50 protein-coding genes and 5 pseudogenes (1 of these 55 cut by a window edge) are annotated in these 57671 nt (G+C 56.3%); 14 read left to right on the plus strand and 41 right to left on the minus strand.

The features are described from left to right. Positions 1–204: 204 nt before the first annotated feature. The 5 genes from guaD to xdhA all read right to left on the minus strand — a co-directional run bounded on the left by guaD (position 205) and on the right by xdhA (position 7922). Positions 205–1533 (minus strand): guanine deaminase, encoded by a 1329-nt coding sequence (gene guaD, locus ACR0IP_RS13275; RefSeq protein ID WP_480526026.1) that lies wholly within the window; start codon positions 1531–1533, stop codon positions 205–207. Between the two features lie 64 nt (positions 1534–1597). Continuing rightward, positions 1598–3199: a xanthine/uracil/vitamin C permease gene (locus ACR0IP_RS13280; RefSeq protein WP_480526028.1), complete on the minus strand. Its 1602-nt coding sequence runs from the start codon at positions 3197–3199 to the stop codon at positions 1598–1600. Between the two features lie 43 nt (positions 3200–3242). After that, positions 3243–4121 (minus strand): xanthine dehydrogenase accessory protein XdhC, encoded by an 879-nt coding sequence (gene xdhC / locus ACR0IP_RS13285; RefSeq protein ID WP_425084430.1) that lies wholly within the window; start codon positions 4119–4121, stop codon positions 3243–3245. 3 nt (positions 4122–4124) lie between these two features. Next, positions 4125–6443: a xanthine dehydrogenase molybdopterin binding subunit gene (gene xdhB / locus ACR0IP_RS13290; RefSeq protein ID WP_480526030.1), complete on the minus strand. Its 2319-nt coding sequence runs from the start codon at positions 6441–6443 to the stop codon at positions 4125–4127. Between the two features lie 15 nt (positions 6444–6458). Further along, a complete protein-coding gene (gene xdhA, locus ACR0IP_RS13295; protein WP_170689131.1) occupies positions 6459–7922 on the minus strand; it encodes a xanthine dehydrogenase small subunit in 1464 nt (487 codons plus the stop codon). A 154-nt stretch (positions 7923–8076) separates the two neighbouring features. On the opposite strand from xdhA, the gene ACR0IP_RS13300 reads away from it, so the two are divergent. Beyond that, entirely contained in the window at positions 8077–8979 is a 903-nt protein-coding gene (locus ACR0IP_RS13300; RefSeq protein WP_170378289.1) for a LysR family transcriptional regulator, read from the plus strand. A 41-nt stretch (positions 8980–9020) separates the two neighbouring features. On the opposite strand, the gene ACR0IP_RS13305 is transcribed toward ACR0IP_RS13300, so the two are convergent. Next, positions 9021–10253: a urate hydroxylase PuuD gene (locus ACR0IP_RS13305; RefSeq protein WP_480526033.1), complete on the minus strand. Its 1233-nt coding sequence runs from the start codon at positions 10251–10253 to the stop codon at positions 9021–9023. A gap of 101 nt (positions 10254–10354) precedes the next feature. Between ACR0IP_RS13305 and ACR0IP_RS13310 the strand changes: the two genes are divergently transcribed. Next, positions 10355–11266 carry a LysR family transcriptional regulator gene (locus ACR0IP_RS13310; protein ID WP_170689133.1) on the plus strand — a complete coding sequence of 304 codons (912 nt, stop codon included), beginning with the start codon at positions 10355–10357 and terminating at the stop codon, positions 11264–11266. Between the two features lie 10 nt (positions 11267–11276). On the opposite strand, the gene uraH is transcribed toward ACR0IP_RS13310, so the two are convergent. Continuing rightward, the gene (gene uraH, locus ACR0IP_RS13315) at positions 11277–11630 is read right to left on the minus strand and encodes a hydroxyisourate hydrolase (RefSeq protein ID WP_170659110.1); all 354 of its coding nucleotides are present in this window, start codon (positions 11628–11630) and stop codon (positions 11277–11279) included. 146 nt (positions 11631–11776) lie between these two features. Here uraH and puuE point away from each other — a divergent pair, with 146 nt between their 5' ends. Further along, the gene (gene puuE, locus ACR0IP_RS13320; protein WP_480526035.1) at positions 11777–13189 is read left to right on the plus strand and encodes an allantoinase PuuE; all 1413 of its coding nucleotides are present in this window, start codon (positions 11777–11779) and stop codon (positions 13187–13189) included. Then, complete coding sequence (locus ACR0IP_RS13325; RefSeq protein WP_480526037.1) at positions 13186–13680, plus strand: ureidoglycolate lyase; 495 nt, start codon at positions 13186–13188, stop codon at positions 13678–13680. Before puuE ends, ACR0IP_RS13325 begins: the two co-directional genes overlap by 4 nt. 164 nt (positions 13681–13844) lie before the next feature. Here ACR0IP_RS13325 and bhcD read toward each other — a convergent pair whose 3' ends face one another. The 4 genes from bhcD to bhcA all read right to left on the minus strand — a co-directional run bounded on the left by bhcD (position 13845) and on the right by bhcA (position 18285). Beyond that, entirely contained in the window at positions 13845–14810 is a 966-nt protein-coding gene (gene bhcD / locus ACR0IP_RS13330; RefSeq protein ID WP_480526039.1) for an iminosuccinate reductase BhcD, read from the minus strand. 110 nt (positions 14811–14920) lie between these two features. After that, positions 14921–16084 carry a 3-hydroxy-D-aspartate aldolase BhcC gene (bhcC, locus tag ACR0IP_RS13335; RefSeq protein ID WP_170689137.1) on the minus strand — a complete coding sequence of 388 codons (1164 nt, stop codon included), beginning with the start codon at positions 16082–16084 and terminating at the stop codon, positions 14921–14923. Between the two features lie 42 nt (positions 16085–16126). Further along, positions 16127–17095, minus strand: a complete 969-nt coding sequence (gene bhcB, locus ACR0IP_RS13340; protein WP_480526124.1) for a beta-hydroxyaspartate dehydratase BhcB — start codon at positions 17093–17095, stop codon at positions 16127–16129. After that, entirely contained in the window at positions 17095–18285 is a 1191-nt protein-coding gene (gene bhcA / locus ACR0IP_RS13345) for an L-aspartate--glyoxylate aminotransferase BhcA (protein ID WP_480526041.1), read from the minus strand. The genes bhcB and bhcA overlap by 1 nt, the downstream gene beginning before the upstream one ends. Positions 18286–18453: 168 nt before the next feature. On the opposite strand from bhcA, the gene bhcR reads away from it, so the two are divergent. Next, the gene (bhcR, locus tag ACR0IP_RS13350; RefSeq protein ID WP_170689139.1) at positions 18454–19290 is read left to right on the plus strand and encodes an HTH-type transcriptional regulator BhcR; all 837 of its coding nucleotides are present in this window, start codon (positions 18454–18456) and stop codon (positions 19288–19290) included. Between the two features lie 7 nt (positions 19291–19297). Here bhcR and ACR0IP_RS13355 read toward each other — a convergent pair whose 3' ends face one another. Next, positions 19298–20140, minus strand: coding sequence for a bifunctional allantoicase/(S)-ureidoglycine aminohydrolase (locus tag ACR0IP_RS13355; RefSeq protein WP_170689140.1), 843 nt, complete (start codon positions 20138–20140; stop codon positions 19298–19300). Between the two features lie 407 nt (positions 20141–20547). Beyond that, complete coding sequence (locus ACR0IP_RS13360) at positions 20548–20715, minus strand: hypothetical protein (protein ID WP_170378266.1); 168 nt, start codon at positions 20713–20715, stop codon at positions 20548–20550. Between the two features lie 2064 nt (positions 20716–22779). Here ACR0IP_RS13360 and ACR0IP_RS13365 point away from each other — a divergent pair. After that, positions 22780–23105: pseudogene (locus ACR0IP_RS13365) on the plus strand (transposase); the annotation flags it as partial. A gap of 103 nt (positions 23106–23208) precedes the next feature. On the opposite strand, the gene ACR0IP_RS13370 reads toward ACR0IP_RS13365, so the two are convergent. The 5 genes from ACR0IP_RS13370 to ACR0IP_RS13390 form a co-directional block, all read right to left on the minus strand. Beyond that, the gene (locus ACR0IP_RS13370) at positions 23209–23895 is read right to left on the minus strand and encodes a branched-chain amino acid ABC transporter ATP-binding protein (RefSeq protein WP_170689141.1); all 687 of its coding nucleotides are present in this window, start codon (positions 23893–23895) and stop codon (positions 23209–23211) included. Next, positions 23892–24641 (minus strand): ABC transporter ATP-binding protein, encoded by a 750-nt coding sequence (locus ACR0IP_RS13375; RefSeq protein WP_170689142.1) that lies wholly within the window; start codon positions 24639–24641, stop codon positions 23892–23894. The genes ACR0IP_RS13370 and ACR0IP_RS13375 overlap by 4 nt, the downstream gene beginning before the upstream one ends. Continuing rightward, positions 24634–25617, minus strand: coding sequence for a branched-chain amino acid ABC transporter permease (locus tag ACR0IP_RS13380; protein WP_480526044.1), 984 nt, complete (start codon positions 25615–25617; stop codon positions 24634–24636). The genes ACR0IP_RS13375 and ACR0IP_RS13380 overlap by 8 nt, the downstream gene beginning before the upstream one ends. Further along, positions 25614–26534: a branched-chain amino acid ABC transporter permease gene (locus ACR0IP_RS13385; protein WP_480526046.1), complete on the minus strand. Its 921-nt coding sequence runs from the start codon at positions 26532–26534 to the stop codon at positions 25614–25616. Before ACR0IP_RS13385 ends, ACR0IP_RS13380 begins: the two co-directional genes overlap by 4 nt. A 63-nt stretch (positions 26535–26597) precedes the next feature. After that, complete coding sequence (locus tag ACR0IP_RS13390; RefSeq protein WP_480526047.1) at positions 26598–27728, minus strand: ABC transporter substrate-binding protein; 1131 nt, start codon at positions 27726–27728, stop codon at positions 26598–26600. A 261-nt stretch (positions 27729–27989) separates the two neighbouring features. On the opposite strand from ACR0IP_RS13390, the pseudogene ACR0IP_RS13395 reads away from it, so the two are divergent. Next, positions 27990–28316: pseudogene (locus ACR0IP_RS13395) on the plus strand (DDE-type integrase/transposase/recombinase); the annotation flags it as partial. Between the two features lie 339 nt (positions 28317–28655). Here the strand turns inward: ACR0IP_RS13395 and ACR0IP_RS13400 are convergent. The 3 genes from ACR0IP_RS13400 to ACR0IP_RS13410 are packed head-to-tail and all read right to left on the minus strand — an operon-like array spanning position 28656 to position 30825. Then, a complete protein-coding gene (locus ACR0IP_RS13400) occupies positions 28656–29165 on the minus strand; it encodes a TetR/AcrR family transcriptional regulator (protein WP_170689145.1) in 510 nt (169 codons plus the stop codon). Further along, entirely contained in the window at positions 29162–30157 is a 996-nt protein-coding gene (locus ACR0IP_RS13405; protein ID WP_170689146.1) for an FAD-dependent oxidoreductase, read from the minus strand. The genes ACR0IP_RS13400 and ACR0IP_RS13405 overlap by 4 nt, the downstream gene beginning before the upstream one ends. Further along, entirely contained in the window at positions 30154–30825 is a 672-nt protein-coding gene (locus ACR0IP_RS13410; protein WP_170378250.1) for a cupin domain-containing protein, read from the minus strand. Before ACR0IP_RS13410 ends, ACR0IP_RS13405 begins: the two co-directional genes overlap by 4 nt. A gap of 422 nt (positions 30826–31247) precedes the next feature. Here ACR0IP_RS13410 and ACR0IP_RS13415 point away from each other — a divergent pair. Next, positions 31248–31909, plus strand: a pseudogene (locus ACR0IP_RS13415) (IS6 family transposase). Between the two features lie 62 nt (positions 31910–31971). Here ACR0IP_RS13415 and ACR0IP_RS13420 read toward each other — a convergent pair. The 4 genes from ACR0IP_RS13420 to ACR0IP_RS13435 are packed head-to-tail and all read right to left on the minus strand — an operon-like array spanning position 31972 to position 35928. Beyond that, complete coding sequence (locus ACR0IP_RS13420) at positions 31972–32742, minus strand: SDR family NAD(P)-dependent oxidoreductase (protein ID WP_480526050.1); 771 nt, start codon at positions 32740–32742, stop codon at positions 31972–31974. After that, complete coding sequence (locus ACR0IP_RS13425; RefSeq protein WP_480526052.1) at positions 32739–33677, minus strand: SDR family oxidoreductase; 939 nt, start codon at positions 33675–33677, stop codon at positions 32739–32741. The genes ACR0IP_RS13420 and ACR0IP_RS13425 overlap by 4 nt, the downstream gene beginning before the upstream one ends. Beyond that, complete coding sequence (locus ACR0IP_RS13430) at positions 33674–34576, minus strand: bile acid:sodium symporter family protein (RefSeq protein WP_480526053.1); 903 nt, start codon at positions 34574–34576, stop codon at positions 33674–33676. Before ACR0IP_RS13430 ends, ACR0IP_RS13425 begins: the two co-directional genes overlap by 4 nt. Beyond that, complete coding sequence (locus ACR0IP_RS13435) at positions 34573–35928, minus strand: flavin-containing monooxygenase (protein WP_480526055.1); 1356 nt, start codon at positions 35926–35928, stop codon at positions 34573–34575. Before ACR0IP_RS13435 ends, ACR0IP_RS13430 begins: the two co-directional genes overlap by 4 nt. 68 nt (positions 35929–35996) lie before the next feature. Here ACR0IP_RS13435 and ACR0IP_RS13440 point away from each other — a divergent pair, with 68 nt between their 5' ends. Further along, positions 35997–36665 (plus strand): TetR/AcrR family transcriptional regulator, encoded by a 669-nt coding sequence (locus ACR0IP_RS13440; protein WP_170720278.1) that lies wholly within the window; start codon positions 35997–35999, stop codon positions 36663–36665. Between the two features lie 314 nt (positions 36666–36979). Here the strand turns inward: ACR0IP_RS13440 and ACR0IP_RS13445 are convergent, their stop codons facing one another. From ACR0IP_RS13445 to ACR0IP_RS13490, 10 genes are all read right to left on the minus strand, one after another. Beyond that, positions 36980–37939 carry a glutaminase gene (locus tag ACR0IP_RS13445; protein ID WP_170720280.1) on the minus strand — a complete coding sequence of 320 codons (960 nt, stop codon included), beginning with the start codon at positions 37937–37939 and terminating at the stop codon, positions 36980–36982. Then, the gene (locus tag ACR0IP_RS13450) at positions 37917–39356 is read right to left on the minus strand and encodes an alanine/glycine:cation symporter family protein (RefSeq protein WP_480526058.1); all 1440 of its coding nucleotides are present in this window, start codon (positions 39354–39356) and stop codon (positions 37917–37919) included. Before ACR0IP_RS13450 ends, ACR0IP_RS13445 begins: the two co-directional genes overlap by 23 nt. A gap of 987 nt (positions 39357–40343) precedes the next feature. Continuing rightward, positions 40344–42080 (minus strand): SulP family inorganic anion transporter, encoded by a 1737-nt coding sequence (locus tag ACR0IP_RS13455; protein WP_480526060.1) that lies wholly within the window; start codon positions 42078–42080, stop codon positions 40344–40346. Between the two features lie 23 nt (positions 42081–42103). Further along, entirely contained in the window at positions 42104–43783 is a 1680-nt protein-coding gene (locus ACR0IP_RS13460; RefSeq protein ID WP_480526061.1) for a bifunctional protein tyrosine phosphatase family protein/NAD(P)/FAD-dependent oxidoreductase, read from the minus strand. 21 nt (positions 43784–43804) lie between these two features. Further along, positions 43805–44689 carry an MBL fold metallo-hydrolase gene (locus tag ACR0IP_RS13465; RefSeq protein WP_480526063.1) on the minus strand — a complete coding sequence of 295 codons (885 nt, stop codon included), beginning with the start codon at positions 44687–44689 and terminating at the stop codon, positions 43805–43807. A gap of 24 nt (positions 44690–44713) precedes the next feature. After that, entirely contained in the window at positions 44714–45151 is a 438-nt protein-coding gene (locus tag ACR0IP_RS13470; RefSeq protein ID WP_480526065.1) for a DUF6691 family protein, read from the minus strand. A 3-nt stretch (positions 45152–45154) separates the two neighbouring features. Then, positions 45155–45589, minus strand: a complete 435-nt coding sequence (locus ACR0IP_RS13475; RefSeq protein ID WP_480526067.1) for a YeeE/YedE family protein — start codon at positions 45587–45589, stop codon at positions 45155–45157. Then, a complete protein-coding gene (locus ACR0IP_RS13480; RefSeq protein WP_170642229.1) occupies positions 45589–45798 on the minus strand; it encodes a YgaP family membrane protein in 210 nt (69 codons plus the stop codon). Before ACR0IP_RS13480 ends, ACR0IP_RS13475 begins: the two co-directional genes overlap by 1 nt. 102 nt (positions 45799–45900) lie before the next feature. Then, entirely contained in the window at positions 45901–46575 is a 675-nt protein-coding gene (locus ACR0IP_RS13485) for a Crp/Fnr family transcriptional regulator (protein ID WP_170378224.1), read from the minus strand. Between the two features lie 193 nt (positions 46576–46768). After that, positions 46769–47428 carry a GntR family transcriptional regulator gene (locus ACR0IP_RS13490; RefSeq protein WP_170378222.1) on the minus strand — a complete coding sequence of 220 codons (660 nt, stop codon included), beginning with the start codon at positions 47426–47428 and terminating at the stop codon, positions 46769–46771. A 134-nt stretch (positions 47429–47562) separates the two neighbouring features. On the opposite strand from ACR0IP_RS13490, the gene dctP reads away from it, so the two are divergent. The 5 genes from dctP to ACR0IP_RS13515 all read left to right on the plus strand — a co-directional run bounded on the left by dctP (position 47563) and on the right by ACR0IP_RS13515 (position 53280). Then, positions 47563–48549 carry a TRAP transporter substrate-binding protein DctP gene (gene dctP, locus ACR0IP_RS13495; protein ID WP_170378220.1) on the plus strand — a complete coding sequence of 329 codons (987 nt, stop codon included), beginning with the start codon at positions 47563–47565 and terminating at the stop codon, positions 48547–48549. Positions 48550–48642: 93 nt separating this feature from the next. Then, entirely contained in the window at positions 48643–49185 is a 543-nt protein-coding gene (locus ACR0IP_RS13500; RefSeq protein ID WP_170378218.1) for a TRAP transporter small permease, read from the plus strand. A 5-nt stretch (positions 49186–49190) separates the two neighbouring features. Next, the gene (locus ACR0IP_RS13505) at positions 49191–50507 is read left to right on the plus strand and encodes a TRAP transporter large permease (RefSeq protein WP_170689158.1); all 1317 of its coding nucleotides are present in this window, start codon (positions 49191–49193) and stop codon (positions 50505–50507) included. After that, complete coding sequence (locus tag ACR0IP_RS13510; RefSeq protein WP_170689159.1) at positions 50504–51760, plus strand: malonyl-CoA decarboxylase; 1257 nt, start codon at positions 50504–50506, stop codon at positions 51758–51760. Before ACR0IP_RS13505 ends, ACR0IP_RS13510 begins: the two co-directional genes overlap by 4 nt. Positions 51761–51765: 5 nt before the next feature. Continuing rightward, positions 51766–53280: a malonate--CoA ligase gene (locus ACR0IP_RS13515; protein WP_480526071.1), complete on the plus strand. Its 1515-nt coding sequence runs from the start codon at positions 51766–51768 to the stop codon at positions 53278–53280. 413 nt (positions 53281–53693) lie between these two features. Here the strand turns inward: ACR0IP_RS13515 and ACR0IP_RS13520 are convergent. From ACR0IP_RS13520 to ACR0IP_RS13545, 6 genes and pseudogenes are all read right to left on the minus strand, one after another. After that, a pseudogene (locus ACR0IP_RS13520) lies at positions 53694–54344 on the minus strand (enolase C-terminal domain-like protein); the annotation flags it as partial. A gap of 15 nt (positions 54345–54359) precedes the next feature. After that, positions 54360–54983, minus strand: coding sequence for an enolase-like domain-containing protein (locus tag ACR0IP_RS13525; protein WP_480526072.1), 624 nt, complete (start codon positions 54981–54983; stop codon positions 54360–54362). Continuing rightward, complete coding sequence (locus ACR0IP_RS13530) at positions 54980–55825, minus strand: fumarylacetoacetate hydrolase family protein (RefSeq protein WP_480526074.1); 846 nt, start codon at positions 55823–55825, stop codon at positions 54980–54982. Before ACR0IP_RS13530 ends, ACR0IP_RS13525 begins: the two co-directional genes overlap by 4 nt. 15 nt (positions 55826–55840) lie before the next feature. Beyond that, positions 55841–56590, minus strand: a complete 750-nt coding sequence (locus tag ACR0IP_RS13535; RefSeq protein WP_170467603.1) for an SDR family oxidoreductase — start codon at positions 56588–56590, stop codon at positions 55841–55843. Positions 56591–56597: 7 nt separating this feature from the next. Continuing rightward, positions 56598–56929 (minus strand): annotated as a pseudogene (locus ACR0IP_RS13540) (L-rhamnose mutarotase). Next, positions 56926–57671, minus strand: the 3' portion of a protein-coding gene (locus ACR0IP_RS13545) for a mandelate racemase/muconate lactonizing enzyme family protein (protein ID WP_170689164.1). 364 nt of this gene lie beyond the right edge of the window; only the last 746 of its 1110 coding nucleotides appear in the window; its start codon lies off the right edge, out of view — the gene reads right to left on this strand; it ends in the stop codon at positions 56926–56928. Before ACR0IP_RS13545 ends, ACR0IP_RS13540 begins: the two are co-directional and overlap by 4 nt.

Raw genomic sequence — 57671 nt, forward strand, 5'->3', positions numbered from 1 at the left:
GGAATGACGGGATACAGATCGATTTTTCATTGCACCTGAAGGATTTATTGGGCACCCGAGGCATCCCGCGCTTTTTGCCTTGTGCTATCAGGAACTTGGCCGCGCGGTTTTGAAGGGTCTAGCCCGGATCGAGCAAGTCGACTGATCCGGGCTTTCAATTTAAGACCGTCGCGGGCTGGAAATGGGCCCGCGCTCCAGATGCCGCTAGGCAGGGACTTTGGCTAGTTCAGGTTGCGGTCCTGCAACCTTGCTGGGTGTACCCGACACATAGACTTCCTCAATCGCGCGATCGTCTCCCATCATCTGCAGGACGAACAGCTCTTGTGACAGGCTGTCCACGCGGTCCATACGTAGGGCCATGGCCGGGGTGCTGCGTGCGTTCAGAACAACGACGTCGGCTTCGCTTCCCGGGGCGAGCGTACCGATTTTGTCTTCGAGGCCCAGAACGCAGGCATTGCCGCAGGTTGCCCAATGGAACGCTTGCAGAGGGTGCAGGGCTGTCCCTTGCAATTGCAGGACTTTGTAACCTTCGTTCAGGGTTTGCAGCATTGAATAGCTGGTGCCAGCACCAACATCCGTTGCGATCCCATTGGCGATTCCGCGCGCGCTCAGCCCGGCATGATCAAACAGGCCGCTGCCTAGAAACAGGTTCGAGGTCGGGCAGAACACGGGATGCGCGCCGGTTTCAGCCAGCACGTCAATCTCTCGCGGCTCAAGATGGATGGAGTGTCCGAGTAGGGTTTTCCGTCCAAGCAGACCGTAGGACTGATAGACATCCAGATAGTCCTGGGCTTGCGGGTAGAGTTGTCTGGTGAAGGCGATCTCGTCCTTGTTCTCCGACAGGTGTGTCTGGATGTGGCAGTCGGGATGCTCTTGCGCCAGCGCCTGGGCCATGGCCATTTGGTCCGGGGTTGAGGTGATCGCAAACCGGGGCGTGATGACATAGCCATTGCGCCCTTTGCCATGCCAGTCGGCGATGAGGGCTTTGGTGTCGTCATATCCGGTTTGCGGCGTATCCTGCAGCGCCTCAGGCGCGTTGCGGTCCATCAGGACCTTGCCTCCTAGCATGCGCATGTTGCGTCTGGTTGCCTCGGTAAAGAACGCGTCAACCGAGGTTTTGTGGACCGAGCAATAGGCAACCGCCGTCGTGGTGCCATGCGCGATCAGCTGGTCATAGAACGCCCGCGCCATAGTCGCGCTGTGCCCGTCCGAGGCAAAGCGGGTTTCTTCTGGGAACGTGTAGGTGTTGAGCCAGTCCAAGAGCTGTGCGCCCCACGAGGCGATCACCTGCACTTGGGGAAAGTGAATGTGGGTGTCGATGAATCCCGCCATCATCAGATGAGGGCGATGGTCCGTCATAGGCACGTCTCCGGCCTTTGCGCTGATCGCCGAGAAGGGGCCGGTGTCCTGAATGATCCCGTCCCGGATCAGCACCGCGCCGTCCTCAAGATAGGTATAGGCGCCGATATCGTCGCCGTTCTGGGGCTCACGATGAAAGGTCAGCAGACGACCGCGCAGCAATCTCTGTGTCATGGAATGTCTCGTATGTCGTGGGAAAACGGGCAGAGGGGCAGCCCTAAGGCTGCCCCGCCATGGGTCAGGCCTGTTGCGCAGGTGTGTCGTCGTCGATGAGATCGGGCTCATCTGGAACGATCACGCGATGCTCAAGATCCGCTTTTGGGGCGAGCATCGGGTAGAGGTAGAGGAACGCGCCGACGATCAGATAGCCGATGGTAATCCCATCGAACTGCGGCATCTGCAGCGTGTAGGAGTGGATGATCCCCACCGCCGACATCAGCCCGCCTGCGACGGCAAAGGCGCCAGCCATGCGGAACCGGCCGTCAATCACGTCGGCTACAATGGCCCCCCAGATCAGACCAGTGATGATCGCACCCTGGCTAAGCGCCAGATGTCCTTCGTAGTGGGCACCCTCCATCAGGAGTGCGGCGGTCAGACCCTCGTCACCCAGCGCAGGCAGGCCTTCGACACCGCTACTGCGCAGCGCGTTCATCAGTGAGCCCCATTTGACCATCAGGAAGGCCGAGATATGGGGTAGGATCGCGAAAGATACCGCTGCCATGTGCATCGGCTTCACCGCCCAGGCCGTGTTGGTGATCAGGCTGACCGAGACAAAGACCAGAACAGGCGCCGCAGCCGCAATTGGGATAAGACCCGCAAGGAAGGACAGGAAGCCAAGGAAAGCGGCAGCCGCGATCACGACGGCAACACCCACGATGTAGCCCGCATGTGCATCAAGCCGCTTGTAGGCCGGGTGACCGATATAGACTGTCGTCGGGAACGGAGAGCCAAACAACGCGCCCAGCATCGTGCCCGCGCCATCCGTTACCTGGCACAGCCCGACGGGGTAGTGATCGCCCGCGGCCTCGGCGGATTCCACGTTGTTCATGGTTTCGATGAAGTTGTAGATCTGCACCGGGATCAGCACCAGAAACAACTCGGGGTTGGCGAACAGATACTGCACACCGGCGATGAGGTCGCCGAAATAGGGGATTGGCGGGTAGAAGCCGATGCCACTTGTGTCGATTTTCGATTCACCAAGGATGATGGCAATCACCGTACCAGCCGCAATCGCGACCAGACCGGCAGGCACATTACCCGGCAGGCGGAACCGCCCGATCAGACCCCAAAGGATGAACAGCAACGAGGTAAAACCGATGATCGGGTTCTCAAACACCTCTGCCAAGGGGACGGAGCCGATAAAGACCAGCGCAATGCCGCACAGCGTGCCGAGCATCCCGGCGCGCGGTGTAATCCGCTTGAGGTAAGGACCCACAAACGCCCCAAGGGCTGCAACGATCCCGCCCATGAAGCCCGCGCCGATTCCTACCTGCCAGGCCAGCATCGGGTCGTTGGTGGCCCAGTAAATTGGTCCGATGACGCCAAAAAGGTAGACGAACATGACCGGGGTCGAGATGCCGTAGGGCAGGGCGGTGACATCTTCGCCCTTTCTGGTGGCCGCCCATTTGGCGAGAAACGTATAAACTCCGACACCGGCCAGGATTGCTATGGCGGCACCGGGCACGATGCGGCCAAAGACGATCTCGGCTGGCATCTGGAACACGAACTGACAGACCCCGGAAAGGATCAGCAGGTTCACTAGGTTATCCGTAAATAGCGCCCAGAAAGCGCTGAAGTCGCTGCGGGTAAACAGCTTGTATTCGTAGGTCCTCCCGTCCATGACGGTCTCCTCCTCTGATAGGACCGGAATTGCCTGGTGGATGTCAGGCGGATCTCCCTCTCCGGTCGCGATGTTGGCCCATGACGGGCGCCTTGGTTGCCCCGGTCGGGGCGGTCGCGGCAGTTTCAGAGGTCAGTTCAGCCATCACCTCGGCCACCACGAAGGCGGCGATGACGCTGGGCCGCTTGTCGCGGCTACCGCTTGCCCCGATGGGGCATCTCAAATGTTCGATGGATTGTCCGTCACACTGTTTATGTGCCCAATTCCTCAGCTTGATCCGCTTAGTTGCGGATCCGATCATCCCGACATAGGCCGCATCCTGACGTTCAAGCGCGGCGGTGGTCAGCAAGAAATCCAGCCCGTGATCATGGGTCAGGACGATAAAGGCGCTGCCTTCGGGCGCACTGAGGATTTCGGCTTCGGGGATTGCACTCAGTCGGGTTTCGACATCCGCAGTGCAGAGGTCGATTTCCTCGGCCCGTGTGTCGACAAGGATGCAGCGCACAGGCAAGTGCTGAAAAAGATCCGCAAGTGCGCGTCCCACATGACCCGCCCCCATCACGTAGACATGTGGCAAGGCATCGTCGCGCCGCGCCGCCCGGTCGGTTGCGGCCCCCTTGTCCGAGGACCGCATACGGGTCAGTTGCAACTCGACCCGTCCCCCGCAGCACTGGCCAATTTCGGGTCCGAGCGGTACATCCATTTCCCGGTGTAGCGACCCGTCTCGCAGCATGTCCCGCGCGGCGTTGATGGCCATGAACTCCAATTGCCCACCGCCGATCGTCCCCCAAAGCGCGCTTGGCGATACGAACATCTCAGTCCCTTCGTTGCGCGGCGAAGACCCGCGCACACGCGTCAGCGCGATGCGGATTACGCTGCTTTGTTCGGACAGAAACGTCTTCAGGGATTGCGCTGCAGGCATCGTTTAGGCACCGTTTTGCAGGCGGGCAACGGCCATCAGGACACGCTCGGGCGTGGCCGGGGCGTCCAGTCGAGGACATTCCCGGTAGTCGGCGACGGATGCCACGGCCATCGACAGGGCCTCGAACACCGAAATACCCAGCATGAAGGGCGGCTCGCCCACGGCTTTGGAGCGTTTGATCGTCAACTCTCGGTTTTCCGACCAATCGGCGAGTTTGACGTTGAAGATACGCGGGCGGTCCGACGCCAGCGGGATCTTGTATGTCGACGGAGCATGGGTGCGCAGGCGACCGGCATCATCCCACCAAAGCTCTTCGGTGGTAAGCCAGCCCATGCCCTGAATAAAGGCCCCTTCAACCTGACCCTTGTCCAGAACGGGATTCAACGAGCGTCCGACATCGTGCAGCACATCCGTGCGGTCGACCTGGTATTCTCCGGTCAGGGTATCTATGGTCACTTCCGAACAGGATGCGCCATAGGCGTAGTAGTAGAACGGGCGGCCTTGGCCCTTATCACGATCCCAGTGGATCTTGGGGGTTTTGTAGAACCCGGCTGCCGACAACTGCACACGCGCCAGATAGGCCCGTTTGATGAAGACATCGAAGGGCAGAACCTCTTCGCCGATATGAACATGGTTGGTGAGAAAGATCACCTGCTCGGGGCTTACTTCCCATGTTTCCGAGGCGAATTTCACCAGCCGTTCCTTGATCTGCTCAACCGCGTTCAACGCGGCCATTCCGTTCAGGTCGGTGCCGCTAGAGGCTGCGGTGGCGGATGTGTTTGGGACCTTCTCGGTTGTTGTCTTGGTGATCTTGATCCGGCTGAAATCAACCTGAAAGGCCTCAGCCACCACCTGCGCGACCTTGGTGTTGAGGCCTTGCCCCATTTCGGTGCCGCCGTGGTTAAGATGGATCGAGCCGTCTTTGTAGACATGCACCAGTGCACCGGCCTGATTGTACCACGTCGCCGTGAACGAGATGCCGAATTTCACCGGCGTCAGCGCGATCCCCTTTTTCAGGATCGGGGAGGATTGGTTGAAAGCGATAATGTCCTGACGGCGCTGGCGGTAGTCTGAGGTCTCCTCCAACTCTCCGACCAGCCGGTCCAGAATGCTGTCTTTGACCACCTGATGATAAGGCGTCACATTCCGCTCTTCGGTGCCATAGAAATTGGCCTTTCGCACATCCAGAGGGTCCTGACCCGTGGCGTAGGCAATTTCCTCGATCATCCTTTCCGCCGCGATCACCCCCTGCGGCCCGCCAAATCCGCGGAAAGCGGTGTTTGAGACCGTGTTGGTTTTCATCGGATGGCTGTCAAGGCGCACATTCGGGTAAAAATAAGCGTTATCTGCGTGAAACAGCGCACGGTCGGTCACCGGCCCCGACAGATCTGCCGAGAACCCGCAGCGCGCGGCAAAGCTGCTTTCAACAGCTTGAATGCGACCGGCATCGTCAAAGGCCACGTCATAGTCGATCACAAAGTCATGGCGCTTGCCGGTTGCCGTCATGTCCTGATCCCGGTCGGGTCTGATTTTGACGGCCCTGTTCCACTTCTTCGCGGCCATGGCGGCCACAACGCAGAACAGGTTCATCTGGCTTTCCTTGCCGCCAAAGCCACCACCCATGCGGCGGACATTGACCACAACGGCGTTGGACGGCACCCCAAGAACATGGGCCACCATATGCTGCGCCTCAGATGGATGTTGGGTCGAACAATGCACGACCACATCGTCATCCTCGCCCGGAATGGCAAATGCGATGTGACCCTCAAGATACATGTGATCCTGTCCGCCAACGCGCATCCGGCCTTGGATCCGATTGGGGGCCGCAGCCTGAGCGGGGGCAACATCCCCGCGCTCTAGCTTTAGAGGGGCGGTGACATGCGGGTAGCCGGCGTTCTGGGCCTCAATGGGGTCAAGCGCATGGGGCAGGGTTTCGTATTCGATCTCTGCCAGCTCGGCGGCGCGGCGTGCGATGTCGCGAGTCTCGGCTATGACGGCAAACAGGGGTTGGCCGTGAAACTGAATGGCATCAGTTGGGAAAACCGGCTCGTCGTTCAGGTGGGTCGGGCTGATATCATTGACCCCCGGCACGTCATCTGCCGTCAAAACCCCAACAACGCCGGGTGTTGCCAGAACCTTCGCAAAATCAATGCCAAGCAGTTTGGCATGGGCCACGTCGGACACGCCAAGATAGGCGTGCAGCGCGCCTTGGGGTAGGGCAATATCGTCGGTGTAGTCAGCCCCTCCGGTAACATGCTTGATCGCGCTGTCGTGGTTGACGTCAGTGTGGGCGGCCCCAACGATGGAAACGATGTCTTTCATTGTGTCGTCTCCTTGTTACGCACAAGCCAGTTGAACGGGGGTGTCCGTCTGGGCGTCATGTTCTAGGAAGAACCGACGCAGCAGGTTCTGGGCCGTCAGCATCCGATAGTCGGACGAGGCCCTCCAATCCGTCAGGGGCGAGAAATCCTGAGCCAACGCTGTTGCCGCAGCTTCGAAACTTTCCCGCGACCAGGGCTGACCGTTCAGAGCGGCCTCGGCAGCCGTCGCGCGCTTTGGCGTCGCGGCCATGCCACCCATAGCGATGCGGCCATCGCGGATGATGCCATCTTCAACCGACATATGAATGCCTGCCGCGACCGAGGAGATATCCTCATCCCGGCGCTTCGAGATCTTGTAGGCGGCGTTCAGGTCTTTTGAATGGGGCAGGGGGACGCGGATGCTTTCGACAAATTCGTCCGGTTGGCGATCCTGTTTGCCGTAGTCGATGAAGAAAGTCTCTAGCGGCATGGTCCGGACGTCCGACCCACGGCGCAGCGTGATTTCCGCTCCAAGCGCGATCAGCACAGGCGGCGTGTCCCCGATGGGAGAGCCGTTGGCGATGTTGCCACCCAATGTGCCCATATTGCGCACCTGCCACCCGGCAATACGATCCCAGTATGAGGTCAGGTGCGGTAGATGCTCGGAGAGCAGATCCTGGCAATCGGTGTAGCTGGCACCTGCTCCGATCAGCAGGTTTTGGCCCTGTTTTTCGACCATTTTCAGGTCCTCGAGATGCCCGGTAAAGATCGCGGGTCCGATTTTGCGCAGAAATTTCGTGACCCAAAGGCCCACGTCCGTTGCACCCGCGACAATGGTGGCCTCCGGATAGGTCTGCAGGCATTCGGCCAGATCATCCACGCTGGAGGGAAGGATACTAAGATTGTCCTGCGGCCCCGAGACGACGCGCTGCCCGTCTTTCAGCGCCGCCAGACGCTCGGTCATGGCCTCACGTTCGGTGTTCAGGTGGTCCGAGGCCGGGGTGCCGTAGCGGCTGACAGCAACCGCCGCCCGAATGATCGGCTCATACCCGGTGCAACGGCACAAATTGCCCTGCAAAGCGGTTTCGACCTGCGCCTCTGTTGGCTCAGGCGTTTGCATCCACAGCGCATAGAGCGCCATCACGAAGCCCGGCGTGCAGAACCCGCACTGACTGCCGTGATGGTCCACCATAGCTTGCTGTACCGGATGCAGGCGACCTTCGTGGCCGGACAGATGCTCAACCGTCACGACATGGCAGCCGTCTAAAGAGGCGAGGAACCGAATGCACGCGTTCACCGGAGCATAGGCAAGTCCTGTCCGCCCAAGCCGCCCGACAAGTACGGTACATGCGCCGCAATCGCCTTCGGCGCAGCCTTCCTTGGTGCCGGTCAGTCGTCGTTCGAGACGTAGAAAATCCAGAAGAGTCTGGTCGGCTGATACGTCTGGAACGGATACATCCTTGCCATTTAGGACAAATCGGATGTCAGTGCGCGGCGTCATGCTAGTCTCCCTCTACACCTGCCTTCAGGTGGGTCGCCGCAGGACCATAGAGACAGAGATTGAGTCTTAAAATCGTCGGAAATGACAAATACTTTCAACAAAACGTTGAAAAAGAAATCCCACCATCGCAGTCTTCCCGCAGTGGGAGGAATGAATGTCATACATCGAAAGCTTGCGGGTCTTCGTTAGGGTGATGGAGCTGGGCAGCATCACGTCCGGCGGCCGAGACCTGCGGCTAACCCCCGCAGTGGCCAGCAAACGTCTGAAAGAGCTGGAAAACCACTTGGGCGTGCGCCTGTTCAACAGGACGACCCGCTCGATAACGGCAACAGAGGTCGGCGAGGTTTTCTATGATGAGGCCAAGGCCGTTTTACTGGCGTTGGACCACGCCGAGGCGCGCGTCGCCAGTTTTTCGGACGCCCCTCGAGGCGCAATCCGCATCACAGCGCCGCTGGGGGTTGGGCGTAGAATCGTTGCGCCGCTGGTGCCGGAATTCTCGGAGCGTTATCCAGAGACCGAGATCCGCATGCGCCTGTCTGACCGCAAAGTGGACATGATGGCCGATGGTTTGGATATTGCGTTCTTTATCGGAGAGCCGGGCGATTCCACGATGAAACTGCGGAAATTCGCGGATTGTGACCGGCTGCTATGTGCCTCGCCTGAATATCTGTCAAATTTCGGCGTACCCAAAACGCCGGATGACCTATTGCACTCTCAGCACAATTGCCTGCTGCTGCGCTATCCCAGATCGCCCGAGTATTTCTGGACCCTGAACACCGACATGGGTCCGCGCAAACTTGAGGTTCGGGGCAAATACGATGCGGATGATGGCGATGTCCTGACGGATTGGGCTTTGGCAGGGAAGGGGATCGTCAACAAACCGCGCTTTGATGTGAAAGAGTATCTCGTGTCAGGCCAACTGGTCGAGGTTCTGCCCTCGACACCGCCATTGCCGACCATCTTCGGCTGCCTCTATCCGCACAAGAAACTTCAGGATCCTAAAATACGCCTGTTCGTCGAACACATCGCGAAACACAGCAAAAGGTTCTTTGGATAAACCAGCAGGAGGGTCCTGTTTCGCCTGCCACAAGTCGGGGCTTACTGGCCTCTTACTTCACGCACCCATGCGATGATAGTCTGACGGGCTTCGTCATCCATTTGAACCGCAGCTGGCGGCGGCATCGCGTGGCTGACCCCGGCCTGCAGATAGATTTGATCAGCCTGACGGGCGACATCGCCGGGCGTTTCAAGATACACTTTCTTGGGCGCCCATTTCATTGTGCCGTAGACCGGCTCGCGTGCGTGACACATGGAGCAATTGCCCAGAACCGTGTCATAAGCGGCCTCGAACCCCTCGGCCGAGGCGAATTTCTGTTCATAGGGTGTCAGTTCGCGCGCTTCGGCCTCTTCCCATGTTTCGCCGGACCGGACTGAGGACAGCCATGCAATCGCGATCATCAGAAGGACCGTGACGGCCCAGGTCCAATGCGGGCCTGTTCCAGTCGCATGCATTGTGTTGAAGTAGTGGCGAATGGTGACGCCGGTCAGGAAGATCAGGCTTGCAATGATCCATGAATACTCGGTGCCGAACGCCAGCGGATAGTGGTTCGACAGCATCAGGAACACGACCGGCAAGGTCAGATAGTTGTTGTGCGTCGAGCGTACTTTGGCAATCTTGCCGTACTTGGCGTCAGGGGTTCGACCCGCCTTGAGGTCTGCGACCACGATGCGCTGGTTCGGCATGATCTGAAAGAACACATTGGCCGTCATGATCGTTGCGGTAAACGCCCCAAGATGTAGCAGCGCGGCTCGTCCGGTGAATATTTGGTTGTAGCCCCAGGACATGATCACCAGGATCATGAACAATAGCAGCATCAGAATGGTGGGGTGATCGCTCAGCTTGGATTTGCACATCTGGTCATAGAGCAACCAACCAATGGTCAATGACCCGCCCGAGATCAGAATTCCTTGCCACAACGCCAGATCGACCTTGGTTGGGTCCAGCAGGAACAGCTCTCCTCCGACCCAGTAAATGATCATCAGGAGCGCAGCACCGGACAGCCATGTGGTGTAGCTTTGCCATTTGTGCCAGGTCAGATGTTCGGGCATCCGGGCGGGGGCCACGAGGTATTTTACGGTGTGGTAAAACCCGCCGCCATGGACCTCCCATTCCTCGCCATAGGCCCCATCCGGCAGCGCAGGGTTTGGCTTAAGCATCAGGTCCAATGCGATAAAGTAGAAAGATGCCCCAATCCACGCCATCGCAGTGATCACGTGCAGCCAGCGGACCGAAAAGGCAATCCACTCCCACATTACGGCCAGATCATACATGGGTTTGCTCCTAAGATTCTTTGCTTCCGCTCACTCTATGCGAGACTGCTTTGTTCTGGTATTGCTAGCAAAGACCAAGCAGTATCAAAAAATGCAAAAAAATGTCCTATCTAGATAACATCAGAACCTTTGTCCGAGTCTACGAGTTGGGCAGCATGTCCGCCGCCGGCCGTGATCTGAGGGTTTCTCCGGCTGTCACCTCGGCGCGAATTTCGCAACTGGAAGAGCATCTGGGTGTGCGGCTCTTTCAACGCACGACGCGCAGCCTGACGCCGACCGAACAGGGACAATCCTTCTATCGGGGGGCCGCCGAAATCCTTGAGGCCGTTGAAAATGCCGAAGCTCAGATCGTCAACATTACCGAGAATCTGAAAGGTTCTCTCTATGTTGCTGCGCCATTGGGCGTCGGTCGCAGGCTGATAGCGCCACAGGTTCCAAAGTTTTTGGCCGAGTACCCCGAGGTCAATGTTAGGCTGAGGCTGACAGATCGAAAAGTCGACCTGACAACAGAAGGTCTGGATCTTGCGTTTTTCCTAGGGCAGCCCGAGGACAGTAATTTGCGCATTCGCAAGATCGCCGATGTGGAAAGGGTTCTGTGCGCCTCTCCGAAATACATCAAGAAACGTGGGATGCCGGCAAGCGGAGACGACTTGATCGCCGACAATCACGAATGCCTCAACCTACGTTTCCCTGGTGCGACCGAGTTTCAATGGCTGCTCAGGACCGCTTCGGGGCCAAAGCGATTCCGTGTCTCTGGTCGCTATGAGTCGGACGATGGCGATGTGTTGACGGATTGGGCGCTTGCAGGTCACGGGATCGCGCTGAAGCCGATCTTTGAGATCGCACAGCACCTTAAGGCCGGAAATCTGGCTCCGGTCGCAACAGAAACGCCACCGGAACCCATTCAGATGGCGTGCCTGTTTACGCACCGCCGCATGCAAGACCCCAAAACGCGGCTTTTTATGGAGTTCATCATAGAGCGTATCAGATCTTCGATATCCGCGAATACCTAAAGCGGAGACCTTAGCTGCCGCGATAGGTCGAGTATCCAAAGGGGGAAAGAAGCAGAGGCACGTGATAGTGAGACTGCTCGGACATCCCGAACCGGATCGGGATCACATCCAAAAAACGGGGATCTTCTGGCGGGGTGTCTGAGGCATCTAGATACGCGCCAGCATAGAAAACCAGTTCATACTCGCCCGTTGAAAACTCGGATTGCGGCAGAATCTGTTCGTCGGTTCTGCCGTCGTCATTTGTCACCAGCGCTTTCAGCAAAGTGCGGTCTGTGCCATTGATGCGGTACAGCTCGATTTTCAGCCCTTCGGCGGGGCACCCCCGCGCTGTATCTAAAACGTGTGTGGTCAGGTAACCGGTCATTTGTGCCACTCCTAAAGTTGCTTATTTCTTAGTCTGTTTTCTCGTCCGAGGGCAAAGCCAGACTGTCCGAAACTGCTTTTCGTATTTTTTGAAAAATTTCTTTGATTATCCGGAGTATTGAGGAACTCAAGAAGAAGGAAACAGATGTGAAGCCTTATCCACGAGATATGACCGGCTACGGCAGCGAAATGCCCAAAGCCAACTGGCCCAACGGGGCCCGGATCGCGATTCAGATCGTATTGAACTATGAGGAAGGTGGCGAAAACAACATCTTGCACGGTGACGCTGCATCCGAGGCGTTTTTGTCCGAGATCACCGGTGCAGCCCCATGGCCGGGGCAACGACACTGGAACATGGAATCGATTTACGAATACGGCAGCCGTGCCGGGTTCTGGCGTGTTCACCACCTTTTGCAGGACCTGCCAGTGACTGTTTATGGCGTGGCGACCGCTCTGGCACGTGCCCCGGCGCAGGTTGCGGCGATGAAACATGCTGGCTGGGAGATCGCGAGCCACGGGCTGAAATGGATCGAACACAAGGATATGGACCCACAAGACGAGCGTGCCCAAATCCGCGAAGCCATCCGCTTGCACACGGAAATCACCGGTCAGCCTCCGCGCGGTTGGTACACAGGCCGGTGTTCAATGAACACGATTTATCTTGCCGCTGAAGAGGGTGACTTTGCCTATATTGCGGACAGCTACGCCGATGATCTGCCCTACTGGATCAAGGCAGGCGGCAAGGATCAGTTGATCGTGCCCTATACGATGGACTGCAATGACATGCGGTTTGCGATTCAGGCCGGGTATACGAATGGCGAGCAATTCGAAAGCTATCTGAAAGATAGTTTCGATATGCTCTATGCCGAGGGCACAGCGGGTATGCCGAAAATGCTCTCGATCGGGTTGCACTGCCGCTTGATCGGTCGTCCGGGTCGCGCCATGGCGCTGAAACGCGCGCTGGACTATTTCAGACAACATGATGGTGTCTGGTTCGCGACACGTGAACAGATTGCCGATCACTGGGCAAAGGAATACCCGCCGAAGCAACGCCTCACCCCGTCCGAAATGGACCAGCCCACCTTCGTGTCGGAATTTGGCGGCGTGTTCGAACACAGCCCATGGATTGCCGAAGGCGCGTTTGAACTTGAACTGGGGCCGACCCATGACAATGCGGCTGGCGTCCATAACGCGCTTGCGCGTGTTTTCCGCACCTCCACGACCGAGCAACGCCTTGGTGTCCTGACGGCGCACCCGGATCTGGCGGGCAAGCTTGCCGCCGCCGGGCGGCTGACCAAGGAAAGCACGGCGGAACAGGCTGGGGCCGGTCTAGATATGCTGACGGATGAAGAACGCGAAACCTTTACCGCGTTGAATAAGGCCTACACGGCCAAATTCGGCTTTCCTTTCATCATCGCCGTCAAGGACAACACGAAGGCCAGCATCTTGGAGGCCTTTCACCGTCGCATTGACAGTGATCGGGACACCGAGTTCGACGAAGCCTGCTGTCAAGTCGAACGGATCGCCGAGTTGCGCTTGATCGAGAAGTTCTCGAAATGACCATCGAGTTGAAGCTGCAGCCCCTGACCTCCGATGCCTTTGCACCGTTTGGAGATGTGATCCAAGCGGCGGGTGAGGTGGACAAGTACATCAATCAGGGCAAATGCGCCCGCTATCACGACCGTGCCGAGTTGGATTTCCAAGACGGCCGTGCGGGGATCAGCGTGTTCCAGTCCGAGGCTTTCAGCCTGCCGATCAGGCTGGATATGATGGAGCGTCACCCTGAGGGCAGTCAGGCGTTTCTGCCATTGTCCGAAAAGCCGTTCGTTGTGGTTGTAGCTCCCGATGAAGATGGGAAACCCGGCCACCCGATTGCGTTCCTAACTGCGCCGGGGCAGGGGGTGAACTATCACCGCAATACCTGGCACGGCGTGCTGACTCCGCTCCACGATCCGGGGCTTTTTGCGGTCGTGGACAGAATTGGAACCGGACCAAACCTGCAGGAACATTGGTTCGAGATACCGTTCCTTGTCGTCGAAAAAATCGCCTGAAGATGCGCGGGGTATCGCAACTTCCCTGCGCATGAGGCTGGAAATCCAGCGAAAATTCAACGCCTAGCAAAATCTTCCGGGTGGAATGACATTGGCCGGGGCACGAACCCCGGCGGTTGCAAACCGAGGGGCGACTTGCCGCTCGGAAACAGGTACCAGCGAGGTCAGAAATCAACCTCGATCGCGATCCCTTTTTCTACGGCAAGGTCAACCACCGCTGCGGCCACCGCAAGATCCTGCAGGCCAACGCCTGTGCCGTCGAACAACGTGATCTGATCATCGGCCGAGCGGCCCTCATGCGTTCCATTGATGACCGCGCCAAGCTGAGCGACGTCGCTTTGGCTGATCAGTCCCTCGGCGACTGCGTGCTGTGCCTCGCCGATTGTGATGGATTGCGCGACCTCGTCCGTGAAAACGCGCGCCTTGGCCAAGAGGGCGGATTCGACCTCTTGCTTGCCTTTGGTGTCTGTCCCCATGCAGGCAACATGTGTTCCGGGGCTGACATTGTGCGCCATCAACGACGGCGCAAAAGCCGAAGTGATCGAGATGATCACATCCGCTTCGGTCATCCCGTCAAGTTCGACCGCCTCAAATGGGGCACCTGCCTCAACAGCGACTTTCTCGATATTGGGCAGCATTTCCGGGTGGTAATTCCAGCCAATGACCTTTTCAAAGCTACGCTGTTCCAGCGCGGCGCGCAGTTGAAAGGCGGCCTGATGGCCCGCCCCGATCATCCCAATCACTTTAGCATCTGCGCGGGCCAGATGTTTGATTGACACGGACGAGGCCGCCGCTGTGCGCAACGCCGTCAGTAGGTTGCCGCCAACCATCGCTGAAGGTTTGCCTGTGTCGGGATCGAACAGGAAAACCGTGGATTGGTGGTTGATCAAACCGCGTTTCTCAAGATTGTTCGGCCAGTAGCCGCCGGCCTTCAGGCCCAAAGTCAGGCCGGCGCGGTCAAAACCACCCTTGAAGCCATACAGAGCGTCTTCGTGGCCGATGGCCTCGCGCACGACAGGGAAGTTATAGGCATCGCCTGCGGCCATCGCTGCAAAGACGCTTTCGACGGCATCAAAAGCCGCTTGGCGGGTCATCAATCCGGCGATCTCGCGCTCGGGTACGATCAACATGTCAGTCTCCACTTGGAATTCGTTCGCCCGTGCGCTTGTCCCGAAGGGAGAGGAGGCACACGGGCGAGGATCAGGCTACTCTCGAGCCAGATTTCTTTGATTGTTTGGTCTCAGTAGGCGCGGCCGCGGGCGGATACCGGCCAGACCGCCTCGACCTTGCCGTTGCGCACGCCGACATACCAATCATGCACATTGGCCGTTGGGTCGCAGTGACCGGGCACCAGCTTGAGCTTGTCGTTGACCTCGAGAACACCATCCGTATCCATCACAACGCCATGCTCGTCCGAGCATTTGATGTACTCGACATCGTCGCGTCCAAACACGACGGGCAAGCCGCTGTCCACCGATTGCGCCTTGAGGCCAGCATCGACGATCGCCTTGTCGGCTTTGGCGTGGCTCATGACGCTGGTCAGGATGAACAGAGCGTTCTCCCACTCGCCACGGTCGATACGGTTGCCGTCCTTGTCCAGAATGCGGCCGTAATCGGCATCCATGAAGGCATAGGACCCGCATTGAAGCTCATTGTATACGCCCGAGTTGGACTCGAAGTAGTATGAGCCAGTGCCGCCGCCGGAAACCAGCTCGCAATCGATGCCTTCCGCCTTAAGGCCGTCAACGGCGTCTTTGACCATCGCAATTGCAGTATCCAGCTTTTCCTTGCGCGCATCAAAGCTGTCGAGATGCTGCATCGCACCCTGATAGGCTTGAATGCCGGTGAATTTGAGATTGTCGGCCGCCTCGACGGCTTTGGCAATTTCAATCACCTGAGGCGTAGTGGTCACCCCGCACCGCCCTGCGCCGCAGTCAATTTCGACGAAGACCTCAAGCTGAGTGCCGTGATCGACGGCTGCTCCGGAAAGATCTGCGACATTGTCTACATCGTCGACGCATACGATGATACGGCTGCCGAGTTTTGGCAGGCTGGCCAGGCGGTCGATCTTGGCAGGGTCGCGCACCTGGTTTGATACCAACACGTCCTTGATCCCACCGCGCACAAAAACTTCGGCTTCCGAGACCTTCTGACAGCACACGCCCACTGCTCCGCCGATGCGTTCCTGAAGTTTCGCCACATCGACGGATTTGTGCATTTTGCCGTGGACGCGGTGGCGCATACCGTGGGCTTTGGCATAGTCGCCCATCTTCTTGATGTTGCGTTCAAGCGCGTCGAGATCCAGCACAAGGCTAGGGGTCTGGATATCTGCTTCATCCATTCCGGGCTTGGCCGGAATGTCATAGCCTACTTCGAATGCGTCGAGATTGGTCATATCTTTCATGTCCGTATTCCTGTGTCTGGATTGATGTCTTTTGCGGCTGGGTCAGGTGTTCAGCCAGGGCAGCTTGTCCAGATCGACATTGCCACCAGTGATGATCAGGCCGACCCGCTTGCCTTTAAACGCGTCGGGGTTCTTGAGGATCGTGGCCAGAGGCACAGCCGAGGACGGCTCCATCACGATCCGAAGGTGTTTCCATGTTAGCTTCATCGCGTCGATGATCTCTTGCTCAGAGGCCGTGTAGATCTCGGAAACGTGGTTCGAAACGAAGTGCCACGTCAGGTCTTTCAGCGGCACCAACAGGCCGTCAGCGATGGTTTTTGGCGCGTCATCGGCGATGATGTGACCCGCCTTGAAGCTGCGATAGGCGTCGTCAGCCTGTTCGGGTTCCGCCGCAATGATTTCGGTTTCGGGCGCGAGGGTGGACAGGGTCAGGCAAGTGCCGGACACCATGCCGCCGCCGCCGATGGGGGCAACCACCGCATCCAGACCATCGGTCTGCTCGATGAACTCGCGCGAGCAGGTGCCCTGTCCGGCGATCACCCGCGGATCGTTGTATGGGTGGACAAAATCCCCACCCGTGGCCGCCTGAACCTGCGCGAAAGTCGCCTCACGCGAGGTGGTCGAGGGCTCACACTCGGTGATTTTGCCTCCATAGCGACGTACCGTGTCTTTCTTGGCCTGAGGCGCCGTGCGCGGCATCACCACGTTGCACGGAATACCGCGCCTCGATGCGGCATAGGACAGGCACGACGCGTGGTTGCCGGAGGAATGGGTGGCAACACCCTTCTTCGCTTGTTCCTCATTAAGGCCGAACACTGCGTTGGTGGCGCCGCGTACCTTAAAGGCGCCCGGTTCCTGAAAGTTCTCGCATTTGAAGAACAGCTGGGCGCCCGTCAATTCGTTCAGGTAGTCCGAGGTTCGAACCGGGGTCCGTCGGATGTAAGGCTCAATCCGGGCATGCGCTTCGAGCATGTCCTGATAGGTCGGGATATACATGGAGAGGTCCTTCATCATGCAGCGTCCTTCTGAACGGCGGCTGGATGGCCGCGATAGTATTCCTGCGCCGCCGCCACGCCCGAACCCAGTTGGATATTGAGGCCCAGATCGACCATGCACATTTCGGCTGTCGCGATCCCCGACAAGGCCATGACGTCGGTCAGGCTGCCCAGATGTCCGATCCGGAAGACTTTGCCAGCGACTTCGCCAAGGCCGACGCCAAAGGCCACGCCGTATTTCTCGGCGGCATGGGTGACGATATTGGTTGCGTTGAAACCATCCGGTGTGCGGATCGCGCTGACCGTGTCGGAATAAACCGAGGGGTTCGCGGCACAAAGCTCCAGCCCCCATGCGCCAACAGCGGCACGCACCCCTTCGGCGATGCGGGTATGGCGGGCAAAGACGTTCTCCAACCCTTCCTTCAGCAACATGTCGCAGGCCTGGTTTAGGCCATTCATCAAGCCGACGGCAGGCGTGTAGGGATAGGCGCTGTTTGCGTATCCCTTGGCCATGTCGTGGACGTCAAAAAACGTGCGGGGCAGGGTGCCAGTTTTGGTCGCCTCCATCGCCTTCTGGCTATAGCCGACGATCGCGAGACCTGCGGGCAGCATGAACCCTTTTTGCGATCCGGTGACGGCCACATCGACGCCCCACTCATCAAAGCGGAAATCCATCGACGCAATGGACGAGACGCCATCAACGTACAGCAGCGCAGAATGCCCTGACGCGTTCAGCGCCTTGCGCACGGCGGCAATGTCCGATTTTACGCCGGTTGCCGTTTCGTTATGCGTGGCAAGAACGGCTTTGATCTCGTGGTTGGTGTCCGCGGTCAGGATCTCTTCATAGCGGTCGGCAGGCAGGCCCTGACCCCACGGGGTTTCGACGATCTCGACATTCAGCCCGTGGCGCTGGCACATGTCGATCCAGCGATGGCTGAACATGCCGTTGCGCGCGGCCAGAACCTTGTCTCCGGCAGATAGGGTGTTGGTCAAAGCTGTTTCCCAGCCGCCCGTCCCGGTCGAGGGGAAGATGAACACCTCGGCGCTGTCGCTTTTCAGAACTTTCCGAACACCCGCGCGGGCAGGGTGCAGAATTTGCCCAAACAGCGGCGACCGGTGGTCGATCGTGGGCATGTCACAAGCCTTGCGCAGGCTTTCAGGGATATTGGTCGGGCCCGGAATGAAAACGGGATTTTGAAAGCTCATGGATGGTCTCCTTCCGTCGTTAGGGACATCTTAAGACGAAGTTTTTTGATTTTAAATTTTTTTGAAAACGATTTTCAAAAACCGGCTACTACTATTTAGAATATTGTTGTCAGTAACTTATGTTTTTCATATGATGAATTCGGTTTTCGAAAAAATCCGAAGGTTCTTATGGCTTCCCAAAACAATGGCGCTGGTTCCCCTCGAAAAGCCCGGGGAAGACCCCGGGGATGGGATGATAAAACAGCTCAGAACACGATTAAATCCCTCGACCGTGCGATGGAGGTTTTCGAGTATCTGAGCGAGGCGCAAGGCAAGTCATTGACGATGCTGTCCGATGAAATGCAGCAATCCCCGGCCACGGTCTACCGCATCCTTGTCACGCTTGAGGGCAGGGGCTTAGTAGAGTTCGATCCCGTCGAACAGATCTGGCATATCGGCCCCCGCGCCTTTGTTATAGGGTCGCGATTTCTACGGCGTACCAGCCTTGTGGATCGGGCAAGGCCGGTGATGCGCAAGCTGATGGAAGCCACGGGTGAGACCGCCAATCTGGGCATTCAGAAAGAAGGTTCGGTTCTGTTTCTAAGCCAAGTCGAAACGCATGCTAGCATCCGTGCCTTTTTCCCTCCCGGGACATTGTCGCCCATGCACGCATCGGGGATCGGGAAGGTCCTGCTGGCGCATATGGATGAGGACCGATTGGACAGGTTGCTGGCCTCGGTCCAGTTGCAGGCATTCACGGACCGGTCGATCACGACGGTAGAGAGTCTGAAGCAGGATCTGACTTCTATCCGCGCGCGAGGTTTTTCGATCGACAATGAAGAGAAAAACGAGGGCATGCGCTGCATCGCTGCACCGGTGTTCGACGTGAACGGTGAAGCGGTTGCGGGTATTTCCGTCTCTGGGCCAACCAGCCGTGTGCGCGAGGACGGGATCGAACAGCTGAGCCGCCCCGTGATCGAGGCGGGCCAAGCGTTGACTCAGGCCATCGGAGGAACCGTGAACTGAGAGGCCTCTATCGCCGGTTGGCAGCAGATCCAAGGCGCAGAGGCATGTGTCGGTTCACATCCTTATAGAGCAGATACCGGAACTTGCCCGGACCACCGGCGTAACAAGCCTGTGGGCAGAACGCGCGCAGCCACATATAGTCTCCTGCCTCGACCTCGACCCAGTCATTGTTCAACCGGTACACCGCTTTTCCCTCCAGCACGTAGAGGCCGTGTTCCATGACATGGGTTTCGAGGAAAGGGATGACCGCACCGGGTTCGAACGTCACCACAGTTACATGCATGTCGTGGCGCAGGTCACTCGGGTCGACAAATCTCGTCGTCGCCCATTTCCCATCGGTGCCGGGCATTGGGGTCGGCGCGATATCGTTTTCGTTCAGCACGAGGACATCCGGGGTCCCGAGCCCTTCAACCGCCTCAAAGGCTTTGCGAATCCAATGGAACCGTAAGGTGTCATCGGAGTGGTTATGCAGGGTCCAATCGCATCCGGGCGGCAGATAGGCATAGCCGCCAGGCGTCAGCTTATAGCGCGTACCTTCAGCGATCAGCGTTGCGGTGCCTTCGACTACGAACAAAACACCTTGGGCCTCGGGGTTGGTCTCGGGCTGGTCCGAGCCTCCGCCCGGCTGGACCTCCATGATGTATTGCGAGAATGTCTCGGCAAATCCGGTCATGGGGCGGGAGATCACCCAGAGGCGTGTATCGTCCCAGAACGGCAGAAAGCTTGTCACGATGTCCCGCATTGTGCCCTTGGGGATCACGGCATACGCATCCGTAAACACCGCGCGGTCCGTCAGCAACTGGTCTTGTCCGGGGTGTCCGCCATGGGGTGCGTAGTATTGCTTGCTCATGTGTGCTCCTGAAGAAAAGCCGTGCCCGTTTACATATGCTCCGGTTGTGAGGATCGAACCAGCCGTAAGGAGGCGACAGCTCTCTCTGCAAAAATTTGACAATCATGGTAATTGTTTGGGGATTTCGAGGATTCACCTAGCGCTGGACGATTTTCTTTTTTGATCCGCGAGAGCTAGCTTCGCGACGAGTTTGCGTTGCGATTCACGAGCTGTTCGGTGTGTGCATACTCTCAAAAGCTGTTCTCTGACACAGCCTACTGATGCGATGTGCATCAAAAATAACTGGTCAAAACAGTGATTTCCTTTCCAAATGCCTGTCGTCGACCTTGAGGTGAATCCGAAAGCGGCTAAGGTTTTGCCAATGACCTTATCCCCACGTGGACGCATTTCGCAGTTTCCGGACACAACTAGTCTACCCAGAACGCTACCGCTTGGAGGAACTCATTGTCGATGAAGCCATGTCGGGCAATGGCCTTCTCGGCATCTGACCGCCAGGCATCGGAAAGTCCATGTATTGCCAGATGCCCGCTCTGTCTCGGTATTTCAAAATCGTAGCAGCGGATGCCGTCGATCATTCCCAATTCCATATAGATGTTTTGACAGTGATCAAACGACTACGGCCCTCTGAAGTCTAATCCGACACTGTGATATCTTGCACGACGCGTAGTGAGACCGAGCACGTTGCTGAGTTTCAGAAACCACAAGGCACGGGCAACGAAAAACCGATACCCGCCCGATCGAGCATACCAACTTCCCTAGATCGCTGGAAAGCTACCTGCAAAAGGTCGGGTGCGCGGGTGAGACCAACAAGTTGCCGATTGCTTGATTTTGCACGAAGGCGATAAAGTAAAACGCAAATTCAGGTTGTCGACTAGTTCGCTTTTGGCTCGGGATGAAGTTTAGCATTCTTCAAGCCTTGCGCCGTATTGTCGAACGTACGCGCAAAGAAAGCCGCGGAGGATTTTCCCTTCGTCCCTGCGGCTCCACTCTTTGTTCGAGTCGAAACAACGGCATGCGGGTGCGGAGATCAAGGAAGCACACCGCGACAAGCTGCTGGATATCGTAAGGCATCCGATTGTGACCCAGGCGGATGAGGGGATATCCAACGGTCAACTGTGAGGTGTCAGCGGTTCAGTTCGAAGGAACTTGGCTGGTCGTCAAGATCGCAGCAACAAAGCAAAAAATAAGCAAGATTTCTGCGTTTAGCGCCTTCCAACCGACGCATTTGCGGGGCGTCACCATAAGGGTATCACCGATCATCATCAAATCAAGATCAATGCGTATGGTTATATCTCGCATTCTATGCAGCCTTCTTCGAACGCGGCGATTGGTGTATTCGACTATGTGTTTCCCCAAGGTGCGGATGTAACTCAAAATCTGGATTGCTTACCTATTTCGGTTTGATTCGTGTGTTAGGGTTCTTCAGCAGCACCACAAAGCGACTTCGCGCTGATCCAGGGATGTAGCGTTCGTGTGCCCAAACTTTATTGTAAAGCATCAAATCCTCCTTCTAGTGCCCGAAATGGCCGTGGTGAGCGACATCAAATAGAAGGAAGCGCGCCATGTCTCGAATGGGGGCTTTTGCATGTTCCCAATCCTCGAAACTTCAACGTTCCTTCAAGCTCGGTTGTGTACAAACAACACCCACTCCATGCTCTCTTTAGTTAACCCACTGACGTCCAACAAGTGACGCACTCCTGTATAGATGTCGGATTACCTTAATGGTGGGACTGTGGTTTCAACATAATAAGCTACTTGGAGTTTTGAATTTTTTAGACCCCAGAACCCGAGATATTCTAACCAAAAAAAGAGCAGTCGTTCGTCAAACGCGCAAAGAGCGACAGCAATGAGCCCAACATGTGAATTCGATATTCATGCTACGCGTACTGTTTCATTCACCTGCCTGGAGTATGGCAACTTATGTCGCCATTGAAACCGGCCATTTGTTCAGAGTGTTGCGGCAATATCTGACGCCGAGAATTGAGATAGTGGCTAGTGGATTGTGGTTATAATCCCTCGGAAGTCGAGCATCATGATACTCACTTTGGTTTCCGGGCCTTCGCATTTGAGGTGCATTCAAACGGCCTCTTGAACCGAGACATGGCATTGTGCGCCGTGGCTCAGCTGAACGTAGATCGGGCGCTAGGTACATTGGATGTGCCAGAGGGTCCGCGCCTTTTTTGCAAGCGTTCTGCTCTGCATCATGAGCGCGGTCGAGATGTTGCCATGCTTGCGCTTTGGATTGCGGCGTGTAAAGGGCAAGCCAGACCGCAGGGGGGCGTGGCGACCACGGCGGCGCGAGTGTCATCTTTCATGATCCGCAGCCGATTGGCGGGTTTGGCCAGACATGTCCGCGTACCCGGTTGATCAAACCCGGGGCATGTCGCGTCTGGAGGAGTCCAGAGTTGCGATGGGTTTTGGACATCACAATAGACTTTAAAGGGGTCGAAGGTTTTGTGGTCTTCCGTAAATGTCAGCGGTTGGCCTGCATCCGGGTCCAAGGGCACGGCGCGATAGAAGCAAGAACACTAGCCCAAATACAAGGCACCCGATCCAGTAGCGTCGACCCGCAGCCAAACCGCATCTGCATTCATCCAACCCAACATCAGGACTTCACCCGATTGCGCATTGGTGGTGATGTATCTGCCGGGCAGGTGAGCGACTATACTGGGGCCAGGGCTTTGACAAACAGCCTACATCTGCTGATTGGCTGCTGGGAGGTCGAGCTTGTGACGCGGGGCGGTTCCGCGAAGCCGTTAGTGGCAGGGGACTAAGGCCCTGTTTCCTAGGTCGAAAATCACGCGACAAGCCTGTCAGATACGATAAGCGCCGCTACAAACGACGCAACAGGATCGAGATTATGTTTGGACGTCTGAAGGATTGGCTGCGCGTCGCAACCCGATATGACAGATGTCCAAAGGTCTTCCTCTCAGCCACCGCCCTAGCAGCTACCGTGCTGTTCTAGCTGTAGGTCAATGATTCTAGAGCCCAGCTAAGGCCGAAATACGTTCCAAAATCCCTGACGACGGACAGCCTGAACATTGTATTCTGTGCAAGTTTAAAAACCACTACACACCAACATATTGTTCGGTCAAATCCGCAGTGAGCTCATCCATCTTGCCCGACCATACTGTCTTGCCTCGCGCCACGATAACCGCGCTATCCGCAACAGAGGACAGTTCGCGTAGGGATTTATCAATCAACAAGATGGACATGCGGGTTTCCTGCTTAATCTGCGTGATTGCGGCCCAGATTTCCTGCCGGACGATCGGGGCCAAGCCTTCTGTCGCCTCGTCGAGAACCAGAAGCCGTGGATTGGTCATCAAGGCCCGTCCAATCGCCAGCATCTGCTGTTCGCCCCCAGAAAGGGAGGCCGCGCGCTGGCCCTTGCGCTCGCCTAGTCTTGGGAACAGCCGTGCAATCGAGGTCAAATCCCATGCTCCTGGACGCGCCGCGGCGACTAAATTCTCCTCGACGGTTAAATCCCTAAAACAGCGCCGCCCTTCAGGGACCAAGCCCATTCCTAGTCGGGCGACGTTGTGACTGGCCATTTTGTGCAGATCTTTCCCGGCAAAGGTCAGACCGCCGGAAGAGTCGATCATTCGACAAATCGCTTTGACGGTGGTGGATTTCCCCATGCCATTTCGCCCCATCAATGCGCAGACTTCGCCCTCATTCAAAGTCAGGTTGATGCCGAACAAAGCTGGCACGGGACCGTAGGACGCCGTCAGGTTTTCAACGGTTAGCAAGCTCACGCCTCTTCCCCCAGATAGGCTTCTTTGACCTCGGGCGAAGACCGGATATCGTCGACTGTTCCAGACGCGATCACCTGGCCATAGACAAGCACGCTGATCCTATCAGCCAATGAAAAAACCGCGTCCATATCATGTTCAACCAACAGAATCGGGGCCTCTTGGCGCAGTTCGTTCAGAAAACCGGTCAACGCTTTCGATCCTGCGGCTCCTAGCCCAGCCATTGGCTCATCCATGACAAAAGCCTTCGGGGATAGGGTCAGGGCGACGGCAACTTCCAATTGCCTGCGTTGACCATGGCTGAGGTTTGCAGTGGTTTGATCGGCGGCCTCTTCGAGGCCCACGCGGACCAGTGCCTTCGTGGCGCGGTCGCGCAAGTCTTGATCCCTCCCTGCCGCCCGCCAGAAACGCCATGGTCGACCGGAGTGTCCCAGAGCACCAAGTAGCACGTTTTCGAAAACGGTATCTTCCATCGCAAGCTGGGATATTTGGAAGGTCCGACCCAGTCCGGCCTTGGCGCGCGCTTGTGTGGACAACGCAGAGATGTCCTGACCATTCAGGTGCACGCTGCCGGAGTCGGACTTCAGCCCTCCACAGATCTGCCCGATCAAAGTGGATTTTCCGGCGCCGTTTGGGCCTATGATGGCGTGGATTTCCCCCGCACGCAGATCAATCGAGACATCTTGTGTCGCTTTCAGAGCGCCGAAGCTTTTGTTGAGGTTATGGGTGGACAAGACGGTATCAGACATGAGGACCCTCCTTGCCTGTGAGAATGCCCACAAGACCACCACGGGCAAACAGAACGATGATCAAAAGAACAACCCCCAACCAGATGTGCCAGAAGTCGGTCAGCCCCCCCAGAAAGTGCTCTAGCGCTACAAAGAGCGCGGCTCCTATCACAGGCCCCATCAGGCGCCCTACGCCGCCAATGATGATCAGAACGATCAACTCGCCCGACAATTGCCAACTGAACATCGTTGGGCTCACAAAGCGGTTGAGATCAGCAAATAACGCGCCTGCCAATCCGGTAGTGGCACCTGAGATAACAAAGGCCAGAAGCTTCAGGCGCGTCGGATTCAATCCGACTGTTTCCACTCTTTGCGGCACTTGGCGCGCGGCGTTCAAGGCCAGACCAAAGGGCGAGGACCGCAGCCGTGCGTGCAAGAACAGCGCTGCACAAAGCATCAAAAAACACAGACCGAAGAACTGGATCGGAACAAGCGTGTTAAATACTGGAAACCCGTTGCGCACGTAGATCGACAACCCATCTTCGCCGCCATAGGCGCTCCAGGATATCGAGAAGAAAAAGAACATCTGACCAAAGGCCAGCGTTATCATGATAAAGTAAACACCAGAGGTGCGCAGTGACAGCACCCCGATCAAAAGCGCGGCAAGGGCCGAGATGAGCACGGCAGTAAGCCAGATCACCGGCATGGATTTCGTACCGTCGATGCTGATGAGCCCAAGATCCAATGCCGTATATGTTTGGGCGTGATACGCGAGAATGCCCATTGCATAACCGCCAAGGCCAAAAAACACGGCATGACCAAGGCTGACCAGACCGCCAATCCCGAGTGCGATATTCAGCCCCACTGCAGCAAGTGCGAGAATGACGGCTCGTGTGGTCAGAGTGATCGTGAACGGCTCGTCGGTCATCAGCGCCCAAAGCGGGACAGCAAGGAACCCAGCCAATACGACCCAGTTGATATAGTCCTCCCGGATCATGCGCGCGCTCCAAACAAACCTGTCGGACGCCAGATCAACAAGATACTCATAAGAATGTAGACGGCCATCGACGCCAAGGCTGAGCCGGTCTGTGTCGCGGCCCCGGGTTCCATAAACAGCTTAAAGACTTGCGGCAGGAAGATGCCGCCAAGTGTATCGGTCAAACCGACGAGAACCGCGCCGACAAAAGCCCCTTTGATAGAACCGATCCCACCAATCACGATCACCACGAAAGCCAGGATAAGCACGGGTTCGCCCATGCCCACCTGAACAGATTGGATTGCGCCCACCAAGGCACCGGCCAGCCCTGCGAGAGCTGCGCCAAGTGCGAAGACGATCGTATAGAGTTTAGAGATATCGACGCCCAGCGCAGCGATCATCTCTCGGTCATTTTCACCGGCACGGATCTGAATGCCGATCCGGGTGCGCGCGGTAAGCCACCACAATCCAAGCGCCACAATGATGCCCGCCCCGATGAGGCTTAAGCGATACAGCGGATACTCAATCCCGCCTGGCAAAATGACTGGGCCCGACAAGTAGTCCGGGATATCCAGAAACAGCGGAAAGGAGCCAAAGACCCAGCGCGTTCCCTCTGAGAAAATCAGGATCAGGGCGAAGGTCGCCAATACCTGATCAAGGTGGGGGGCGCTATAGAGCCTCCGTATGACGACAACTTCAACAATCGCGCCGGCACATGCTGCTGCGGCCAGCGCTGCAACAAGCGCAAGTAGGAAAGATCCTGTGTATCCAGCAACGGCGGCAGCGGCGAATGCTCCAATCATGTAAAGTGAGCCATGCGCCAAGTTTATCAGACCCATTACGCCGAAGATCAGTGTCAGGCCGGCTGCCATTAGGAATAACATCACGCCGAATTGAAGCCCGTTCAGGACCTGCTCGATGATGAGTATGGTCGACATTCATTTGCCTCGGAAACAAGCGGGCCTGTCTTGCAAATGATGCGCGACAGGCTCGCCTTTTCGCTACATTTTGCAATCAGCCGCGTAGGCGTCCGAGTGGTTTTCCAGGGCAACCCCCAGGATCTTGTTGGTGAAAACATCACCTTCCTGGATCACTTGGCGTGCGTAAATCGTTTGCACCGGGTGATGGTTTTCTCCAAACGCAAAGTCTCCACGTGTGCTATTGAACTCGGCCGCTTTGAGAGCTGCGCGGAACGCATCGGCATCGTCAACGCTTGCCTTGTTCAATGCGGAAAGGATCAGGTTTGCCGTGTCAAAGCCTTGGCTTGCATAAAGCGAGGGTAGTCGTCCGTACTCGGCCTGAAAGCTCTCGACGAATGCGGCATTTGTCGGATTGTCGATGTCCTTGTTCCACTGCGAAGTGTTCACAACACCCAAGGCGGCGTCACCAACCGCTTGGAGGATGCCTTGGTCAAAGCTGAATGCTGGTCCGACCACGGGAAGATCGACGCCGCTATCGGCATATTGCTTCAGGAAAGAAATCCCCATTCCACCGGGAAGGAAGAAGAACACGCTATCCGCGTCCGAAGCACGGATTTGAGCGATTTCAGCGGCGTAGTCGGTTTGACCAAGTTCCGTGTAAAGCTCACCAGCCAACTCACCTTCGAAGAAACGCTTGTATCCGGTCAATGCATCTTTGCCCGCGGGATAGTTGGGGGCAATGATGAAGCTGTTGCCGTAGCCCGCACTGTTTGCATAGGCGCCAGCTGCTTCGTGGAGATTGTCGTTTTGCCAGGCAACGTTGAAGTAGTTCTGGTGACAGCCTTTTCCTGCCAATGCTGAAGGTCCCGCATTTGGAGACAGGTAAAAAACGCCTTGGTTTACAGCGGACGGGGCGACAGCCATGGCCAGGTTGGACCAGATGATGCCAGTCATGATGTCAACCTTCTCTGACTGGATCATTTTGTCAGACAGTTGCACGGCGATATCTGGTTTGCGTTGGTCGTCCTCAACTACGACCTCGATGTCGTCACGGCCAGATTGGTTTATTGCCAGCATAAAACCGTCACGAACGTCAATTCCAAGCCCGGCGCCACCGCCAGATAGTGTCGTGATCATACCGATCTTGGTCTCGGCTAAGGTGGGTCCGCACAAAGCTGTTACGGCAAGCGCCGCTGCCAGTGTGTTCTTCATGATTTTACTCCCTGTTTTTTGCTGTGGTTTTTTGCTGTGGTTTTTTGCTGTGGTTATTTTTTGCTGTGGTCATAGTTTGCGAAAGGTCAGCTTTGTAAGCGTCCACTCGTTCCCCTGTGCGGGACTGTTCTGGTCGTTGACAAAAAGACAAACATCTTCCCTCGCAGGTACGTATAGTTTCAGCAGCACATCGAAATCGCCACCGGTCGATTACATTTCAGAGTGGATTTCTTGCAACGCGAGTTCATTTGTCAACATCATAGGGGATCTGGTGCAATCGCTGAAGCAGCACGTCGCCGCAAAGGGCCATGTGATCGTTCGTGGAGAATGGACGAAATTTACACCTAAGTTAAAGACGCAAGGGTTTAGCTCTATCGAGCTTTCGACAAGAACGGTAAGACCCTTGATTTCATGCTTTCACGGTGTCGAAACGAACCAGCCGACATCAAGTTCTTCGCCAGAATGTTGAAGATCAATGTATTGCCGACGAAAACTGTGATCGACAAGAGCGGTGCCAAGACGGCGGGTATCAAGGCTATCAACAAAATGCTCCAAGGTTTTGGCTGCCCGATCCCAATTGAGGTTTTGCTGCTCACGTCTTCGTCGACACAGCCTCGTTGTTGTGTCGGTTCGCTCAGCGCATTCGCTATCTGTCATCCAAGCGCCTCGATCTTTTCGATCCTGCAGCAGCGCTCATGGAAAAGCTTAGCCTTAGTGGCGAAAGAACGAGATAAAACTGATCGTCAAATATTGGACTGACCTCCTGCGTGCTGTCGCTACATGAAAGCCGGAGCTATGCCGCGAAGCCCCTATTGCTGTTTTTTTTGCGGCTGTCGCAAAGCGCGTAACGCGGCCATACGTGTAAGCCTTGGCAACGGGAGAATCTGCCGCAAAGCTGATGCGTATGCAGGGTGCAGCAAATGACCGCTAAGAGTGCAAAGCTGACGTTGCTTTGTCGAAGATGTCGTGGTCACACTGCACGGTCGCAAGTAGTGCAGCGCCTTCCAGCGTCGCGAGCACTGCTAATGCGTCAGAAAGCGGATCGTCGCTATCCGGAAATGCGCTGACAAGCCGATCGACTAATTCTGCAAAGAACGTTTTTGCCGCCTCCGCGACAGGTTCAGGCAGACCTCCGCTTTCAGCTGCGAGAAGTCCACAAAGGCACATCTTTCCGTCCTGGCGCAAGCTTTCCGCGAAAAGCTCGCGTAGGCGTTCGACACGCGCGTCAGACGGGCATTCATCCAAAGCGTCTAAGAAACGGGACGTGTAATTTCTGGCCAGTCGAGCGACCAAATCGGACTTGGTCGGGAAGTAATGATGTACGCCTGCGCTAGTCAGCCCTGCGTCGCGCGCAATGTCTCGGAACGAAAAGCCGTTGTAGCCACCAGTGCGGACCCGCGCCTCGGCGGCGGCAAGGATTTTCTCTTCTGATGTCATACCATCACCCTCGACAATTCCTTCCGCGCAGCATCCATGGCTTCAAGAGCGCCTTCGAGGAAACCACCATGCGACGGTGCGGTTTCAGTTCCTGCAAAGATCACCCTCGGAGTGGGAGTTACTGTACTAAACATAGGATGTGATTTAAGCGGCTCGAGGTCGGCAGACGTGGCGGTTGCCATATCGGCGCTCCAATCCTTGACGACTACACCGCGCGGCTCGGCCGCTTTGGGGCCAAACAGGCGAACCAGCTGAGCCACAGCGAGAGCCTCGAACCCGGACTGCCGCGCCGTACCGGGCATGGCAAAGCCGAACAGAGCACCCTCGGTTCCGTCCATGGGTGACGCGTCATGGATTTCAGCCAACGGACCGTGATGAGAGATTGCGTCGCCATTCAAACCCGCGTCGCGCCAGAATGGGGTGTCGTAAACAGCAACGAGTTTGGCGTGCCCGGCCATCCACGTTGGAACATCCGGAACGACCACACCCATCTGTGCAGCGAGGCGCGGGGGCAACGCCAAAACAACGAAGTCGGCTCGCAATGAAAACCCGTTTCCACTCAATGTCACGAATTCGTCTTCTTCGATCACACGCTGAACTGGGTGGCTAAGACACAGCGTATCACCAAGCTTTTGAGCGAGGGCGTTGGTTATCTGAGCGAGTCCGCCTGAAACGCGAAGCGCGTCACCCATGGGGGCGAAATCGAAGTCACGACGCACATTTCCCTGAGCATCCTCGAATGCCAATCGTCCATCGCTGTATTGTGGAAATGTTCGCAGCCCAAGATTGTCTACGAGGGCCAGCATGCGTTGGTTGTGCGGCCAAATCCAAGCAGGGCCAAGGTCGTAGCCACCCTGTGAGAGAATGCGACCGCCTACGCGGTCGCGCGCCTCCAGCAAAAGCACGTCGCGCCCTTCAAGCTTCAGCGCATGCGCCAAAGCGAGGCCAGACAACCCTGCGCCGACGATGACAATCTCTGCGTTTGGCTTCATGTCGCGCTCTCTGCGACGTGACTAAGGTGGCCGGTCTTGATCCAGACTCGCGCCCCGTTAGCGCCAGCGGTCGCCTCGAAACTCGCCCCGACGGGTAGGCGTAACCAATCCCAGCGGGACAGGGTATCGCGACCCTCGTTCAAGCTCCCATCAATCACAAAGACCTCAAGCCCGCCTGAAGCATCTAGAGAGCGCACTGTACCTGCATCCCAGTATTCCATCGCTACAGTTTCACGTACATCTGTATGAAGGGGCAACCTGGAAACACCGTCTGCTGCTTCAATCCAGCTTGCCTTGCCGCTGTCGATCTGGACCTGATTGCGGTCGCTAGCATCGAATTGGTGGAGCTTTACCAGAATTGTCGCGCCGTCCTGTGCGGCAGGTGTATGAGACGAGGTCGGCGGGTTCCGCACGTAGGAACCAGTTGGAAAATCACCGTCCTCGTCCTGAAAAGTACCGTCGAGCACCAGGTATTCTTCGCCGCCGTCATGCGTGTGGGCAGAGAAGGCGCTGCCAGGCGCAAAACGGACGATGGTGGTGGCGCGAGCTACTTCCTCTCCAATTCGGTCAAGCATCTTGCGCTCAACTCCAGGCATCGGGGATGCGACCCAATCGTTCTCTTCAAAATGTACAAGGGTACGTTCTTTGAAGTCGGCATTCACGCGCATGGTTTGGTCTCCTTCCAGTGTCACTGCGTCGGTGCAAATTGTCTCTACTTACCTATCGATAGGTAAGTTATTTCTCAATCTCGCTATCGCAACAGTGATCACGCGTTCGTGAAACATTGGTCGAACCGCAGCGAATGCGAATTTGTCCGCAAACCGGACATTGGCCGCGATTTGGCGGACGTCTAAACCGAGCTCCCTGGTCACCGATACTGCGCCATCAACCGACGGCGACTATGCAGAGATTGCGTTGAAAAACTCTTTGTTGATCTCGCCGCAAGTCGCTGATTCAATTTCCGCATTTGGGCAACAGTTCTGGGCATGGCCTTGTCAGAAGAACTTGGCTTCAAGCGGGCAGGGCGCTCTTGTAGCCTTCAAGCTTTCATAAACGGTAGCCCTTCAAGTACTTCAAAACCAGTCCCAAGATCATTCGTTTTCAATGATGCTTTGTATTCAGTTTCCACTATCGCTTCTAGTCGATGAAGATCTGTTGCGTGCGCGCGGCATTGAAATGAGTTACGAGACAGTGCGGTTTTAGTGGAACCGTTTCGGTCCGAGGTTTGCGGCAGAGATCCGGAGAAAACGGGTCCAACAGCTGCGGTTATACTCAAACTTAAAAAGTTATCTTGACGAAGTCTTCATAAAGTTAAACGGTCGGCGGCACTACCTGTGTCGCGCCGTAGATCACTAAGGCGAGGTGCTTGAAGCCATTGTCACAAAACGTCGAAATAAGCAGGCAGCACTGAAATTTCTCAATAAATTAATGCAGCGACAGGGTGCTGCGGATGAAGTTGTCACCGATTGCTTCGCGTAATACCGAGCCTCGCTCGGATATCTCGGTGCTACGGAAAAGCAGAAGACGGGCTGGTGGTTTAACAACCGGGGTGAGAACTAACGCCTTCCGTTCCAACGAAGAGAATGCGCGATGCAGCGAGTCAGGCGTATGCAAAGTTTACAGAAATTCACCGCCGTCCACTCCTCCGTCTAAAACCAATTTAAACCGGAGCGATCTCTCACCAGCCGAGGTGTCTTCAAGCTGACACGCGCCGCTGCTATCGCCGAGTGGTCCGAACTTGGCGTGGCATGAAGGATAGCTCTACTGGCTTAGGTGAGACTAGTCCGAATTCGTCTGACAGCACCCTTCGAAAACTAACTCCTTCCAATTGTGCGCATCATTTGGCGGAAGAAGAGCGTTGGAGCTAGCCGGTTCATGACGTTCGATAGAGTTGCAACTCGACCAACGGGCACAAATGCTTTTCGGTTTCGAGACCCGCGGAGAATGATCTGGGCTGCGTCTTGTGGCGTCATATAGTCAACACCGTCAGTTGCGGAACCCGGACGGGCGAAACCCTTAGTATCTTTTTCGGTTTGCCCAATGTTCGTTGCAACAAAGGAAGGTGCGGCAATCGTAACGGACACGCCGTGACAGGTTTCCTCGGCTCTCAGAGACTTAAAAAACCCTTCCATTGCGTGCTTGCTGGCGGCGTAGGCCGTTCTACGAAAAAGCGGTGCAAATCCCGCGACTGATGAGATCGCCAGATGCGTTCCCTTGGACTTTCTTAGTGGAAGTAAGAAGTGCCGAGCGCACTCAATTGCAGAAAAATAGTTGATCTCAAAAAGGTCGCGATGGGAGTTCATGTCACTGTCGGCAAATGCAGAGATTTGTGTGACCCCTGCGTTGTAAACAACCATGTCAATTGAAGGTCTATCCTTCAAAATCTGAGTGCATATATCTGCGCACTGTTTAGGTTTTGTGAGGTCACAAGCGTAGAGACTTAGATCTTCGTCATTCACCAAAGCGTCCAGGCGCGGACCTGGCAGGTCAATGATAGCGGTATGCCAACCTTGTTCTCGCAATGCTTCAGATAAAGCTTGTCCCAGGCCGCCAGCACCACCAGTTATGACTGCAGTTCTTTTCACTTCGCGTGCTCCCACCAGAGCTCAAATGCTTCGGCGCTTGAGTATTTGGGTTGATAGCCGAACTTCACCTTGAGTGCAGTGTTGTCCAGCACAGGCCGAAACTGCAAAAAGCGAACTTGTTCAGGACCATAGCGAGAAAGTCCAACGGGCCGGGCCACGGCCAGTACCATCTTGACCAACTTTGGCGGCAACCAGCGCACCGTCTTGCCCATGGCCTTGGCGATTTGGGAAACAGTAAGCGCACCGTCGCCAGAGACGTTGAAAATTCCCGCAGGCCCGTTTGTCGATGCGCGCAGCAGTATTTCTGCCAGGTCCTTGTCCCATATGAAGACAAAGGGACTTTCTGATCCTTTCAGCCCAAGTAGGCGAGGCTTATGGAACAAGGAAGTTATCTGGTTCTCGATGTGGTTCCCGAGAACTGTCCCAACCCTCAAAACGACTTGCTCTAAATCTGGGGCTGTTTCTCTCGCGTCTGCCAACATCTCCTCGACCAGTCTTTTGTGCCAAGAATAGGCGAATTCCTGATTGCCGCGAATTGCGTCCGTTTCTCGCAATAGCGCAGGATTGTCGGCGTGATAGCCATAGGCCGCGCCAGAGGACGTAACGACCAGTCGCTGTACTCCCGCGGAAATGGCGGCATCAAGAACTTTGCGCGTACCCTCAACATCGACCTGGTACTCAAGGTCCCGCGTTGTGTCTGGCCCGGGGGTTACAATCGAAGCAAGATGCACGACTGTGTCGGGGCGTTCTGACATGATGACGTCGTGTGGGTCGCTACTGGTCACATCCATCTTTATGAACCGCGCGTTTGGCGGCAAATTCACAGGTTCTCGGATGTCCGTAGCTATGACGGTATAATTGTCCTTCTGCGCAAGACGACTCAGCAGCGCCGTTCCGACTGCACCAGCCGCGCCAGTGATGAGAAGGCGTTTCATGCCGGAATCTGCCGCTTTGCAAAAAAGCTCGCAAGAACCAATCCAGAAATCGCGTGCCATATACCCCACAAAGCAGCGGCAACAGCCATGCCTCCCATCCCGCCAAAAAACGCGAAGATCAAGATGAGCCCCAGCCCCGAATTTTGAATACCTGTTTCAATGGTAACTGAACGGCGATCTCGTTCGACCAACCCAGCGATCGTCGCCGTTGTGTACCCGCCAAGGAATGCCAGCGCATTGTGGACAACAACGAGACCAATGACGGCTCCGGCGACCTGAAGGAAGTTCGCCCAATTGGCAGCCAGCGCGAGCACAATGAAGGCAATAAAGATGGCCATGGAGAGCCACTGCATTGGGCGGCGGATGCGATCAGCTAATGGCTTTAACCGCGCGTTTACTAGCATTCCCAGGACCAATGGTAGGATCAGCATGAACCCGACCGTTATTGCGACGGCGACCGGGTCAATTTCAGTGCGCTGCAAGATTTTGCGTGTCGGGCCATATAAGTTACCCCAAAATGCAATGTTTGCCGGTGTGACGACGATGGCTCCGACCGTCGCGAAAGCGGTCATTGAAACTGATAGCGCCACATTCCCTTTCGCCCGATGGGTCATGAAATTTGATATGTTCCCACCAGGGCACGCAGCAACGAGGATAAGGCCCATCGCAACAGATGGCATCGGCCGCAGTGCGACAATCATTAGAAAAGTTAGCGCTGGAAGTACCAGAAACTGCGACACAAGACCAACAATGAGGGGCTTGGGTGCACCTGCAATGCGTCGAAAGTCGTCCGTACGCAAATCCAGCGCGATCGAGAACATGACGATCGCTAGGATGGCATTGAGAACTCTAAGATTTCCGGCATCAAAATTCAGCGCGACCTGATCTATTCCGTTCATGCTTGGGCCGCCTTGAGTGCTGCGATTTGACCCGTTACCTCTCTCCGATAGGTCGCTTTGTCCACGTAGTAGGCCATGCGCGGAAGGTCGATGTAGTTCATTCCTCCTGTTGCTCTCTCATATCCATCGGACTTGGTGGTGCGGATTGCCTGCGCCGCAGAGTTGCCGGACCGCAATCCGGCGATGTAACGAGCGACCATTTCGGCTTGCTCATGACGTCCTTGCCAGCCCAATCCCGACGCTTCGACCATGCCAAGAACAAACAGGTCATCTCGTTCAGGGTGCATGCAATTGAGGTAGAGGTGAGGTGCGGAACCTTTCCAATTCAGATGTTTCTGGTCGATGAATGGGTAGTGCAGCTTATACCCGGTCGCCGCCAGTATCATGTCATATTCAGCCGAGGTCCCATCGCGGAAATGAACGTTTTTGCCGTCCAAGCGCGCGATATCCGGACGGACCTTCAGGTCGCCATGACCCGCGTGGAACAAAATGAGGGAATTGACCACTGGATGTGACTCATAAAGAGCGTAGTCCGGTTTCGGAAACCCGTATTTCTGTGGATCACCGACAAACCATTTCAGGATCGTGCCATCGACTTTTCGCTTCAGCCACATGGGTAGGCGGATCTTACCCCCCATTGTATCGGCAGGGACTCCGAAGACATATTTGGGAACAAAGTAGTACCCGCGGCGCATAGAGAGGTCGCAAGAAACGCCATGGTGAATGGCATCGACCGCAATGTCGCAACCGGAGTTGCCCGCGCCAACAACAAGAACGCGCTTGCTGGCAAATTGGGTGGGATAGCGGTACTCGGACGCATGTATGAGCTCACCTGTGAATTCACCCTGGAAATCCGGCATGTTGGGTTCCGACAGCGTACCGTTGGCAATCATTAACCCTGCGAAGTTTTGGATATGATGGGTGCCGGTCTTGTCTCGCCAGGTTATTTCCCATCCGCCGCGTTCCAATGGTTCGGTCTTGAGAACCTCAGCTCCGAAATGAAAGTGCTGATACAGGTCAAACGCTTTTGCGAAGTCTTGGAAATAGGTCTTCATTTCGCGATGTGACGGATATTCTGCCGTATCCTCCAGCATCGGGAAATCGGTGAATTCCGTCATGCGCTTAGAAGAAATGAGATGGGCGGTCTCGTACATCGTGGACCGAGGTGCATCGATGTTCCACAGACCACCCACATCGTCGGCCAGTTCAAATCCTTGAAATGGCACTCCCTGCTCGACAAGCGTCTTTGCCATTGCAAGGCCCATTGGCCCCGCACCGATCAAAGCAAAACACTCTTCGGGGCGGGCCTTTGCCTCAACCAGCTGGCCCGCTCTCACCTGCGCCTGTTCCATTCGCGTCTCCTCCTGCGACAGTATTTATCTTGAACGAACGTTCTAAATAAGGCAAACTGGTTTTTGAGATGCCACAACATGCTGTAAAAGAAAGAAAAAGAGCTCCGTCGCAGCGATCCGTCGCAGCGAGAGAACGAATCTTCGATGCTGCAGAACAGGTCTTTGCCGAAAGGGGATTCGAAGGCGCTTCAATTCGAGACATTGCTGAACGGGCAGGGGTTCAGAAAGCCAACGTGAATTTTCACGGGGGTCCTAAAGAAGAGCTGTTCGAGCGCATAGTGGCGCGTCGAGCTTCGGAACTCTCTGAAGAGCGTCTCTCTAGAATTAATTTGTTGGACGCGCAGTCGGACTGGAGTGTCGGTGATTTGTTGTCAGCCTTCATGTTGCCGCTTGTTTCGCGAGCATTCAGCGGAGATCCTCAGTGGCTTGCCTATGCACGAATAGTGGCGATTATCTCAGCTGATACGCGGTGGAGAGAATTGGCTCAAACCCACTTTGATCCGGTGGCCATGAGGGTTGTAGAAAAGCTGTGCTCAAAACACCCTGAGGCTAGTCCAGAACGAGTTGCGGGTGCGTTGGTGTTTGCCGTGTCTTCAATGCTCGCCTTGTGTACGTCGCAGTGGCGAATTTTGGCTCTAAGCGGAAACATTGGCCAGGCGGATCGCGAGAGCATGACCTTGAACCTTTTGAGTTTCTGTGAGGCAGGCTTAATAGGCAGTTTGAAGAAAACGCAGTGATTGACAGCGGCGCTTCGGTCTTGTCAGAAGATCTGGCTAAGGCCTCATATCCATTGGGTAACAAGTCGCGCGAGTTGATTGCCGAGAAGATACCCTTGGAGCTGTCTTGTCATAAGAACTTGGTTTGAGGCGGGTAGGAGGCTTTCTAAGCTTCTATCCATGAAAAGATGATCGCCGCTCAAAGTGCTGTAAACCTATTCTCGGATCACTCGTGTGACAGCGCCGCCACCCATTCCGGTCTGACGTCAGTTGTGTTCTATGCCGGTCATTGAAGCGCAACACAATTTATTTGAACCCGGTTCCCACAATCCGGGTTAAACACTTGGTCCGAAGATGGACCACCCTGTGGCGCGTACCAGTTCTTGAAATGCGATTGTTGCCAAATGGGAATTGCCTTTTTGATCGAGCCCGGGGCTCCAGGCGACAACAGATGCGATACCAGGTACAATGCACAGGATTCCGCCGCCAACACCGCTTTTCGCTGGAAGGCCAACTCGGAAGGCAAATTCGCCCGAAGCATCGTAGGATCCACACATCATCATGAGCGCAGTAACTCTTCTTGCTCTTTGCGCTGATAATACTGTAGCGCCGGTGGCTGGATTTTGACCCGCCGCCGCAAGAAAACGACCTGCTAGCGCCAACTGTTCGCAAGACATAGCGATGCTACACTGGCGAAAGTAGAGCGACAGAACATCCTCTACGGGAGACTTAAGGTTGCCTTCCGCCTGCATAAAATGGGCAAGCGCACGATTTCTGGAACCGGTTCGGATCTCTGATTCCGCTACCGACACATCAACCTCAATCGAGTTGTCCTCCGAAAGCTCTCGGCACAACGTCAAAAGGTCGTTGATTGCGTCGTCAGCAGAACGGTTTTCGAGCAGAACATCGGCCACTACGATCGCACCGGGGTTGATAAACGGGTTCCTTGGAATTCCGCGCTCGTGTTCAAGCTGAACGATCGAATTGAACGGATCGCCGGAAGGTTCTCGGCCAACTCTTTGCCACAAGGTGGCGCCAACCTGTTGCAGCGCCAAAGTAAGCGAAAACACTTTTGAGATGCTTTGGATTGAAAACAGCGTGCCCGCGTCCCCAGCAGACACGAGCGGACCGTTGATGGGTGCAATGGCAATACCGAATTGGTTAAGATCAACTGTTGCGAGTTCTGGAATATACTTTGCTACCTTCCCCCTTTCGGACATGCCGGCAATGCGATCTGCAATGTCGTCCAAGACTTCCTGAAGCCTTTCGCTTTCAGTGGTTTTGAGTGTCGGCATGGATCTCCTCCGTCCAGACAGTGTGATCTACGCCCTTGCTAAGCTCGGGAAATTTGCTTGCGACAAAGCGAGGTTCAAGATTCTGTCGGCGTTGCGAGAAATAATCCACCGTTAGTTTGTAGACGGTGCCAGAGAGCAGCACTATCGCCACCAAATTGATGGTCGCCATTATTCCCATGGCCGCATCCGCGAAATTGAACACAGTGGCAACAGCTTGCACAGCGCCCCAGACAACCATTGCAAGGCAACCCAAACGCAAGATGTAAATCGGTAATTTGCCTTCCAATTTTAGGAAGGTCATCGCGTTTTCGGCATATGAGTAGTTGCCAAGTATGGATGTGAAGCCAAAAAAGACGATAGCAATCGCGATAAAGTGGCGGCCGATTTCGCCGAGATGGACCGCCGCCGCGTCTTGAGTCAGTCGCATTCCGGTAGGTCCATCAATTTCGATTGCGCCCGACAGAAGAATAAGCAGTGCAGTTGCCGTTGCGACCAAAATCGTATCCACAAAACACCCGAATGCCTGAACGAAACCTTGGCTGGAAGGGTGGTGGGGATCAGGAGTTGCAATTGCTGCAATGTTTGGTGCCGATCCCATGCCCGCTTCGTTGGAGAAAAGCCCCCGTTTGATGCCGTTAAGCGCAGCAGCCATGACGCCTCCTGTCACGCCTCCGGCAGCTTCCTGAAGGCCAAACGCACCCGCAACAATCGACCACAACATAGCAGGTACTTCGGAAATGTTCAGGACTACGACAATACAGGCAAGCAAGAGGTAGAGACCTGCCATGAGCGGTACAACGATCTCTGCAAACTTTGCGATGGTTCTTATTCCACCGAATATGACTACCGCTGCGGCTGCAGCCAGCGCTATGCCAACCACCAATTTGTTTAACCCGAACGCGCCCTCGAAAGCTTCAGCAATCGAGTTGGATTGGACGGCGACAAAAACCAAACCAAAGCTGACAATCAGGCAGATCGAGAAAATGACTCCAGCCCAAGGAGCGTTCAGGGCGTTGGCCATGTAGAACGCAGGGCCTCCTCTGAACCTTCCGTTGGAAGATGTGACTTTGTAGAGTTGGGCCAAAGTACTTTCGGAATAGGCGGTGGCCATTCCAACCAATGCCACGATCCACATCCAAAAGATTGCGCCCGGACCTCCCAAAGTCAGAGCTACCGCTACGCCAGCAAGGTTTCCAGTGCCGACGCGAGAAGCCAGACTTACTGTCAGCGCTTGAAAAGGAGTAATACCTCTTTTGTCCGTGCTCTTCGCAGACGTCAGGACACGCAGCATTTCCCCGAAATGGAGAAACTGAAGCGCACCGAGTCGAATTGTAAAAAAGATACCGGTCCCAAGAAGACCGTAGATCAATACGTAGTTCCAAAGAACCGTGTTTATGCTGTTAACCAATATTTCCAAAGCGCGCCCCTTGAGAATTCAAGCACTTCCAGGAAGGCGAAAAAGAGTCTGCCTATTTTTTCATCATGCACGAAGATGCGGCGGTTGTCAGGAATATGCTGCGAAGAATCTCTAAACGCTTGGCGCTCGCGTTATTGAAGTTGTGCCACAAACACATGATGATATTTGAGTTGGACAGTGCGTATGGCAGAGGCTGCGCCGTCGTGATTTGAATTGTACTGGTTGAAACGTCCTGAGTGACAAAAACGATCCTCTTCTCCTCGCCGCACGGGAGCGGACATCTGCGCAGCCGCAGCGAACTGTCGCTTTATCCTGCTGATCCCGCATTCGTCTGACCGCAGATCTTGCGCCCGCAGGGAATGGCCAGTTTTACGGGCCGCAGCGCAGTGACGGAAGGGTATTCTGCCGATAAACCAAGTCTTAGCAGGGCACACAGCGTCTGTTTCCAGGTTGGGAAGAGGCTCATTGGCTTTCTGTTCGACGTAGGCTTAAAGCGCTTGAGCCGCCGAAAGATTCAAAAAAAGCAAAAACTTTCAGGTGTCGAATTCAATGAGAAGGGAGACGCAATAACTAAATCCCATTATTTATGTAAACCGACAAAAGCGAGATTTCTCCGTTTTCTTCGTGTAATCATGATTATGTTAAAAAATATTTATTCCCCCAGGATACATACAAGTCGCGGTTTCACTAGTCTTGGCTAGAAGATTGCATATTGGCCGGATGCTTACACTTGGGATATTCGTTACTATGACCCAAACGGGCGTTTTACAGATGCCAAAGGCAGGTTTCGTCGCAAAAGAACTGTTGGAGGAACTGACGAACGGTTGTCCATTTCAAAAAAGGATATGGGAATACGCCTATTGCATGTTGAGCGGAGACACCCCCGTCAGAGGATTTGTTACTGCCATTTATCACTCGCTATCCAGGGCTTAAGCGCCGCACTTCAATCGGGCGTTAAGCCTGACAAATCTGCAGCGTCGAGCGGTTTCAGACTGTCTCAACAACTTTGTCTTGCGCGCCGACCGTGATCCAAGCCTCATATTGCGATAGAAATACCAGACCGTTCAACTGTTCAAGGAAATGAGATCGCTTCAGTCTGTCCATGACCGGCCCCTTGACCTCAGACAGATGTAGACCGACGCCGATATCTGATAAACGGTGGTTGATCGCCTCAAGACTTTCCAACGCGGAATAGTCAACTTCGTTCACCGCAGAAAACATCAAGATCACATGACTGACATTGCTTCCTTCAGGCACACGGTGCTGGATCAGATCTTCCAGAAACCGCGCGTTGACGAAATACAGGCTTTCATCCACGCGCAACGTCACTATGGACGGGATCGTTTCAACCTCGTGACGTAGAATATTGCGGAAATGCTGGGTGCCGGGCACAAGCCCCACCTCGGCCACATGCGGGCGCGAAGTCTTGTAAAGGTGCAGCAGGATCGAGGTTACCACGCCCGAGGCAACCCCCACCTCGACCCCCAACCCCAACGTAAGGCCAATGGTGGCGGCGACCGCTACAAAATCTGCGCGAGAATAGACCCATGTCTTTTTCAGAACTGAAAAATCCACAAGACTTAGGACGGCAACAATGATCGTCGCGGCCAAAGTGGCCTTGGGCAGGAAGTAAACCAACGGGGTCAGTGCAAAGGCGGCGATGGCTAGCCCTACGGCAGTGAATGCACCGGCAGCCGGTGTTTCCGCTCCGGCATCAAAATTGACAACTGAACGCGCAAACCCACCCGTAACCGGATAGCCCCCTGTAAACGCTGCCCCCAGATTGGCCGCGCCCAAACCGATCAACTCCTGATCCGGATCAATACGCTGGCGTTTCTTTGCGGCCAGTGTCTGCGCGACCGAGACACTTTCGACAAATCCGATGATCGAAATCAGGATCGCAGGAGCGATCAGCTCTTCTACAAGATCTAAGGAAAGGTCGGGCATTGTGAACGGAGGCAAGCCCTGTGGCACCGCACCTACAATTTGAACACCTTGAGCATTCAGACCCAAAGTCCAGACGGTAACAGTTGTGGCGACCACGGCGGCGACAGGCCCGGCTTTCGTCAGAATGTCGGCAAGAACCGGCCCTACCCCCAAGAACCCAAGAAAATGTTTGAGGTGTTTGCGCACCCAGAACAAAAAGCTGGTGGCAAGGCTGCCGATTGCCAGCGTCACCCAATTTGTTTCAGGTAAATGGGCAAGGATTGATCCGACCATTTCAGGCAGTGTGTGCCCATGCGCATCGACACCCAGAATGTGCCTGAGCTGACTGGTCGCAATCAAAACGCCGGAGGCTGTGATAAACCCCGCAATCACCGGGTGGCTGAGGAAATTAGCCATGAACCCCAACCGCATTACGCCCATAAGCACCAGAAACGCGCCGGACAGAAAAGCCAAGGTCAGGGCGGCGACGGCATAGCCTGCAGTGCCCTGCTCGGCCACCTGCCCGATCGCGGTGGCCGTCAAAAGCGACACCACCGCAACCGGTCCGACGGCCAGCGCGCGGCTTGTCCCGAAGATCGCATAAAGCACAATCGGAACAATCGACGCGTATATGCCGGCCTCGGGCGGCAATCCTGCCAACAGAGCGTAGGCAAGCGATTGCGGGATCAGCATGATCGTCACGATCAAGGCCGCAATCAGGTCGTTGGAAAATGCGCCGCGCGTATAGTTCCGGCCCCAATCGAGAATGGGGACAAATCGGCTAAGATGGTTGATCATCTGAGGTCTTCCGATGCGCAGGGCTATTCCGGGGCCACGTTCAGTTTTTCCGGATGCGCCATCCATTCCTTGCCACGCAGCATTGCCTTCCAATAGATCGGCGGCAGCACGCTTTCCTTCAGAAACCACGCCAAACGACTGGGTTTAGTGCCATCTAACAGAAATCGCGGAAAACTGGGCTTGAGCGCTCCACCATAGCCGAACTCTGCCAAGACGATCTTGCCGCGTTCGACGGTCAGCGGGCACGAGCCATAGCCATCGTATTGCGCCGTGGCAGACCGACCTGCGATGTCAGCCACGATGTTATCCGCCACGGTGGGCGCTTGCTTGCGTGCTGCCGCCGCTGTTTTGGCATTCGGTGCATTCATTACATCACCCAAAGACCATATATTGTCATAGCTCTTGTGCCTCAGCGTGGCCTGATCGACATCGACCCACCCCGCCGCATCTGCAAGCGGTGACACCCGCACGAAATCTGGAGCGGTTTGCGGTGGGCAGACATGGATCATGTCGAATGACACTTCGACCTTGCGCTGTTCACTATCTGGTTGGGTCACCTCGAACACCGCCGTCTTTGCAGGCCCGTCGATGGCAACGAGGTTATGGAAAAAGTTCAACGAAGCGTCGTATTTTTTTACATAGCGTTCTAGCGCCGGGACATAGTCCTTGACGCCGAACAGCACTCCGCCCGCGTTCATGAACTGGATGTCAATGTCGTTCAAAACGCCCCGCCGAGACCAGGTGTCGCCGGATAGGTACATGGCCTTTTGCGGCGCACCGGCACATTTGATTGGCATCGGTGGCTGGGTAAAAATTGCCCTGGCCTTTTGCATCTCACGCACCAACTGCCACGTATATGGTGCAAGATCATAGCGATAGTTCGAGGTTACGCCGTTGCGGCCAAGAGTTTCCTCTAGCCCCTCGACCTTGCCCCAATCCAGCTTCAGACCCGGGCAGACGACAAGTCGGTCGTATTTCACCACTCGGCAACCATCCAAAACGACGGCGTTGCTTTCCGGCTCAAACGCAGCGACGGCCGCCTTGATCCAATGCACGCCTTTGGGGATCAGACTGCCCATGGTCTTGGCCGTCGTCTGGGCATCAAAGATACCGCCGCCCACCATGGTCCAACCGGGCTGGTAGTAGTGAACATCCGCCGGATCAATGACGGCAATATCCAGATCGGGTTGCCTCGATTTCAGACTGGCAGCGACCGAGATCCCCCCTGCCCCCGCGCCGACAATAACAACCTGAAAATGGGCGTCGCCCGTATCTGTTGGGGTCTTGCCGCCATTTGCGATCCGGCGGGCCACGCCGTTCATGTCGTAGCCCGCTGCCTTGGTGGCTGTCAGGATTTCGGCAATCGGCCGTTTCATAGCCTCGTGAAAGGACCATAGCGTGGCCGAGCGTGTCCCGGTGCGACAATAGGCAAACACCGGGCGTTGCAGGTCCTCAAGCGCTGCGCCAAACGCCTCGACATCCTGATCTTTCACCATGCCTGATTGCACGGGAACATAGCGGGCTTCGATCCCTGCGGCCTTGGCCGAGGCGGCGATTTCCTTGAACGAGGGCTGATCCGCCCCTTCGCCATCTGGCCGATTGCAGATGATCGCGCGGAAACCCCGCGCAGCGATTGTCCCGACATCCTCGACCGAGATCTGAGGGCTGACGGTGAATTTGGGTGATAACGTGCGAAACTCCATCTCTGTTCTCCTTCTGGCCTGTCAGAGGGCGTTTACAGGCACTTTGAGCATCGGGTTGCCGTCGGGATCCTTGGGCACCTCGCCTGCTCTCATGTTGACCTGCAGTGAAGGGATAATGAGGTTTGGCATCGCCAGCGTTGCATCACGTTCGGTGCGGAACTTGACGAATTCTTCCTTTGTCTTGCCACCGCCAACGTGGATGTTGTGGGCCTTTTCTTCGGCTACGCTGGTTTCCCAGGCAATATCGCGCCCGTTCGGCCCATAGTCGTGGCACATGAACAGACGCGTTTCATCCGGCAATGCCAGAACTTTCTGGATCGAGTCATATAAAACGCTTGCGTCGCCGCCCGGAAAATCGGCCCGGGCGGAGCCGCCATCCGGCATGAACAGCGTATCCCCAACAAAGGCCGCATCACCCATGACATGAACCATGCAGGCTGGCGTGTGTCCGGGCGTGTACATGGCGTAGGCCTGCATATTGCCAATCATATAGGTGTCGCCATCTTCGAACAGAGCATCGAATTGCGAGCCGTCTCGTTGAAACTCGGTCCCTTCGTTGAAGACCTTGCCGAACGTGTCCTGCACCACCGTGATCTTGGAGCCGACCCCGATCCTGCCCCCGAGTTTTTCCTGAATATACGGCGCAGCGGACAGATGATCGGCATGCACATGGGTTTCGATAATCCACTCCAGCTGAAGGTCCCTGTCGACCACGGTCCGGATCAGTTCATCCGCGTGGTCAAAGGTGATACGCCCGGCCGCATAGTCGATATCCATGACACTGTCGACGATCGCGCAAGCGCTCGAGTCCGGGTCTTTCACGATGTAGCTGATCGTGTTCGTTGCAGCGTCAAAGAACGCAAATACGTCTGGCTTGGTCGCCATGTTTACAGGGCAAGTGGCCATATCTTGTCTCCTCCGGGTCTTAACTCAGTTATGTGTTTGCAAATCAGGAGCCAGCGCCGCCTGCAGGCCCTTGCCGAGGGCGACGCCCACAACCAAGGCACCGACGAAGGCAAAGACCTCCCATCGGCCCGTGCCCAGTGCGGGCAATGCGCCACCCGGGCAGAATCCGGCGATGCCCCAACCGATGCCGAACAGGGCGGACCCACCGACGAGCTTGGCGTCGATCTTTCGCGCCGATGGCAAATGAAACGCAGGTTCAAACACCGGCGCGGCGCGGCCGAAGACCATCATGTAGCCGACAAAGGTGGTTATCAGCGCGCCTCCCATGACAAAGATCAGGGACGGGTCCCAGGCACCAAACAGGTCGAAGAAATTCAGCACCTTGGCTGGGTTGGCCATGCCGGAAAGCGAGATGCCGACACCGAAGACCAGACCGATCAGATAGGTTGCGATAAGTTTCAAGCTTTATCCTCCGAAAACGTGGCGTGTGACGAAAACGGTGGCAAAGGCGAACAGCATGAACGTTGCTGTGGCTGTGATCGAGCGCACGCTAAGCCTGGCCATTCCGCACACGCCGTGGCCCGAGGTGCAGCCTCCACCCAGGGTCACGCCGACACCGACAATCACTCCGCCCAGAACAAACGCGGCAGTGGAGATCGGCACCTGTACCTGAGGCGTCTGCCCAGACACTAACCACACCACCAAGGGGCCGGTTGCCATGCCGGCCAACAACGCAGCGCGCCAGGCAAAATCACTGGACGATGCAGGCCGCAACAGCCCGGCCAAAACACCGGTTGCCCCCATCACGCGCCCAATCAGCAACATCAGCAGAACCGAGGCCACTCCAATCAGAACGCCGCCTGTCAGCGACGCCCAAGGGGTAAATGCTGTCTCGATCATCAGCAGTCCTGACAGGTCTTGAGTCCAACGATGCGGTAAAGCGGGCAGTTGCCGACAAAGGCCGTCAGGGTGAACACACCCGCCACGATCAATGCCAGCCAGAACAGGAGTCCGGCCCCCAGCACGCTCGTGCCCAAAGCCATGTATAAAAGCATCGCAGCAATCAGAATGCGCAACGCGCGGTCAAGTTTGCCCATATTTGTGGTCATGTCACACTCCGTCGGGAATCAGTGAGTTGACACTTGCACAGCGCGGATCACAGCTTTGGTGACATGGTCACCAAACGAACCAAACAAATTCAAAGTTTGAAGTCAGACCTCGGGCGTCGCCGATCTTGCCAAGCGTTCTAGCCCCTCACGGTCGGTCAGGCAGACTTCGCCACGCGACTGTTCCACCCAGCCACGGCGTTGGAATTCCGCCAAAGTACGCGAGATCACTTCGCGCGCCGTGCCCAGCTCTGTACCCAACACGGCATGCGTTGCGTGTACGGTCGCGCCTTGCCCTGCCAGCTCTAGCAGCCGAGAAGCCAGCCGTACGTCCATACGCTTGAACACGATATCGTCGATCAAAGTAAAGAGATCGGTGATCCGGCGTGAGTAAGCTGAAAAGACGAACTCGCGAAACACAGGGGATTTCGCAACCAGATCGTCGAACGTTTGTCGCGGGATAGCCACCGCTGAAACGTCTGTCTCGGCAATGCCGTCGGCGGAATAGTCTTCAAAAGCCAGCATACACGCCGTGGTCAGCACACAGCTTTCACCGGCGTGAACACGGTAGAGGAACACCTCGCGCCCGGTCTCAGATTTCTGCTGAACCCGGACGGTTCCCTCCAAAAGAAGCAATAGATTGTCAGCCGTTTGGCCTGGCGCGAATATCTGGGTGCCAGCGGGAACGTTGACGATCTGGCTACCGCTGATCAGATCAGCACGTACAGTATCCGGTAGGCGGCTGAGACCTTTGAACTTATCAATCCATGAGTATTGCATAGCCGATAACCCTACCATTTTGACTGCCGCAGCAATTGTGCCAGAACCGTGTTGTTGTTCAATGCGATATTTTGAATGTGAGGAGAGCAACCGCGTTCTGACCGATGAAACGTGTCACATGGCATTGCCAAGCATTCGCCTACGCCGGAACTGAACTAGGTTGAGTGGTTGCAGGTGGTGAATCCCCGCCCGCTTATCGCTCAGCAGTGTTTTTAAGCGATGCCATCAGGTTGTGGAACTTCTCGCCTTGCACGGCGACATGGGAGCGGAGTGCATTGGCGGTATCGTCTGCCAAGCCGTCCTCAAGTGCGCGAACGATGTCCTGATGTTCGGACATCGACTGCGTCATACGGCCACGAAATCGAAGCTGTTGCCGCCGGAAAGGTTTAAGGCGCCGATGCAGCTTGGAGGCCTCCTGTTCCAGAAACGAATTCCCGGACTGCTTGTAGATAATGCGATGAAACCGTTCGTTTTCGAGGTAGTACGTGTCTGGATCACCAGCATCGACGGCCTGCTGACATCTCGTGTTGGCGTCCGTCAGATCTTTCAGGGCGTCCTCGGATATACGCATGGCGGCAAGTCGGCCGCAGACAGCTTCGAGCTCGGCCATGACCTCGAACATCTCCATCAGTTCGACCGGACCCGGCTGTCGCACAAAAGCACCACGGCGTGGAATGAGATCGACCAAGCCCGACAGCGCAAGTCGTTGAAATGCTTCTCTAAGTGGCGTTCTCGAGACTCCAAACTTTTCGGCCAATTTGACCTCATCCAGACGGTCGCCATCTGAGAATGTACCGTCAAAGATCAACTCTTCCAGTTCCTGGGCGATATTATCGGCAAGTCGTAGGTCCATAGGATTATGTATAGGACTCAATCTACGAAAAATTCAAGAGCAATGATCTTGTATACAAAAACGTTGACTAAAAAACAGAACCGGCTTAAGCATACCCTGACCCCGGTACGCCGGGTCGAACCAGGGAGGAAATAATGAAAACCATTTTTAAGACAGCCGTTGCTGTAGCAGCGCTTGTATCCGCCGGCTCGCTTGTATCCGCAAAAGAGCTGCGCCTGTCGCACCAGTGGTCCAACAAGGACATCCGTCACCAGGTCGCCCAGATCGTGGCCGATGAGGTTGCCGCCGCCGATGTTGATCTGGAGATTAAGATTTTCGGCTCAAAATCGCTGTTCAAACCGCGCGAGCAGTACAAGCCGCTCAGCCGAGGTCAGCTGGACATGACAGTTCTGCCGCTCAGCTATGCCGGTGGTCAGCAGCCCGCCTATAACCTGACTTTAATGCCTGGTCTGGTGAAAAACCACGATCACGCAGCGCGTCTCTCCGACTCTCCTTTCATGGAAGCGTTGGAAGAGAAGATGGCCGAGGATGACGTGATGGTTCTGGTCCATGGCTATCTGGCCGGTGGCTTTGCCGGAAAGGACAAGTGCATCACCAAGCCCGAAGACATCGCCGGCTTGCAGACCCGTGCAGCAGGTAAATCCTTTGAGCAAATGCTGGCCGGGGCCGATGCTTCGATCGCCTCGATGGCGTCATCGGAGATCTACAACGCGATGCAGACCGGTGTTTTGCAGGCGGCCAACACTTCGTCATCGTCATTTGTTAGCTATCGCATCTACGAACAGGTCAGCTGCTATACGCCAGCGGGCGACGTTGCCCTGTGGTTCATGTACCAGCCATTGCTGATGAACAAATCCACCTTCGACGGGCTGAATGAAGATCAGCAAGCTGCATTGCTTGCCGCGTCTGAAAAGGCACAGACTTACTATCTGGAAGAAGCCAAGAAGCAGGACGCAAACTCGGCCAAAGTCTTCGCCGAAGCGGGCGTCGAGATCGCCGAAATGAGCGCCGAAGACTTCGAAGCATGGCGCGCTCTGGCGCAGGAAACATCCTATAAGGCGTTCGTGGAAGAAGTCCCGGACGGGCAGGAGCTGCTGGACAAGGCTCTGGCGGTCGAGTGACCCTTTCTCGCCTGGGCGGCCCTTCCGCCGCCCGGCACCGATCTCAGTTCTGATCTTCAGACTTAATTGCATCTCAATTATCAGGAGACGCAAATGGCTGGCCATAGCTCTGCCGTTGCTTCCCATACCGGGAACAATCCTTTCCTTCGCCTTGTCGCTGCGCTTTCAACACTGGCCGGATGGTGTTCCGCAGCCATGATCGTTGCTGCCGTCGCCATCACTTGCCAAATGATCGTCGTGCGTTTTGTCCTGAATGGCTCGACCATCTGGCAAACCGAAGCGGTCATCTATCTTGTCATCGCCGCCACCCTCGTCGGTCTACCTTATGTGCAACGCCTGCGCGGGCATGTGAATGTCGACCTGATCCCGATCTCGTTGGCCCCGCGCCCCCGCTATTTTATGGCGATCCTGACCTCGGCCCTGTCCATCGCCATCGTCTCGGTCATGCTGTTCTACGGCTACGAGTATTGGCACTTCGCATGGGAGCGTGGCTGGAAATCCGACACCGTATGGGGTGTGCGGCTGTGGATTCCTTACCTGTCTATCCCGGTCGGCTTTGGACTGCTGCTGCTTCAGCTAATCGCTGACCTCGTCGCCGTCCTGCTTGGCATCGATAAACCCTTTGGTCTGGAGTAAAGCCAATGGACCCCCTTCTGCTCGGCGCCATTGTCGCCATCGCCACCATCCTTGTTCTGTTTTCGGGCGTGTCGGTCGCCATCGGTTTGCTGATAGTTTCAGCCGGGTTTCTGATTGTCTTCGACGGCCCGCGTTCGCTGGAACTTATGCCCGAGATTCTGTTCGGAAAGCTGGATAACTTTGCCCTTCTGTCGATCCCGATGTTCATCATCATGGGGGCGTCCATCGCGTCGACGAGGGCCGGAGCCGACTTGTACGAAGCCTTGGAACGCTGGCTGACCCGTGTACCCGGAGGGTTGGTCGTATCCAACCTTGGCGCCTGCGCTTTGTTCGCGGCCATGTCCGGATCGTCACCCGCAACCTGTGCCGCAATTGGTAAGATGGGCATCCCTGAGATGCGCAAGCGCGGCTATCCCGACGGCGTTGCCGCAGGTTCCATCGCCGCAGGTGGTACGCTTGGCATCTTGATCCCGCCCTCGGTCACCATGATCGTCTACGGCATCGCCACCGAGACCTCGATTGGTCGCCTGTTTTTGGCCGGCGTGATCCCCGGCCTGATGCTGGTTGGTCTGTTCATGGCCTGGTCGCTTTATTCGACCTGGAAATCCGGTGACGCCACCCGTCTGGGGTCTGGAAGCTACACCTGGGGTGAACGCTTCGAGATCCTGCCGCGGGTTCTACCCTTCCTCGGCATCATTCTGGGTGTGCTGTACGCCATGTATGGCGGTATCGCCACGCCATCGGAAACGGCTGCCGTTGGCGCCCTGCTCTGCCTGCTGATCGCAATGGTCATATACAAGCTGTGGAACCCCAAGGACATCTGGGTCGTGCTGCGCGACAGCACCAAGGAAAGCGTGATGATCCTCTTCATCATCGCCGCTGCCGGTGTGTTCTCGTACATGCTCAGCTCGCTGTTCATCACACAGGCGATTGCCGAATGGATCGGTACACTGGATGTGAACCGTTGGGTTCTGATGGGTGCGGTCAACGTGTTCCTGCTGATCGCCGGGTTCTTCCTGCCGCCCGTGGCTGTAATTCTGATGGCGGCACCGATTTTGCTGCCGATCATCACCACAGCTGGCTTCGACCCGATCTGGTTTGCGGTTGTACTGACCATCAACATGGAGATTGGCCTGATCTCGCCCCCTGTCGGCCTTAACCTCTATGTGATCAACGGCATCGCGCCCGACATCTCGCTGAAGACCATCCTGACAGGCTCCCTCCCCTTCGTAGCCTGCATGGTAATTGCGATTGTCCTGCTCTGCCTGTTCCCCGGTCTGGCCACCTGGCTGCCTGACCTCGTGATGGGAGCGGCGGTATGACCCTGCTAGCGGATCTTCTGTCCACCGTGTTCGAGCGGCGTTATCGCCGCTCGGGCGCGGCGGCCCTAGACGGCCGCCCGCTGACCGAACTGGCCGATGCGCTGGTCGGGTCAGCGGGCGAGACCTCGGGGCTGGCGCTGGCCGAGGAAATCTTGAATCGGTTCGATACGCTGAGCGATGACGACAAGCTGGAGTGCTTCCGCTATCTCGCCACCGCCATGAATATCGACCCCGAGGCGGTGCGCTCATCACTGGATGAATACGAACGCGATCCCTCGAAAGCCACCTATCGCAGCTTCGCAGCTGCGGTGGAACCGGCCCGGCAGGAATTGATCCGCCGATTGAACCGGGTGCCCGGTGCCACCGGCGCGCTGGTTCAGATGCGCGCCGACCTGCTGCGGTTGGGCGGCAAGGAGCCCGAGTTGCAGGCGCTGGATCTGGATTTCAGGCATCTATTCGCCAGCTGGTTCAACCGTGGCTTTCTGGTGCTGCGCCCGATCAACTGGGAAAGCCCGGCGCATATTTTGGAAAAGATCATCGCTTATGAGGCGGTCCACGCCATCGACAGCTGGGATGATCTGCGCCGCAGGCTCGAGCCAACCGACCGACGCTGCTTTGCTTTCTTCCACCCCGCAATGCCCGACGAGCCATTGATCTTTGTCGAAGTGGCGCTGAACCAAGGCATCCCGGGCTCGGTTCAGGCGCTGCTCGCCGAAGACCGCGATCCGCTGCCGCAGGATCAGGCGGATACGGCTGTGTTCTACTCGATCTCGAATTGTCAGGCCGGGTTGGCCAGCATCTCGTTCGGCAACTCGCTGATCAAGCAGGTGGCCTCGGATCTGGCGGCAGAATTGTCGGGGCTGAAGACCTTTGTCACCCTGTCGCCCATTCCTGGCCTGAGCAAGTGGCTGACGCAGGAAAAAATTGAATGGGACATCGAAAGGCCCGATCAGATGAAGGCGCTGGCGGCGCATTACCTGCTGAACGCCGAAGGCCGGGGCAACATGCCTTTCGACCCGGTGGCGCGGTTCCATCTTGGCAACGGTGCGCTGGTTCATGCGGTTCATGCGGATGCCGATACCTCGGACAAGGGCCGGGCACAGTCCGGCGGCACCATGGTCAACTATCTTTATGACCTCAGCCGCGTGGCGCAGAACCACGAGCAATTTGCGAATACCCGCGAGGTGATCGCCTCGACCGAGGTCAAATCGCTTGCCGCGTCCGCCTCTCTCACATCGACACAGGAAAGGTAATCCCTATGGCCAATCCTCTCTATGACGGTTTGTTCGGCGCTCACGCCGGCAAAGACACACCTTTTTTGCATCTGCTCGACGGTTCGGTGATAACGCATCAGGACTTTTTAAGCACCGCAGCGCAGATCGCCCACCTGACCACACAGTTAGGCCTAAAGCCCGGCGACCGGGTTGCGGCGCAGATCGAGAAATCAGCAGAAGCGCTGGCCCTCTATGCCGCTTGCGCGCAGGCCGGCCTGGTGTTTTTACCCTTGAATACCGCCTATACCGTCGATGAGCTGACCTACTTTATTGAAAACAGCGGTGCCTCGCTGATTGTCTGTGACGCCAAAAGTGAAGAGAAACTTGCCCCCATTGGCGCGCAACTGAGCGCGCGCGTAGAGACCCTGAACGCGGATGGCAGCGGTAGCCTGATGGAAAAGGCATCGGCTATGCCTATCAGTTTCGACACAGTCGATCGGGACGGCGAGGATTTGGCGGCGTTTCTTTACACATCGGGCACCACGGGCCGGTCCAAAGGCGCGATGTTGACCCAGAACAACCTGTTGTCGAATGCCGAAACGCTCGTCGAAGAATGGCGTTTCACATCCGACGACGTGCTGCTGCACGCGCTGCCGATCTTTCACACTCACGGACTGTTTGTGGCAACTAACGTGTCACTGGCTGCGGGCAGTAGCATTTTTTTCATGCCTAAGTTCGATCTGGACGAGGTTATCCGTCAGATGCCTCAGGCCACTACAATGATGGGCGTGCCCACTTTCTACACCCGCCTGTTGGATGACGATCGGTTCACAAGGGAACTGGCCGAACACATGCGCCTGTTTGTTTCCGGTTCCGCGCCTTTGCTGGCGGAAACGCATGTGCAGTTCGAACAGCGTACCGGTCACCGCATACTCGAACGCTATGGCATGACTGAAACCAACATGAATACGTCAAACCCCTATGAAGGGGAGCGTCGCGCAGGCACCGTTGGCGTGCCGCTGCCCGGGGTTGAACTGAAAATCTGCGACTCTGACGGCAACGCCCTGCCCAATGGCGAGATCGGAGAGATCGAGGTGCGCGGACCAAACGTATTCAAAGGCTATTGGCAAATGCCGGAAAAAACTGCCGCCGAGCTACGCGAAAACGGTTTTTTCATCACCGGCGATTTGGGCCGGATCGATGAAAAGGGCTATGTCCAGATCGTGGGCCGAAACAAGGACCTGATCATCTCAGGCGGCTACAACATCTACCCCAAGGAGATTGAACTGGTGCTCGATGAACAACCCGGCGTGTTTGAAAGCGCCGTCGTCGGCGTACCCCACCCGGACTTCGGTGAAACGGTTCTTGGTGTGATTGTCGCGGAACCGGGCGAGACGCCCAACCTTGAACAGATGCAGGTTGCTGTGTGCAACAGCCTCGCGCGGTTCAAACACCCCCGGAAGTTGATCCTGATGGATGAGCTTCCCCGCAACACCATGGGAAAGGTTCAAAAGAACGTCCTACGTGACCGGTACAAAGATATGTTCGTGGCCGCATGAAGAGATGCCTTTACCTGATCACGCAATGCAACGTAGGTTTAACTGTAGTTCGTTCCACGTTCGTAAAAGCCCTGCGCGATAAATACGTTAGAGGCGACTAAGGCGAGTCCATCGAAGCGTCTTGGCCAGTTCGCTTTAAAGGTTTCGGTTTAGCCCCATGACCACTCAATCACCCTTCCGTAGTGGTATGCTTCGGGTATTTAAACTAGTTCTTGGGCGGTGGAATGGTTGGTTTACAGCGGGTCAAAGATTCTTGCAGTAATCCGGCGTTGCGCCAGAGCCTCGGTTGCAGCAAGCAAAACAAACAGGCGGCCTCAAAGGCCGTATTCCCAAAGTAGAACGTTTTGTATCTTCTTCAGGTCGGGTAAAGCGCAGCTCGATTGATGTTTTTATTAGAGGCAGGCCATAGGGGTTTATTCCGCTGCCATTGGGGGCAGGAACCGAAATTCTCTGATGCTGTCGGGTTTCATCTCGATCGAGAACCCGGGCTGCTCCGGCGCCAAATAGGCTCCGTTCTTCACCGCGCAGGGGTCGATAAAGTGCTCATGCAGGTGATCGACATGCTCGATCCGCTTGCTGTCCTTCTCGCCCGAGATCGCGACGTAGTCGATCATCGACATATGCTGGACGTATTCGCACAGGCCCACACCCCCGGCATGGGGCCAAACCGGCAGATCGTATTTCGCCGCCATCAGCATGACAGCGAGCACCTCGTTCAGCCCTCCCATTCGGCAGCTGTCGATCTGAACGATGTCGATCGCGCCTTCCTTGATGAACTGCTTGAACATGATCCGGTTCTGGCACATCTCGCCGGTCGCTACTTTGACCGGTGCGACGCCCTCGCGGATCGTCTTGTGGCCAAAAACGTCATCAGGGCTTGTGGGTTCTTCAATGAAGAAGGGGCGCGCAAAGGACAGGGCCTTGACCCAGTGGATCGCCTGATCGACCTCCCACACCTGATTGGCGTCAATCATGATGTTAATGTCTTCGCCCAATACTTCACGTGCGATGGTCAGGCGGCGAATGTCGTCGTCCAGATCGCGGCTAACTTTGAACTTAGTATGAGTAAAGCCCGCCTCCTAGGCCTCATGGCACAGGCGGCGCAGCTTGTCGTCGGGATAGCCCAGCCAGCCCGCCGAGGTCGTGTAGCAGGGATAGCCCTCGGCCTTCAGTTTGGCGATACGCTCCGCTTTGCCCGGTTCAGCGGCGCGAAGCAGCGCCAGCGCCTCATCCGGAGTGATCGCATCGGTCAGATAGCGGAAGTCGATCAGGCGCACGATCTCTTCGGGGCTCATCTCGCTGACCAATTGCCAGACGGGTTTGCCCGCCTCTTTGGCCCATAGATCCCAAGCCGCGTTCACGACCGCACCAGTCGCTAGGTGGATCGCCCCCTTGTCGGGACCAATCCAGCGCAGCTGGCTGTCACCGGTGATATGACGCCAGAACAGGCCCATATCTTCGATGATCCAGTCCAGTTCCAGCCCTTTTACCAACGCACCGAGGGCTTCGATCGCGGCTACACAGATCTCATTGCCGCGGCCAATAGTGAAGGTCAGTCCGTGACCCTCATGCGCGCCGTCAGTTTCCAGCACCACATAGGCGGCGGAGTAGTCGGGATCAGGGTTCATCGCATCTGAGCCATCCAGATTGTCCGAGGTCGGGAACCGCAAGTCCTCGGTGCGAATGCCGGTTATCTGGGTCATTTGCTCGCCTCAACGGTTTGGCGCTGAACGCCCAAACCTTCGATCCCCAACTCCATCCGGTCGCCGGGTTTCAGATAGGTTTGCGGGTCCTGCCCCATACCCACGCCCGGAGGCGTTCCGGTTGAGATCACATCGCCGGGTTGCAGTGACATGAATTGCGACAAGTGCGAGATCACGGTTGCTACGTCAAAATGCATCGTTTTTGTCGAGCCGTCCTGATACCGGTGCCCGTTCACCTCAAGATACATCGGCAGGTTCTGCGGGTCCGACACCTCATCACGCGTCACCAGCCATGGGCCGATGGGGCCAAACGTGTCGGCGGACTTGCCCTTGACCCACTGGCCCGAGCGGTGCAGCTGGAAGTCGCGTTCCGACAGGTCGTTGACCACGCAATAGCCCGCGACGTGGTCCAGCGCCTCCTCGACGGAGACGTATTTGGTGTGTTTGCCGATCACCACGCCCAGTTCGACTTCCCAATCGGTTTTGACCGATCCGCGCGGGATTTCGACCATGTCGTCTGGCCCAATGATGGCTGAGGTGGCCTTGAAAAAGATCACCGGCTCCTCGGGCAGGGCCATGCCGCTTTCGGCGGCGTGGTCGGCATAGTTCAGGCCGATGCAGATGAACTTACCCACCTGACCGACGCAGGCGCCGATACGGGGGGTACCTTCGACCTCGGGCAGAGCATCCACATTCAACGCGCGCAAGGCATCAAGCCCGGCATCGGACAACGCGTCGCCCGCTATATCGTCAATGACACCCGACAAATCGCGGATCATGCCATTTTCATCCATAAGGCCGGGTTTTTCTTGTCCGACCGGACCGTAACGCAGCAGTTTCATCTCAAATCTCCCTGATCAAACGGTCCAGCCGCCATCGATGGCGAAGGTCTGTCCGGTGGTGAATGCGGTCTCATCGCTGCCCAGATAGACGGCCAAGGCGGCAACCTCGTCTGCGTGACCGATACGGCCCATGGGCTGGCGCGCGATGAAGTCTTTCATCGCCTGCTCGTAGTCGCCGGTCGCGCGCAGGCGGTCGTGTAGGCTGGGGCTATCTACGGTGCCAGGGCAGATCGCGTTGCAGCGGATGCCCTGCGTGATGAAGTCGGCCGCGATCGATTTCGTCAGGCCAATCACGGCCGCTTTGGACGCGCAGTACGAAAAGCGGTTCGGCACGCCTTTGATCGACGACGCGACCGAAGACATGTTGATGATCGAACCACCGCCATTCTCCAACATGCCGGGCAGAACCAGCTTGGCTAGCCGGTACATCGCCTTGACGTTCAGATCAAAACTGAAATCCCACTGGTCATCGTCGCATTCGAGGATCGAACCAGCCCCAACGAACCCTGCGCAGTTGAACAAAACGTCCAGCGCTCCGGTGGTTGCAACGACCTCGGCTACAGCCTCTGCATCGGTGACGTCCAGTTTCAGAGCCGTCACACCCTCGATCGCAGCCAGTTCCGCAAGAGTTGCATCGTTGATGTCGCAGGCAATCACCTGCGCGCCTTCGGCCACGTATTTTTCGACGCTGGCGCGTCCAATGCCCTGCCCTGCTGCGGTTATCAGTGCTTTCTTTCCGGCCAGACGGCCCTGTGGTTTGGTCATGTCGTCCTCAATCCGTATGGAATACTTCAATCATGGGAGCCCATTGCTCGCCTTCGGCGCGGCTGGGCAGAGGGTTTTGGCAAGGGTCGGTGAAACTCCACCATTCCCGCGTTTTGGGGTCTTGCGCCATACGGCCATATCCCCTTTGAAATCGGTGTCGTGATATTCCCAGTCCCCAAACAGCAGGTTCTCGGGTTGACGCAAAATGATCGTGTAGTTGCGGATATTGCTTTTGGCGATCTGAGCCAGCACATCCGGCCAGAAGGCAGCGTGCAGACGCTTGTATTCGTATAGCTTTTTGGGCTTCGCTGCGATCACCATGGCCATACCTTGCATCATGCGCCCTCCCTGATCTCCATCGGCGTGGACTGGGCAGTGATTGCCTGCCAGTCCCACGCGATACCAAGCCCGGGCACATCTGACGGAAAGGCAAGCCCATCCTCAATGCGTATCGCGTCCGTCGTAACGCTGTCGAGTTGTGGGATGTATTCCAGCCATTTTGCATTTGGTATCGCACAGACCAGTGGCAGATGCAGTTCCATCAAAAAATGCGGGCAGACCATGACGTTATACGCCTCGGCCAGATGCGCCACTTTCAACCATGGGGTAATGCCTCCGATCCGCGCCACATCAACCTGCACAATACTGGCCGCACCCGCGTGTAAATAGTCCTTGAACTGGCTCAGCGAGTATATGCTTTCGCCGACGGCTATCGGCACCGAGGTCCGTTGCGACAGTTCGGCATGGCCTGCGACGTCATCCGCGGGTAGAGGCTCCTCGAACCAGGCGATACTATAGTCTTCCAAAACCTGAGCTCGGCGGATCGCTTCGGACAGGGTAAAGCCCTGATTGCCATCGGTTAGGATTTCATATCCCGGCCCAACCGCTTCACGCACCGCAGCCAAACGGGCAGCATCCTCGCTTAGTTGGTCGCGCCCGATCTTGATTTTCGAGCCACGGAACCCCTGCCCCTGCATCGACAGCGCGTCATCGACCAAGGCCTGTGTGTCCAGATGCAGCCAACCGCCCTCGGTCGAATAGAGCGGGACGCGATCCCGCGATCCCCCCGCGGCTTTCCACA

This window comes from Ruegeria sp. AL11 (assembly GCF_056540865.1).

Bases quoted from the DNA above. Each gene is read 5' to 3' on its own strand.
- guaD (WP_480526026.1), bottom strand. From the start codon at position 1,533: ATGACACAGAGATTGCTGCGCGGTCGTCTGCTGACCTTTCATCGTGAG.
- ACR0IP_RS13280 (WP_480526028.1), bottom strand. From the start codon at position 3,199: ATGGACGGGAGGACCTACGAATACAAGCTGTTTACCCGCAGCGACTTC.
- xdhC (WP_425084430.1), bottom strand. From the start codon at position 4,121: ATGCCTGCAGCGCAATCCCTGAAGACGTTTCTGTCCGAACAAAGCAGC.
- xdhB (WP_480526030.1), bottom strand. From the start codon at position 6,443: ATGAAAGACATCGTTTCCATCGTTGGGGCCGCCCACACTGACGTCAAC.
- xdhA (WP_170689131.1), bottom strand. From the start codon at position 7,922: ATGACGCCGCGCACTGACATCCGATTTGTCCTAAATGGCAAGGATGTA.
- ACR0IP_RS13300 (WP_170378289.1), top strand. From the start codon at position 8,077: ATGTCATACATCGAAAGCTTGCGGGTCTTCGTTAGGGTGATGGAGCTG.
- ACR0IP_RS13305 (WP_480526033.1), bottom strand. From the start codon at position 10,253: ATGTATGATCTGGCCGTAATGTGGGAGTGGATTGCCTTTTCGGTCCGC.
- ACR0IP_RS13310 (WP_170689133.1), top strand. From the start codon at position 10,355: ATGTCCTATCTAGATAACATCAGAACCTTTGTCCGAGTCTACGAGTTG.
- uraH (WP_170659110.1), bottom strand. From the start codon at position 11,630: ATGACCGGTTACCTGACCACACACGTTTTAGATACAGCGCGGGGGTGC.
- ACR0IP_RS13325 (WP_480526037.1), top strand. From the start codon at position 13,186: ATGACCATCGAGTTGAAGCTGCAGCCCCTGACCTCCGATGCCTTTGCA.
- bhcD (WP_480526039.1), bottom strand. From the start codon at position 14,810: ATGTTGATCGTACCCGAGCGCGAGATCGCCGGATTGATGACCCGCCAA.
- bhcC (WP_170689137.1), bottom strand. From the start codon at position 16,084: ATGAAAGATATGACCAATCTCGACGCATTCGAAGTAGGCTATGACATT.
- bhcB (WP_480526124.1), bottom strand. From the start codon at position 17,095: ATGAAGGACCTCTCCATGTATATCCCGACCTATCAGGACATGCTCGAA.
- bhcA (WP_480526041.1), bottom strand. From the start codon at position 18,285: ATGAGCTTTCAAAATCCCGTTTTCATTCCGGGCCCGACCAATATCCCT.
- bhcR (WP_170689139.1), top strand. From the start codon at position 18,454: ATGGCTTCCCAAAACAATGGCGCTGGTTCCCCTCGAAAAGCCCGGGGA.
- ACR0IP_RS13355 (WP_170689140.1), bottom strand. From the start codon at position 20,140: ATGAGCAAGCAATACTACGCACCCCATGGCGGACACCCCGGACAAGAC.
- ACR0IP_RS13360 (WP_170378266.1), bottom strand. From the start codon at position 20,715: ATGATCGACGGCATCCGCTGCTACGATTTTGAAATACCGAGACAGAGC.
- ACR0IP_RS13375 (WP_170689142.1), bottom strand. From the start codon at position 24,641: ATGTCTGATACCGTCTTGTCCACCCATAACCTCAACAAAAGCTTCGGC.
- ACR0IP_RS13380 (WP_480526044.1), bottom strand. From the start codon at position 25,617: ATGATCCGGGAGGACTATATCAACTGGGTCGTATTGGCTGGGTTCCTT.
- ACR0IP_RS13385 (WP_480526046.1), bottom strand. From the start codon at position 26,534: ATGTCGACCATACTCATCATCGAGCAGGTCCTGAACGGGCTTCAATTC.
- ACR0IP_RS13390 (WP_480526047.1), bottom strand. From the start codon at position 27,728: ATGAAGAACACACTGGCAGCGGCGCTTGCCGTAACAGCTTTGTGCGGA.
- ACR0IP_RS13400 (WP_170689145.1), bottom strand. From the start codon at position 29,165: ATGACATCAGAAGAGAAAATCCTTGCCGCCGCCGAGGCGCGGGTCCGC.
- ACR0IP_RS13405 (WP_170689146.1), bottom strand. From the start codon at position 30,157: ATGAAGCCAAACGCAGAGATTGTCATCGTCGGCGCAGGGTTGTCTGGC.
- ACR0IP_RS13410 (WP_170378250.1), bottom strand. From the start codon at position 30,825: ATGCGCGTGAATGCCGACTTCAAAGAACGTACCCTTGTACATTTTGAA.
- ACR0IP_RS13425 (WP_480526052.1), bottom strand. From the start codon at position 33,677: ATGAAACGCCTTCTCATCACTGGCGCGGCTGGTGCAGTCGGAACGGCG.
- ACR0IP_RS13430 (WP_480526053.1), bottom strand. From the start codon at position 34,576: ATGAACGGAATAGATCAGGTCGCGCTGAATTTTGATGCCGGAAATCTT.
- ACR0IP_RS13435 (WP_480526055.1), bottom strand. From the start codon at position 35,928: ATGGAACAGGCGCAGGTGAGAGCGGGCCAGCTGGTTGAGGCAAAGGCC.
- ACR0IP_RS13440 (WP_170720278.1), top strand. From the start codon at position 35,997: ATGCCACAACATGCTGTAAAAGAAAGAAAAAGAGCTCCGTCGCAGCGA.
- ACR0IP_RS13445 (WP_170720280.1), bottom strand. From the start codon at position 37,939: ATGCCGACACTCAAAACCACTGAAAGCGAAAGGCTTCAGGAAGTCTTG.
- ACR0IP_RS13455 (WP_480526060.1), bottom strand. From the start codon at position 42,080: ATGATCAACCATCTTAGCCGATTTGTCCCCATTCTCGATTGGGGCCGG.
- ACR0IP_RS13460 (WP_480526061.1), bottom strand. From the start codon at position 43,783: ATGGAGTTTCGCACGTTATCACCCAAATTCACCGTCAGCCCTCAGATC.
- ACR0IP_RS13465 (WP_480526063.1), bottom strand. From the start codon at position 44,689: ATGGCCACTTGCCCTGTAAACATGGCGACCAAGCCAGACGTATTTGCG.
- ACR0IP_RS13475 (WP_480526067.1), bottom strand. From the start codon at position 45,589: ATGATCGAGACAGCATTTACCCCTTGGGCGTCGCTGACAGGCGGCGTT.
- ACR0IP_RS13480 (WP_170642229.1), bottom strand. From the start codon at position 45,798: ATGACCACAAATATGGGCAAACTTGACCGCGCGTTGCGCATTCTGATT.
- ACR0IP_RS13485 (WP_170378224.1), bottom strand. From the start codon at position 46,575: ATGCAATACTCATGGATTGATAAGTTCAAAGGTCTCAGCCGCCTACCG.
- ACR0IP_RS13490 (WP_170378222.1), bottom strand. From the start codon at position 47,428: ATGGACCTACGACTTGCCGATAATATCGCCCAGGAACTGGAAGAGTTG.
- dctP (WP_170378220.1), top strand. From the start codon at position 47,563: ATGAAAACCATTTTTAAGACAGCCGTTGCTGTAGCAGCGCTTGTATCC.
- ACR0IP_RS13500 (WP_170378218.1), top strand. From the start codon at position 48,643: ATGGCTGGCCATAGCTCTGCCGTTGCTTCCCATACCGGGAACAATCCT.
- ACR0IP_RS13505 (WP_170689158.1), top strand. From the start codon at position 49,191: ATGGACCCCCTTCTGCTCGGCGCCATTGTCGCCATCGCCACCATCCTT.
- ACR0IP_RS13510 (WP_170689159.1), top strand. From the start codon at position 50,504: ATGACCCTGCTAGCGGATCTTCTGTCCACCGTGTTCGAGCGGCGTTAT.
- ACR0IP_RS13515 (WP_480526071.1), top strand. From the start codon at position 51,766: ATGGCCAATCCTCTCTATGACGGTTTGTTCGGCGCTCACGCCGGCAAA.
- ACR0IP_RS13525 (WP_480526072.1), bottom strand. From the start codon at position 54,983: ATGACCCAGATAACCGGCATTCGCACCGAGGACTTGCGGTTCCCGACC.
- ACR0IP_RS13530 (WP_480526074.1), bottom strand. From the start codon at position 55,825: ATGAAACTGCTGCGTTACGGTCCGGTCGGACAAGAAAAACCCGGCCTT.
- ACR0IP_RS13535 (WP_170467603.1), bottom strand. From the start codon at position 56,590: ATGACCAAACCACAGGGCCGTCTGGCCGGAAAGAAAGCACTGATAACC.